This is a genomic window from Hyphomonas polymorpha PS728 (assembly GCF_000685315.1).
Taxonomy (GTDB): Bacteria; Pseudomonadota; Alphaproteobacteria; order Caulobacterales; family Hyphomonadaceae; genus Hyphomonas; species Hyphomonas polymorpha.
The window spans coordinates 111721-169391 of the sequence record NZ_ARYM01000006.1 but is presented as its reverse complement, the minus strand read 5'-3'; the positions used below and the strand labels follow the sequence as shown (position 1 = coordinate 169391).

Sequence of the window (57671 nt, the reverse complement as noted above, 5' to 3'; positions counted from 1 at the left end):
GATTTTAGACTCGCGCGATCCGGTCTGGGGCCATCCCGGTCGGGTCTCGGGCCTTTGCGTTCCGGTCTTGCGCCATCGCGGTCAACTCCTGGTCCGGACCGAGGCTTATCTGTCCGGCCCTGTCCGGGCTTTGTCCCGAATTGTCCACTTCTGTCCGAATTTGTCCGCGACCCGTCCCGGCCTGGTCCGGATCTGTCGCGCTTTGGGGCGTCGCTGGCACGCGGGCGATCCTCCCGGCGGGGCGAGCGCGCCCGCACCTCTTCCCCAGCGCCAGCCGCCAGCAATGCCGCGCGCTCCTTCGCGCCCAGTGGCCGCCATTTGCCCTCCGGCAGCCCGGCCAGCAGGATGGGGCCAACCCGAATCCTCTGCAAATCCAGCACTCTAAGGTCTACCAGCTCGCACATCCTGCGGATCTGGCGGTTGCGTCCCTCCTTCAGGACGAAGCGCAGCGTGTTGTTCCGCTCCTGCTGAACCTCCGCCGGACGCAGTTGCCGCCCGTCGAGTTCCAGCCCATGGCGCAGCAGCGCCACCTTCGCCGGCGTAATGTCGCCCCTCACCCGGACAACGTATTCCTTGTCCATGTCGCTCAAGGGACCAATGATTGCCTTGGCGAGCACACCATCCTCCGACAGAATCAGCAGTCCGTGCGAATCCTTGTCGAGCCGTCCGAGCGGCGCCATCTTGTTCGAACGCTGCGGGATAGCATGCGCGCTGCCCGACAGGTTTTCCTCGGTAACCAGCCGTATCGCCGGAATTTCGCCCGGCTCGGGAGTCCCCGAAACATACCCCACCGGCTTGTTCAGGATCACCGACAGCTGATTGTCCAGCCGCCTGGAGGCAGCGTCCGTCAGGCTCAGCGTCTGCCCCTTGGTGACGCGCTCACCGGCCACCGTAACGGGCTTACCGTCCAGTTGGATAAGGCCTTTTTCGATCAGCGCATCGGCTTCCCGGCGCGAACACACGCCTTCCTGCGCCAGCCATTTGTTGATGCGCACCGGCTCTTCGCCGGTATAGGTCTTCGTCCAGGCCATCTGCCGGTTTGCTCCCAAAGGGTCAGCGCCCCTCTTACGGGGCTCCGCTCGAACCATCAACAACAGCCCCGCAGGCAGGCAGGCCTAGACCCCGAACAGCGCTTTGCTGCCTTCCAGAAACCGCGCGCCCCCTTCGGTGATCGCTGGAACGCGCCCCGGCGCAGAGGCCAGCGCGGTCTCAGCAAAGAACCCTGCCAGCGCCAACTGCCGTGCCCGCTGGTCCATGTCCTGACCGGCCCGCGCTGCAATCGCACCCAAGGCCAGGAAATGCCCGCCGATCACATCGCCCGCCAGCGCCAGATATTCGGTTGCGCCCGCCAGGCCTTTCTCCGGTTCATCCGCCAGCGTCTTCACCATCCAGTCGCTCGCCTCGGACAATGCGGCGGACGCCGATTTCAGCCGGTCGGCAATCTGCACAAGCTGGGGATCGTTTGTTGCCCGCGCCGCACGCACGGTTTCGTCGACCTCGGCCAGCATCGCCTGCATTGAGGCGCCCTTGGTGCCCGACAATTTCCGGCCAACCAGATCAATCGCCTGAATGCCGTTGGTGCCCTCATAGATCGGCGCAATCCGGGCGTCGCGGTAAAGCTGCGCAGCCAGCGTCTCGTTCATGAAGCCCATGCCGCCATGCACCTGCACGCCGAGGCTCGCGACTTCGACGCCCACATCCGTACTCCAGGCCTTGGCGATGGGGGTCAGCAGGTCTTCGCGCATCTTTGCCGCCGCCCGCACATCTGCGTCCGGAGAACTATGCGCCAGATCGGCCGCCACACCGCAGGCGTAACAGATCGCCCGCGCTGCCGCGACTTTCGCCCGCATTGTCGTCAGCGTACGGCGCACATCGGCATGGTGCAGGATCGGCGCCGCGCCGGTCACGCCGGCGGCGGTTCCCTGCTTGCGTTCCTGCGCATAGGCAAATGCCGTCTGGAACGCCGCCTCGCCTACCGCCACGCCTTCAAGGCCGACGTTCAGGCGCGCCGAGTTCATCATTGTGAACATGCAGGCCAGCCCGCGATTGGCCTCGCCAATCAGCCAGCCTTTGGCCGCAGAATATTCCATCACGCAGGTCGGGCTGCCGTGAATGCCCATCTTCTTCTCGAGGCCGATGCAGCGCGCGCCATTGCGCTCAGCAGGATTCCCCTCCGCATCGAGAATGAATTTCGGCACGATGAACAGCGAGATGCCCTTCGATCCCGCCGGGGCATCGGGCAGCCGCGCCAGCACGAGATGGATGATATTCTCAGCCATGTCGTGATCGCCCCAGGTGATGAAGATCTTCTGGCCGGTGATCGAATAGCTGCCATCTTCATTGGGCTCGGCTTTGGTCTTGAGCGCGCCGACATCGCTGCCTGCCTGCGGTTCGGTCAGGTTCATCGTGCCTGTCCATTCGCCGGAGACGAGTTTGGGCAGATAAGCCGCGCGCTGCGCATCCGTGCCATGCGCCAGCAGGGCCTCGATCGCCCCGAAGCTCAGCATCGGGCAAAGGCCGAATGCCATATTTGCACCGTGGAACATCTCCATCACGCCGAGCGCCAGTGCCTTGGGCAGGCCCTGGCCGCCCCACTCTTCAGGCGCCGCCAGCCCCATCCAGCCGCCTTCCACGAAGGCCTTGTAAGCGTCGCCAAATCCCGGCGGCGCAACCACGCCGTCAGCGGTCAACACAGCGCCATGGGCGTCTCCCACCGGGTTCAGCGGTGCCAGCACATCGCGCGCCAGCTTGGCGGCTTCCTCCAGGATCGGGCGCACCAGATCGGGATCATACGCCTCATGACCGGGCAGGCCCTGCAGCCGCTCGATCCGCGCAAAAGCGGTCAAGGCAAACTCAATATCGCTGACCGGAGCCTCGTAAGCCATGTCGATCCCTTCGTGTTTCTGAATAAATGATATGCGGCGCGGATGTTAAAGTTGAGGTTCACACTGTAGATGTGTGCATTAGTTAGTGTGTTCCCATACGGCAATTGGAGGGACTGATTCCATGCGACTTCTGCTCATCTCCGCCAGCGCGCTTATGCTGGCGGCCTGCTCTGAAACCACCCCGGCAGCCCCCGCTGCCACCGAACCGGCAGCGGCACCTGCTGGTGAGGCCGCTGCGCCTGCCGCCGATGTCGAATACGGCGCCGCCGGCACCTATGCCATCGACCCGACCCACACGTCTGTCACCTGGCGTGTCAATCACTTCGGCCTGTCCAAATACACCGGCCGCTTCAAGACCGTCGACGCCACCCTGCAGTTCAACCCGGAAGACCCGGCTGCCAACAGCATCACCGTCACCATTGACCCGCTGTCGGTCGAAACGGACTATCCGGCAGACTACAAAGCCAGTCATGCTGACAGCCCCTACGCCACCTGGAACGAAGACCTTGCCCGCAATGCCAACTGGCTGAATGGCGATGCGTTCCCGCAGATCACCTTCACCAGCACGTCGATCACGCAGGAAACCGCCAGCACCGGCAAGGTGACCGGCGACCTGACCTTTCTGGGCGTGACCAAGCCGGTCACTCTCGATGTGACCTATAACGGCAAGGCAAACTTTCCCTGGGCACCAGAAGCCGACAAGATCGGTTTCTCGGCCAAAGCGGTTCTGAAGCGTTCGGATTTCGGCAACGCCACCTACGCGCCGAACATCGGTGATGAAGTGGAAGTGCTTATCGAAACCGAATTCCAGCAAGTGGTTGCCCCTGCAGAACCGGCTCCGGCAGAGTAAGCCCAAATGACATCGTCCTCACCGGCAGCGCGCTATACGTCGGTTGCCATCGCCCTTCACTGGGCCATGGCACTCCTCATCCTCTTCATGATCTGGCTTGGCTGGAACATGGATGACAACGAGGTCCGCTATCAGCTGCATAAGTCGGTGGGGATTACGCTTCTCTTTCTGACGGTCGCCAGGATTGCCTGGCGGCTGCTCAACCCGCCGCCACCAGAGCCGGCAACGCTGAAATCATGGGAACAGAAGCTGTCGAGCGCGGTGCATGTCGCCTTCTACGCCCTCATGGTCATCATTCCGCTGGCGGGCTGGCTGCTCGTTTCCATCTCTCCCTTCCAGATTTCAACCGTTCTATTCGGGGCGGTGGACTGGCCCCACCTGCCCTTCACTTCCGGCCTGCGTCAGGGCAACGAGCTGCTGCACGGCATCGTGGAGAACATCCACTCCAAGGGTGCCTGGGTCATCATCGTGCTGCTGGGGCTGCATGTCGCCGGCGCCGTGAAACATGAGTTTGGCGGAGAAGAAGGCGTCCTCAAGCGGATGATCCCCGGCCTCTTCGGCAAGACCTCGCCGCCCTCCCCGCCAGCGCGCGGCGCCATGATCGCCTTTGGCAGCAGCCTTGTCCTCTTCGCGCTGATCGCCGCTCTCCCTCTCCTCGGCGCAAACGGCTCGGGCAGCCGCGCGGACCGGGCCGGCGCCCCTACCGAATCGGCGGGCAACTGGTCGGTCGACTATGCCGTCTCCGAAGTCGGCTTCTCCGGTGTCTATGATGGCAAGCCGTTTGGGGGAAAATTCCAGAACTGGTCTGCAGATGTCAGCTTCTATCCCGATGATCTTGCGGCATCCTCTGTGAATGTCGCGGTCGAGACCGGCAGCGTGACGACCGGCACAAAGCTCTACGATTCCACTCTGCGCGAAGGCGAATGGTTCAACACCGGTGCCTTCCCGCAGGCATCAGTCGCCCTCTCCGGCTTCCAGAATACTGGCGAAAACACCTATACCGCCACGGCCACCATGACGCTCAAAGGCAAGGAAACCAGTGTACCGCTGGATTTCCAGCTGGTCATCAATGGCGACCAGGCAACACTGGAGGGCAAGGCCGTCTTCTCCCGCAAGGCGCTTGACCTCGGCCAGGTGTCCGACGCCAGCGGTAGCTGGGTATCCGATGAAATCACCGTCACGGTCACCGGTCAGGCAACACGCACTGACTGACCGCTAGCCGCTCATTGACCCCGCTGGCCGCAGTGCTAAGCGGGACGGCATGTCCGCGCCCATCGTTCCCGTTCTGCCTGAAACACTCGCTTTGGCGGTGGAAATCCTCAGCGATGGCGGCCTTGTCGCCATGCCGACGGAGACTGTTTATGGCCTCGCGGCTGATGCCTCCAATCCCGAAGCGGTTGTGCGGCTTTACGAGGCCAAGGGGCGCCCGCGCTTCAATCCGTTGATCGCGCATGTGTCCGGATTGCCGATGGCGATGCGCGAGGCGGTCTTTTCCCCTCTCGCGGCAAGCCTCGCGCAAGAGTTCTGGCCCGGCCCGCTGACGCTGGTGCTGCCGGTCATTCCCGGCGGAACCGTTTGCGATCTGGCGCGCTCTGGTCTGCAGACGGTGGGCCTGCGTTGCCCATCGCATATGGCAGCCAATGCCTTGATCAAGGAGTTTGACCGGCCCGTGGTCGCCCCATCCGCCAATCGCTCAGGCCATGTCAGCCCTACGCGGGCAGATCATGTCGCCGCTGATCTCGCCGATCGTATTGAGCTCATCCTTGATGGCGGCCCCTGCGATGTCGGCATCGAGTCGACCATCATTGCCGTGGAGGGGGATATCGTCACCCTGCTGCGCTCCGGGGCGGTCCCGGCAGACAGGCTTGAAGCCTTTATCGGCAAGCCGCTGATCCGGGCGAGTGGGGCGGGCATCTCTGCGCCCGGCATGCTGAAATCGCATTATGCGCCCAAAGCGCGGCTGCGCCTCAACGCAGACGCGCCGGAGCCGGGCGAAGGCTATCTGGGCTTCGGGCCCGGCGTGCGCGAGGGCCTCAATCTTTCCCCCGAGGGGGACCTCGCAGAGGCGGCAACCAAGCTTTTCGCCATGCTGCGGGCTCTGGACATGAGGTTTGACCGCATCGCCATAGCGCCCATTCCAGAAGAAGGGCTCGGCGAGGCGATCAATGACAGGCTGGCGCGCGCGGCGCACCGGGATAGCTGATGGCCAGGCGGCCTCAGCCGCCCATGATGTCCTCTTTGAGGACCGTCATCATGAACTGGTAGGACGTCTCGCCCTCATCCTCGTCCTTGTAGACGACGGCGATGAACTCGGCGCCGAGATAGACTTCCATCGAGTCTGCAGCCTTGTCGCGCGCCACAAGGCGCAGGCCGGGGTGAAGCTTTTCCTTGAGATATGCCTCAAGACGCAATGTTTCTTCGCGCTCCATGGCGGCACTCCTTGTTTTGTCTGAACTTGCTGGCGCGCAACCTAGTCAGTTTCGCTTCCAGTGCAATGTATGGGCTGCAACGCCCTGTGAAGCCTAATCTGCGGAGGTCTCGGGAATCGCCTGATCCATGCTCTGGGCCGGCTGGCAGCAGGTAGGCCCGGAAACGATCTTCGCCGGAACGCCCGCCACAGTGCAACGCGCCGGTACGTCCTTCAGCACCACACTGCCGGCGGCAACCTTCGCCTCATCGCCAATGGTGATGTTGCCCAGGATCTTGGCGCCGACCGACAAGAGCACACCGCGCCCGATTTTCGGGTGCCGGTCGCCCACTTCCTTGCCCGTGCCGCCCAGGGTCACCCCATGCAGCAGCGAGCATCCCTCGCCCACAATCGCCGTCTCACCGATGGTGATCCCTGAGGCATGGTCGAGCATCACCGCGCGTCCGATGCGGGCTGCCGGGTGAATATCCACGTCAAACAGCTCAGAGGCACGGCTCTGGAAGTGAAATGCCAGCGTTTCCCGGCCCTGCCGCCACAGTTCATGAGCGATCCTGTGAGTTTGCAGCGCCAGAAATCCCTTGAAGAACAGGAAGGGCTGCAACATTCCCCGCGCGGCCGGGTCGCGCTCGATCACCGCCTGCATGTCTGCTTCCGCATATGTGATCAGCGAGGGGGCGCTATCATAAACCGCGGCCAAGATATGCCGGACCTGCTGCGGCCCCATGCCGGGCCCGGAGAGCTTTTCGGCGAGATGGAAGGAAAGTGCCTGCCCCAGCGTGTCGTGCGACAGGATGGCGGCATTGAGATAGCTCGCCAGCGTCGGCTCCTCTGCCGCCGCAGCCTGGGCCTCAAATCTCAGCCTTTTCCAGGCCGGGGGCGGCGCGCCGATATCGGGATTTTCCATTCTGGCTGCCTCTTTTCGAACGTGTTGGGGGTTGAGATGGCATCGCAAAAGCGATGTTTCAATTCCTTTTGCCTATCCGGCAGGGTGCTGACGCGGCGGCGGGCGATAGCCAAACATCCGCCGGACAGGCTTCATCGTCATGATGCGGAATACGGCCGGGGTAAAATAAAGGCCGATCAGCGCCGATCCACCAACCCCGCCGGCAATCCCCGCCGCAAGCGGCAGCCAGAAGGTATCGCCCGTCATCAGGATAGGCACGAAACCCGCCATCGTGGTCAGCGTCGTGGCAATGATATGCCGCGTGGCGTCCACCACCACCTCCCGCTGCGCAATCACATCATCCGCCAGCGCATCCTCATTCGCCTGCAACAGGGACAGCACCACAATCGAACTGTTGATCGCGATCCCGAACAGCCCAAGGCTGCCGACGATGGCGTTGAAGCCGAACGGCAGATTGAACAGCCATACCCCGAAAAACGCATAGAAGACCGAGAGAACCCCTGCCGACACGATCAGCAGCATCATCCGGAACGAGTTGAACACCAGCGTGATCGCTCCTGCCATCACCAGCATCAGCGGAATACCCACGCTCGCCAGATTGCCTATCGCCTCGCCGGAATTTTCCGCCTCACCCCCGATCAGCATGTCATATTCGGGCGGCAGCACGAATCCGCTCGCCTCAAGCCGTTCCTGGAATACCGCCATCGTTGGCGCTGGCAGCGTATACGGATCAAGATAGGCCAGCACCTGATTGATCCGCAGCCCGTCACGCCGCGAAATCGTGCCGGTTTTCGGCGTCAGCTCCATAGCGCCCAGCGCCGAAATTGGGGTGCCCGTCATGCCCGGCATCGCGCCGATGGTCTTGGACTGAAGATCAGACAGAGACTGCCGCCGGCTGTCCGAACCAATGATGCGGACGGGCAGCTCTTCGGTTCCCTCCAGGATGGACCCGGCCCGGATACCCTCAAGCTCCGTATTCAGACTGGTTGCCAGATCTGCCAGACGCGAACCGGCCATAGCCGCGGCGGCTTCATCTGCATTCAGCCTCAGCGTCGGGGCGCCCAGTTGCAGAGAGCCCACCGTATATGTCACGCCCGGTGTCTCGCTCAGAAGTGTGCGCAACTCATTGCCCAGTCGGTTCAGCGTCTCGATATCCGGGCCGCGCAGGATAAGCTCAATCGGCGCATCGGCAGGCGGTCCCTGTTCGAACGGCAGCGTCAGGAAGCGCGCGGATGGAAACTCCTGCCGCACCTGCTGCTGAATGTCACTGATGATCTCATGCGTGCGGGCAGCGCTGTCGAGTTGCACCCAGCCGGAGGCAAATCCCTCCACCCCTTGGGTATTGTTGATGGCGTTATAATAAACCCGCGGCGAAGGTTCCCCCAGAACCCAGGTCACCGACTTGACGCCTTCACGCGCCAGGATGAATTCCGTTGCGCGGCGGGTAATCGCTTCGGCATCGGCAATATCGGCCTCATAGGGCAGGTTCAGCACCACCTGAAACTGATCCCGCTCCGTGGGCGGAAAGAATTGTTGCGGCAGTGTGCTCGTCAGCACAAGCCCCAGCACGGCCGGCGCGACGCCAATGAATATCCCCAATGGCGGAAAGCGGAGCGCAGCTTCAATTGTGCCGCGGTACCCGTCAGAGAGGAAATCGAAACTCACCCCGTCGCGCCACCAGCGTCTCGGCCGGCGCGCCTCGCCCTTCTCCCAGCCCCGTGTCCGGTCAAACCAGCCCGCCATGGCCGGAACAATCGTCACCGACACGAAGAAGGAAGCCGTGATCGCATAGATCACCGACAGCCCCACCATGCCGATGAACTCGCCGGCTGCGCCCGGCAACATGGCAATCGGGGCAAAGGCCAGAACCGTCGTCAGCGTGGACGCTGCCAGCGGCGCAAACAGTTGTTTCAGGCTCCGCTGCACCGCCTCAAGCCGGCCATATCCCCTGGCCCGCCACTGGTCGACATCATCCGCCATCACGATGGCATTATCGATCAGCAGGCCGAGCGAAATCACGAGACCCGTGACCGACATCTGATGCAGCGGATGCCCGAACACGTTGAACAGGATCAGCACCAGTCCGACCGTGAGCGGCATCGCGAAGCCGACCACAATCGCCGAGCGCCACCCCATCAGGAAGAAGAGAACGGCAAAGACAATCAGCGCCGACATCAGCAGGTTCTGCGCCAGCCCGCTCAGCCGGTCATGGGTATAGACGCTCTGATCGAACACGATTTCCGCCGTGAGGCCCGGCGGCATGTTCACCGAAAAATCCGAAACAACCCGGCGCGCACTTTCAGACCAGATATCGACGCGCTGTTCCGGCGAGATATACGCCGCCACCAGAACAGACCGGTGCCCGTTTTCGTAAGCCGCGCGCGTGGAAGGCTGCTGCAATCCCTTCTCGATGCGGGCCACATCAGCCAGCCGCAGGGAACTGCCATCCTGCCGCTGCAGCACAGGCACCTCGCCAATCCGGGAAATATTCGTGAACTCGCCCTGCACCTCAACGCCAATCGTGCCGCCTTCGGTTCGCAGGCGCCCGGCAGGGTTCTTGGAATCCGCCGCCAGCACCGCGCCCGCCGCCTGGCTGAACGACAGGCCAGCGGCCGATAGCGCCTGCGCGTCCATCACAACGCGCACTTCCTCGACCGGCATTCCGTAAGTTTGCGTCAGTTCGGTGGCGTTCAGCCTCTGGAACCGGTCCTGAAGATCCAGCGCCAGGCGCCGCATGATCGGCAAGGGCGCCTCGCCCTCCCCGGTCCATGTCAGCGAAACGATCATGGTCGCCGCGCCTACATATTGCCGGGTCACTTCCGGCTCGGATGCTCCGGCTGGGAACGATCTGCGGGCCTGCTCGGCCTTCTGCCGGATCAGCGACCAGGCATTGTCGACCTCTGTTTCGGTAAGGTCTTCCTGGATATCCAGAACAAGCTGCACCACCCCGTTGCGGGATATGGTATCCACCTGTTTGACCTCAGGCAGCTCCATCAGCGCCGCCTCGAGCGGCTGTGCCACTAAGGCTTCCATCCGCTCTGCGTCGGCGCCCGGCAGGAACACGACAATCGTGCCAAAGCGCTCAACCAGTGTGGGGTCTTCCTGCCGCGCCAGCGTGAACAGTGCGCCAAGGCCACCCAGCAGGATGACCAGTATGGTCAGGATCGTCAGCCGCGCGTTGCGGAAGAAAAGCGTACTCACCCCAGCCCCTCCGCTTCGTCAGCCGCCATTCGCCGTTTCGGCGCGCTGCACCTCACGCGGCAATACCCTTGCCCCGGGCGTCACGCGCTGAAGCCCGTCTACGATTATCCGGTCTCCGGCTTCCACCGGGCCGCGCACAAAAGCCCGCTCCCCGGCGGGATAGACCATCTCGACCAGCCTTGGCTGAGCCCGCCAGTCGTCGCCCTCCCCCACGACGGCATAGACCGTCCACATGCCCCGATTGGCGCTCGAAAGCGCCTTCAGCGGCACCCAGAACCCCTTCTCCTGCAGCTTGCGCTGCATCTTGAGACGCACCAGCGAGCCTGCAGGAACCCCGCTGCTGGCCGGCACATCAAACACAGCCGCAACCGTCCGCTGAGAGGCATCCACAACGCCCGTCACACTTCTCAGCGGCGCTTCGACTGGGCCGGTTTCCGCTTCGAGAGTATAGGTCTCGCCAGGCACCAGTTCGGGAACAATCCGCGCGGAAACACCAATGCGCGCTTCCAGGTCGCCTGCTTCAACAAGCTCCAGAATGGCTTGCCCCGGGCCGGCAATGGCGCCTTCGTCAGCAAAGCGGGAAACAATCACACCATCGTAAGGCGCAGTGATGCTCGCCAAATCAATTTGGACACGGAGCGTATCTGCCTGCGCCCTGGCAGCCTCCACCCGCGCCATTGCCGTGGTGGCCTGCGCCACGAACTCTTCCACGCGCTGGGCCGAGACATGCCCCTGCGCCTGCAACTGGCGCTGCCGCTCGGCAGTATCGAGGGCCAGCTGGTGGGCGGCGCGCGCTTCCTCAACGACCGCACGGGCCGAAGCCAGCTGCGCGCCCAGTCCGCGTGTGTCCAGCCTGGCAATGGTCTGCCCCGCCTTCACCGTATCGCCCACGCGCACATCGATGCGCTCGATCCGGCCGCCGGTCTGGAACCCCAGCCGGCTGGTGCGCCGCGCTTCGGCTATGCCGGTGAATAACTCCTCGATGTCCAGTTCAGTGAGATATTCCACTGGCGACACGCTGACGGCCAGAGGCTGAGGCTCAACCGTCGCAATCTTCGGGCCTTCCTTGCTGCGCAGCAGGGATGCCGCCGCCAGCAGACCTGCCGTGATCGCTGCCATCAGCACAATGAATATCAAGGCCTTCAGAAGGGTCGGGCGGCGCCGGCTGGGAGGCGTATCGTAAGGGGTTTCGGTGGTCATTCGGCGTGCCCGGAACAAACTGGCGATACTGGGGAAGCACAAAGGCTGCGGAACAGCAGCCCGGCATGAAACTGGACAAAACGGGCAGTATCGATCCCGCGATCCGGCGGCGGCAGAAGGCCGGGAAAGCCCGGCAGGTGGATCAGCAGTAGCGCCACGCCATGCATGGATGCCCAGAGAGACTTGGCCGCAATGTAGGGATCAAAGGAGGTATCGAAGACACCGATCTCCTGCCCTTCGCGCACCAGACCAACAACGATCATGAATGCCTGGCCCTTGTGGCTCTTCTCGAAATCCTCCCAACAGTCCGTGCCATTCATCCCGGCGCCGGGGTCAGCGGCCGAGGCGAAGGCAGCGGCATAATGGTGGGGGCGCGCAATCGCAGTCTCGACGTATTTTGCAAAGCACTGCCGGACGCGGGCCTCAAATGGCAGGGTGGTAAGGGCAGCCCGGTCCACAGTGGACATCAGCCGCTCGAAGAAGGACTCCTTCAACTCGTCGAGGAGTTCTTCCTTGGAGCCGAAATACTTGTAGATCGCCGCGGGCGAGTAATCGATTTCCTCAGCGAGCCTGCGGATGGAGAGACCCGATTCCCCTTCCTTGGAGAATACGCGCTCGGCCGCGTCCAGAATCGCTGTGCGCACGCGCTGGCGGCGGCGCTCTGCGGGGCTTTCGTCCGGGAGGGTATCGGAATCCAAAGAGGGCGCCTCGATAATCGTTCAATTAGTGAACAGTGTTCACATTAATGTGATACGCCGCCTTCAATTGCATGACAAGCAAATCATTGGCCTGAATCAGTCTTTGCGAATGTCTCGCAGAAGGCTAAGGCCATCTGCGTGACCAAGCTTTTTCCCTCCCCCCCGCCGACAGGCGTGCCGCTTCTCGCCGCAAGGCCAGCGAACGCCGTGCGCAGCTTCCTTGCCCTGCGCAAATCCGCCAACAAGCTCTTCCTCAGCGAGCCGGGCCCCAGTGCCAGCGAACTGCAGGAACTGCTGACCATTGCTGTGCGCGTGCCCGATCACCGCAAGATGGCGCCCTGGCGCTTCATCACTTTCCAAGGTGAAGCGCGGGCGCAGTTCGGCAAGGAACTGGCTCATATTGCCGGCCGCAAGCCCGGCGTTGAAGACCGCGACATTCTCGAAGCTGCTGGTCTCCCCCTACGCGCCCCTACGGTGGTGGCTGTGGTGTCCTCGCCGGTCGACGATGGCAAAACGCCGGTCTGGGAACAGGAACTCTCGGCAGGCGCGCTCTGCTACAACCTGCTGCTGGCGGCGAATGCCTGCGGCTGGGGCGGCGTCTGGCTGTCGGAATGGATCATGTTCAGCCCAGAGGTCGATGCCCTTCTGGGCCTGAAGGAAACCGAGCGCCTTGCCGGCTTTATCTATATCGGCACAGCTACCGCCCACCCGCAGGAACGTATCCGTCCGGACCTGCCGGGACTGGTCACGGCCTGGCCGGCAAAGCCCGCCGGCTGACCGGAAATGTCCGGATTTGTCCAAAAGTGTCCGGAAGTGTCCGCGATTTGAGCGGCTCAGCCGCGCCCTCGATAGGACGCTACCCCGGTTTCAGGCACATAAAGCCCTTTGGGAACGTCACCGGACTGCCAGAACACATCGATCGGTATCCCGCCTCTGGGATACCAGTATCCGGAGATCCGCAGCCACTTTGCTTCGGTGAACTCGAATATCCTTTTCCCAATGGAAACAGTGCATTCCTCATGGAATGCCCCATGGTTCCGGAAGCTCGTCAGATACAGTTTCAGGCTTTTGGATTCGACCAGCCATGGCCCCGGGGCATAGTCGATCACCAGGTGCGCAAAGTCTGGCTGGCCCGTCACCGGACAGAGCGATGTAAACTCCGGCGCCACAAACCGGGTCAGGTAAAGTGTATCAGAATGAGGGTTTTCCACGCGTTCCAGCTGCGCCTCTTCAGGGCTTTGGGGTTGCGCAGTGTGTTGGCCGAGTTGGCCGAGCTTCTGGTAGATGGGGTTGTCAGCCATTGGGAAGGATCGCCGGTACAGGTATAAGGTTAAAGGTCAGGCCCATATAGAGGACATACCCCAGGAGCAACACTGCCCCCTCCCAGCGCGCCAGCTTCCGTCCGGTCAGCGCAAACAGGAACAGGAGGGCGACAGACAGGACGAGCGCGCCGATATCAATGGAGCTCATGATGCTGACTGGCTCCGTCCCCGCCATTGCGGAAGCCCCGGCATCCCCGCGGACACTGAACGGTTGAACCAGCGCCGTTACACCCAAAATACCCAATATATTGAATATGTTGGACCCGATTACGTTCCCCAGCGCCACATCCGCCTTCTTCCGGAACGCGGCCACCACAGACGTTGCCAGCTCCGGCAGGCTGGTGCCGATCGCCACGATGGTCAGGCCGATCACTGTTTCGCTGATGCCAATCGACCGGGCGAGTGTCACGGAGCCCTCCACCAGCAGATTGGCGCCCACAACCACGCCGATGAGGCCCGCCACCGCAATGATGATCCCCAGCATCAGGCCATACTGGGCGTCGACCACCTCCCCCTCTTCCCGGTGCATCACCGCCGTTTCGTCCTGGCGTCTCTGATCCATCACGAGGGAAAAGACGAGATAGCTGATGAGAATGGTCAACAGAATGAAGCCCGAAACCCGGTTGAACTGGTCAAACCACAGCAGCCCACACAGAATCGCCGTCGCCGCCACCATCACCAGCCCGTCGCGCAGGATGGCCTTGGGGTGCACAATGATGGGCGACAAGATCACCGCAATCGCCAGCACCAGCAACACGTTGGCGATGTTTGAGCCGACCACATTGCCGACCGAGATGCCAACCGCCCCCTGCCCCACAGCCTGAAGGCTGGTGACAAGCTCAGGCACTGATGTGCCGAATCCCACCAATGTCAGACCGATAACGAGTTCAGAAATGTTCAGTCTGCGCGCTACGCTGACCGAGCCGCGCACCAGCGCCTCCCCGCCCACGAACAGCAGAACAAGACCTGCCGCGATCATCAGATACATCATTTATCATTAATCCCACTGAAATCCGGACCTTATACTGTCCCCTGCATCAGAGTTACATGGGCACGGAAAACTCGCCTGTGGAGGGCTGATATCCGGGCTTCACGGTTCCTTCAGGATAATTGGGCCAGTTCTTGCAGGGAAATAGGTCGGCAGAAAGCTGAATATTGGTAACTATGATACGCGGTATTCCGAACTCTGGATTTAGTCGGCTTCGGCCGATTGCTGGCGCCTGCCTGCTGGGCGCCGTTACTGCCTGTGCCTCCATTAATGGAACGCAGAACGGAAATGGCGTCTCAAATGGGTCCGTCGCGCAGGGTCATTTTCATCTGATTGGTGTCCCGCCAGCGCTCGCTGCCCGCGCCAATGCCCTGCTCAATACGGATCAGCCCGCACCGCGAAGCGTTCTGGAAAAGCGAAACCGCGCGCAAACCCTCGCGCGGTCCATAGAAGACCTCCTTGCGTCCGAGGGCTATCTGGCGGCCGAAGTGCGCCCGGAAGACTTCACCGCAATGGATGCCAGCGCCGCCCTCAATGTCGACCCCGGACCTCGTTTCACCGTCCTCTCCGTGAGCCTGAATGGCGCTGAAACGGTCGATCCGGACACACGCAGGATCATTGACGGCCACCTTGCCAAGCTCCCCTCCGGAAGCATCGTAAGGGCGCAGGAGGTGGAGCGCGTTGAGGCTGAGCTCGTCACATCCCTGCAGATGCGGGGCTACGCTTTCGCCACAAGCCCGGGAATCGACGCGCTTGCCTCGCGCGAGGAAGAAAATGTCGAGATAACCTATACGGTTGATCCCGGTCCGATGGTCCGCCTCGGCGAACTGGAAAGTGACGAGACCAATCCCCGCTCCCAGAAAGCCATTCAGGTTCTGAAGACCTGGCGGGAAGGCGCAACCTATAATCCGCGCACCATCGACCGGCTGCGCAGCCGCCTGCGTTCCAGTGGTCTCTATGAAGGCATTGGCGTTGTCGTTTCCAGAGAGCCCGATGCCGAGGGGTATCATACGGTCTCCCTTACCCTGACCGAAGCGAAGCCTCGCTCTGTCAGCTTCGGTGTCAGCGCCTCCACAACTGAAGGCGTCGGCGCGGACGCGCGCTGGGAAAAGCGCAACATCACCGGACGCGCAGACAAGGTCACCGTAAGCGCGGAAGCCGCGACCCTCGCCAGAAGCCTTACCGCCGCTTATGAATTGCCGAATATTGGCCGTTTCGGCCGCACACTTACGACAGAGGCCGGCGTTCGCCAGGAGGAGACGCAGGCTTACGATCTGGACGGCGCCAAGATCGCCGCAACGCTTTCTCAGCCCTTCACACGCCAGCTCACCCTCTCCATCGGCGCTGCCATAGACGCCACACGCATAACCGATCAGCGCACGCGCATTTATCTCGGCGAACGCGAACAGGTTACCTTTTCCATTCCGGTAACTGCTGCGTATACAGACGTTGGTGATCCGCTGGATCCGCAGGAAGGCATCCGCGGATTTGCGTCTGTAGAGTCCGGTGTGTCCGTGGGTAACAGCACGCCCGGCTACACACGCATGCAGATCTCCGGCGCGACCTACCGGAAGATTGCCAGCGATCTCGTCGCGGCCGTCCGCGCCGAATATGGCGCCTTTGCCGGCTCCAACGCCGTGCCAACCGACAGGCTGTTCTTTGCCGGGGGCGGCGGCACAGTGCGTGGCTACGAATACCAGTCCCTTTCACCCACCGACGAGTTCGGCGAGTATTTTGGCGGGCGCAGCCTCTTTTCGGCGTCTGCGGAACTGCGCTGGCGGCGGTCGGAGCGGTTTGGTTATGCCGCCTTCGTGGATGTCGGCGCGGCGGGCGATGATCCGGGCACGGTCTTCAGCGATGCAAAGGCGTCCGTCGGTCTCGGCATCCGGTACTATCCGGGGTTTGGCCCGATCCGGTTTGATGTCGCCGCGCCCCTGAGCAAGCGCGATGGGGACGCGCCGCTGCAGATCTATGTTTCTATCGGGCAAGCATTCTGATGAAGGTTCCCGCACTCCCCCTTCAGGACTGGCGGCGGCGCCACCCCTGGCTCACCGGCGCAATTATTGCGGCGGCAGGCAGCGTTGCCGCAGCCGGCGCCGTGAGAGTGTGGATCACGACCGACAGTGGGCGGAACTTCATCGTATCCCAGATCGATGGCATGGACGTGGCCGGATATGGCCGGCTGCATATCGAGGGGCTGAGGGGAGACCCCCTGTCAGACCTTCGTGTCGGCAAGATACAGATCATCAATGAGGGCGGCGTCTGGGCTGAAGCTCAGAATTTGCGTCTTCGCTGGTCGCCCCTGTCGCTGCTTTCGCGATCAGTAGATATCTCCGAACTCGATATCGACAACATCTCCATATTCGAGCGGCCCGAGAGGGAGCCCCGCCCGCCTTCTGAAGGCGGCGGGAATTGGCGCGTCAATCTCAACTCGCTCGTGCTTGACAGGCTGGTGCTGGCAGACGGCGTTGCCGGCCCCCAATCGGCTTCGGAGATCAGCGCGCGTTTCGTGCAGCAGTCCAGCGGCGCGCTGGATGCCGCACTGCGCCTGCGCCCGCTGGAAGGGCGCGGCGACCGCGTAGACCTGCTGATCGTCATGACCGCGTCGAAACGGTTTGACATTACGGTGATTGCAGACGCGCCAGCCGACGGCATGTTTGCTCACATGCTCGAACTGGAGCCGGGCTCGGCCGCACGCCTTGAGGCCAACGGCGCGGGTGACCTGATGAATGGTGTCGCCGAGGCGCGCTTCTCCATCGACCGCGAAGACAAGGCTTACCTCTCGGGCAAAATGGAGAATGGCCGCCTCAGCGCTTCGGCAAAGATCGACTCCACATCTCTTCCGTTGCCGGATGATATTATCTCGCTTCTGGGAAATTCGGCGGAAGCCTCCCTCTCTGCCCGCCTGGACGGAAATGAAGCTAACTTTGAACTGGATGGCCTGCTTGCAGAGGGGGAAGTACACCTCGCCGGCCTCGCGGATCTCGACAGGCGCGAATTGATCGGCCCTGCCCACCTCAGCGCGGATCTCGCCTCGCTGCGCCCGTTCTGGGAAAGAGGCGCAGGTATCTGGCTGAATGGTGAACTCACCTATGCGGATGGTGATGCTGGCTATGTGGGCGACCTCCGCCTTGTTGCGGAAGAGGATTCAGTGCTTCCTTTTGAGGCCGCCACGGGGCGCGTCACCGTAGGTTTCACCGATGGCGCCATTCCGTTTACAGGCAATCTGGAACTGCAGGGCCCCTTCCCGATTGGCGATCTTGCCAGCGCCGCCGTCGGCCCGACGCCCTCCGTCACGCTGAACGGGCGCTTCGATCTTTCCTCACAGGCGTTGACCCTCCAAGACAGCGAGGTCCGTCACGAGACAGGCTCCCTCAACCTGGCGGGCACCGTGGACGTCAAGGAAGGCCGTCTCGCTTTGGCAGGCCGCCTGGATCAGGCAATTGACCCTTTCGTTCCCAGCCTTACGGGATCAGCAGACGGTATCCTCAGTATTGAGGGGCCGTTTTCATCCATAGATGTTTCAACAAACCTTGCCCTCCGAAATCTTTCCGGGCCGGAGGCTGCCAGCGCGCTGGTGAATGGAAACGGCAACGCGGCGGCGTCCCTACGCATTGCTGGCGGAGACGTCACGGCACGGATGATCCGTGCCCGTCTTCCGGGCCTCAGCGCGGATATGTCAGGTACGCTGGCGGGCCCGAGCGGCCTCGCTCTTGACTTCACTGCGCAGCAGACCGCCGACCTGACAACTAGCGGCACAACAGTAAATCTCGGCACGACCGGAGGAAAGATTTCTCAACCCGGTGACACCCTTCTCATCGCTGCAGAAAGTGTCGACGGCTATATCGTGAATGGCGCCCAGAGGATCGATCGGCTTTCAGTTACAACATCGCTTGAACAATCCGGCTCGAACATTGACGGCCCCGTCAGGGTTGCGGGTCAGTATGGCGAGGAGAACATCGCCCTCTCCGCAATCCTCCAACGCAGCGAGCGCTCGACACGGATTGACGACATTTCAGGCTTCCTGGGCCAGCTGCAGGTGGGCGGTCATGCCGAATTTTCTGATGCCGGCGACCTGGACGCAGCCGCCCGCATATCCGGAAATGATTTCGTGTTCAGCGGGATTGAGTTCGGGCAGATTGCGCTGGATGCTTCCGTGCGCCAGGCTTCCGGAGAACCGCTCTCCATCATCATGAGCGCGGACGCACGCAACACCGTGGTTTCGGAAGATGTGCATTTCGAGCGCGTCACCGCTGACATTACGACCACCGAACGCGGCTACCAGTTCTCGGCAAAACTTGAAGACCCAGCCCGCAATCGGCAGACGGACATGCGGGTATCTGGAACCGCGTCTGTTTCGGGAGACGCTCCGGAAGGGACGCTTTCACTGGGCGGCATGATCTTTGGGCAGACGGTATCAACCCGGCGGGACGCCCGCTGGCGGCTGGGAGAGACGCCCGAGGTGGACGCCGACCTTGGCATTTTTGGCGGGGCCGCCCAGATTTCCCTGGGTATGGTTGGCACGTCACCTGAATTCAAATTTGCCCTCGACAATGTTGATATCAGCCCGGTCCTATCCTCCTTTGGCGCGCTCGTGTCCTCCGCGCGGATAGATGGCGCCGGCTCGTTCCGGCCTTACGGCCGATCACCTTCCGGAAGCTTTGACATTCGCAGCAACAGCCCGGTGACCGGGTTGGACGGCGCCATAGACCTCGATGTCAGCGGAAAACTGGATGCCAGGCTGCTCTCGATTGATGGCAGCGCCAGTTATGGCCCCACCCTGGGCGGGGATTTCGCTTTTGCGCTCCCGGTCATCGCCGAAGAAGGCCAGATGGCGCGCCTCAACAATCAAGGTGCCTTGCTGGGCAACGCAAAGTTCAGCGGCGACCTTGAAGCTATTCGCCAGATTGCGCTGGCCTATGGTCATGACATCGGCGGCACGCTCAACTCATCCCTCCGCCTGGCAGGCACGCTCGAGACTCCGCAGATTGATGCGCGGGTCGATGTTTCCGATGGCGTCTATGAATATGGCGCCATGGGTTTCCGGATCGCCCGGTTCGATCTCAATGCCGCCCTGGAGGATGGTGCGATAGCCGTGGATGCGACCGGGCAAGGGCCAGACGGCGGCACGCTGAAAGCCACAGGCCGGCTCGATGACGCTGGCCAGGGCAAGGTCGACATCGAGCTCAGGCGGCTGCTCGTATATGACCGTAATTCGGACAGTATGCGCCTTTCCGGTACGGCTGCGCTCACCGAATCGGCAACAGACCGCGTTATTTCCGGCAGTCTCAACGTGGATGAGGCCCGGTATTCGCTCGACAATTTGCCGTCCGCCGGCGTCCGCCGCCTGGATGTACGCTGGCGGGAGGATCTTTCGGACGAGCCGGTTGATCCGGTTCTTGAAAAGCCGATCAAGTTCAATTTCCGCATCCAGTCGGATCGCAGGATTTTCATTGATGGGCGAGGTCTCGATTCCGAATGGGGCGTCAATGTCAACGTCACCGGCTCTCCCGCCGCGCCGCTTCTCAATGGACGCGCGACCCTGGTTCGCGGCGAGCTGGAGCTTGCGCGCCGACCCTTTGTTTTCGATGCAGGCACCGTAACCTTCGACGGACCGGTTGATTCCGCCAGGGTGGCGATCAGCGCGGCCCGTGTGGTGGATGGTTTCTCGGCACGAATCGATGTCACGGGCTCTCCGACCAGCCCGCGAATCGAACTCACAAGCACGCCGGACCTGCCCGCGGACGAAATTCTTGCAAGAATGCTGTTTGGGCGCTCGGTCATGGACCTGTCCGCGCTGGAAGCAGCCGAACTGGCCAGTTCCATTGCCCGCCTCAGCGGCCAGGGCGGCGGCCTTGACCCTCTGGGCCAGATACAGGCCGGCCTCGGCCTTGATCGCCTGCGGCTGGGCATGAGTGATGAAGGTACTACAGAACTGGGGGTGGGCCAGTATCTGGCACCGGATGTCTATCTGGAGGTGACAACCGCTGGCGCTGCTGGGAATTCTGTAGAAGTTGAATGGCAACCCCGCCCTCAGATTTCAGTTACGTCCGAAGCGCGTTCTACTGGTGAATCAAGGATTTCCGTCCGCTGGAAGCGAGATTACTAGTATTTAAGGCGATTATCTGGAATTAGGATTGCAGTATGAATTCCAGCATCCGACATGAACGTTAAGCCCAAGCTCCCCAGCGTTTCAAATATTTGGCAAGCGTTTCAGAAATTTATGCACCGGAAAACTTGCTAGAACGCCTGTCACTTAGGAGACAGATTAAAACCTAAAGGTGGAAAATGATGCAAGAAGAAATTCGGGCTGCTGGTTCCCGCTCTCCCACAAAGGTTGACCAGCAGGTTGGCGAAAAAATCAGGGAACTCCGTATTGCTCAGAACTTCACCCTGTCCGAACTCGGCCAGGAACTGGGCATTAGCCATCAGCAACTTCAGAAGTACGAAACCGGCACCAACCGCCTCAGCGCGGGGATGCTTTCCAGCGTAGCCCGCGCGCTCCGCGTGCCGATCGCTGAACTGTTCCAGACCTCCGATGCCGCGTCGCAGGAATCGAGAGACCCGGTGAGCGAATCGCGCGCCCGCTGTCACGCCCTGATCGACCGCACGAGCTCTGTCGCCAAACTTGAGACGATGGCGAAAGTTCTTCGCGCGCTCTCCGCCGATTGATTCGGCGCCCCTGAATGCAAAGAAGCCGGAGCATCCCTGCTCCGGCTTTTTCTTGGCCGCTGTATCGCTTGCGTAGCTAGTTCACACGCACATACGGTCCACGAAGCGTGTAGACGTCCGGCCCCATCGCGACATCGAGATTGAGGTATCCTTCTGCTCCTGTGCCGCGCGGATCGCGAATGCGCTCACCTGTGCCGCGAAGCAGTGTCGTCCCCGCGCCGTCGCTGAGCGACCAGCTCACCGGGGTCATACCGCGCGCAGCAAGATCCACGCGCAGGCTCTCGGCGCCGCTCGAGTTGACAGGCAACGGCCGCTGCAACTGCCCTTCAACCCGCGCCAGCAGCTGCACAACATACAGCCGCCCACCCTGCTCGACCGCGCCGATCCCGACATGATCGAAGCCTGAACGCAGCAGGTTTTCCTTGTTGGACGGATCCGACATCAGCGCGGCCAGTACCGTGTCCGCGCTGGTGCCGGCGTCAACGATGGCGATCGCCGTCCCGAACGCGCTGTAAAGCGTCTGCCGGTCAGCCTGGCGGACATGATCAAGCAGCGTTCGCCCTTCCGGGGAGACATCAGCTGCGTAGTGGCGGCGCGCCATGTCCCTTGCATGCTCCTGGGCAACGAGAGCCAGTTTCTGATGCTCCGCGAAGCCCGCGAGACCAGCATCCAGCCGGACGCTCTCGATCGCCGCGAGGAGATCTTTACTGACATTCGACCGGTCTGCCGCAGAAGTCATTCCGCTCGATTCTCCGGGGGAGAAACGCGCCAGCGAACCGGCTTCCGAAAGGGCCACCCCTGGCGCCGCAATCGCCAGAGCGAGGAGTGACAAAGCTCTGTATTTCAACTGTAACATAACTGTCACAATACATATTTTACATATTTGCGTCAATGAGATACATAATATGGTATATTCCGTGTAGGTATGTTTTTAATCAGCCTACGTTGTTTTCAAGTGTCATCTCATCGTCACATCCCTGCACTATTCACGCCACAGGAATGGTGCTGCGATGACGAACATGACGATCAGCGATGAGTGGCTGACCTACACATGGGTTCGCCTGAGAACCGGTGTGGAGCCGCACGAGGTCAAACGCCTGCTCATCAAGAATGGGTTTGACGAGGCCACCATACGCGCGCTGATGCGCGACGCTTATGATGGCCGCCGCCCAATCTCCGACGTTGACCATGCTGCCCTTTCCAATGCGCCCCTCACCCGGCGCGCACTGAACCATCCCCTGCTCCGGCGTGTTCCTGTTTCCAAGGCGCAGCTCTATGTCTGGCCAAATTTCCTGGCGCCGGAGACGTGCGATCAGCTGATCGCCCTGACAGACGAACGCCTGCGTGCGTCGACAACGACAGATGTTTTTGCAGACCCGAAGGTCCGCACTTCGCGCTCTTCAGACATCGGTTCTCTTGGCAACAATCTCGTGATGCAACTGGACGAACTCATCGCCGAAGCGCTCGGCGTTCACTGGTCCTATTCCGATGCCACCCAGACGCAGCGGTATGATGTCGAACAGGAATACAAGGCACACTATGATTATTTCCTGCCGGGAACCAGAGACTATCAGGTTCACTGCCAGTTCACCGGTCAACGCACCTGGACGTTCATGATCTATCTCAATGATGTTGAAGAAGGTGGCGGAACCCGGTTCCGCAGGCTTGAGAAAACCATCATGCCCGAAAAGGGCAAAGCCGTTATTTGGAACAACCTGAATCCGGATGGAAGCGTCAATCCGTACACGATCCACCACGGCATGAAGGTCCGTTCGGGCGTGAAATACGTCATCACGAAATGGTTTCGCGAGCGTGGCTGGGGGGAGATGTTCCCCGCCGAATACTCCATAAATATGTAATGTTGCCAGCGCGCCACACACGTGGCGCCGCGCACGCAGTTCACGGAAGTGTCATCTAAACTTCCCGTAAGTGTTGCAATCAAATCTTAAGGCTCCGCGCTGCGGGCAGACGGCAAATTAGCGTCTGGGGAGCGCGGCGGGGGAAACCGTCAGCGCGCCCGCTCAGGGTTCACGACGGAGACATTGATGTTGACCAAGAATAACTTCCGCGCGGCGCTTCTCGGCTGTGCTGCAGTCGCGCTGCTCGGCGCCTGCAGCGGCGCTGATGGCGTTGCCTCGCCTGGCGTTGGCGCTTTCGTTCCGTCGCCTACCGCGCCGGCACCGACCCCTCCCACCACGCCGACCACCCCGACCACGCCGACAGGCGGTCCGGCAGCCGACTGCCCGGCCGAGTTCTCGAACGTGGGCACGATTTCCGACAAACGTATCTGCCAGCTGCCAAGCACAATCGTAGGCAACCTTGTGGTTCCCAAACGCGACGGCACGATCTACTCGGTCGCTGGCCGCACCCAGGTGGGCACCGACCTTGGCTCTGACCCCAACAGCCCGATTGCAGGCCGCACCTCGGGTATCCTGACGATCGAGCCGGGCGTGACCATTTTCGGCAACTCTGGTGGCGACTACCTTCTCGTGAACCGGGGTTCGCAGATCTTCGCTGAGGGCGAAGCCGATGATCCGATCATCTTGACAAGCCGGGCCAACATCGCAGGCACCGCTACCGAAAATTCGATCGGCCAGTGGGGCGGTCTCGTGATCCTCGGCCGTGCTCCGACATCGGATGGTTGCGGAGCCGTGACCCCGCCGAACATCGCCTGTGAGGCGCAGGTGGAAGGCGCAGACGCCTTTTACGGCGGCAACACGCCGACCGACAACAGCGGCCGTATCCGCTATCTCCGCCTCTCCTATTCCGGCTTTGAAATCGCGCCGAACAACGAACTCAACGGCATTACCCTCGCCGGCGTCGGTAATGGTACGACGTTTGAGTACGTCCAGGTTCACAACAGCTCGGATGACGGTATCGAGATCTTCGGCGGGAACGTGAACATCCGCTACATCGTGCTTACCGGCAATGATGATGACTCCTTCGACACCGACTCTGGCTGGCGCGGTGCGGCTCAGTTCGGTATCGTGTATCAGCGTTCCGGGGGTGGAGACTTTGCGTGGGAAACCAGTTCGCGCGGCACCAACACCGCTGATTTCTTCACCCGCCCGACCTACTCCAACTGGACAATCGTCATGCGTGAAAACAGCACGCGGGACGCCGTTGTCCACAATACTGGCCACACGGCGCGCGTTTACAACACGGTCATCCGCCATCCGGGTAACCATCAGTGCGTGAACATCGCCACCAACGCAACGCTGAACAACCCTAACGGTGTTGAGGGCAACGGTCCGCTCTATCGCTCGGTCTTCTTCTCCTGCGCCGGTGGCAATGGTGATGGCGGCGCGGCTGGCACCACGCCGGCGACCGATATCCCCGATGCAACCGTAGAAACTCTGCTGACCCACCCCACGAACGTGCTCAACGGCACCTCAACGCTCACTGGCGGGTTCATCAACGGCGCCAATGAGAATGCGGTGACCGCGTCCACCTTCCCCACCTCCCTGAACGCCGGGGTTGGTCTGGGCACGAACAACACATTCATCACGGGCTTCCTCACGCCGGTCGACTATGTCGGCGCCGTGCGCGATGCCAGCGACAACTGGTACGAAGGCTGGACCTGCAGCCTGCCGGGTCAGCCGACCTGCCACTAACACCATGACCAAGACGGAGGCCTCGCAAAGAGGCCTCCGTTTCTTCTCATCTCAAGCATCCATTCAGGATCTTATCTCATGAAATTCAGCTCGCTGTCCCTCCGGACCCTGCTGATCGCTTCGACAGCGATCCTTGCGCCCGCCTTCGCTTCGGCTCAAACTGAAAACACTTCCGATACGTCCCCTGAGGCGGCAGCACCCGAAGCTCAGGATCTCCAGCTTCAGGAAGTTGTTGTTCTTGGCCGTTATATTCCAGAAGTGCTGCGCAGCACTTCTGAAGTCGCCGCTTTCCTCGCGCCGGAGGATCTCGCGCGCCAGGGCGACTCCGACGCCGCCTCTGCTCTGGCCCGCGTCACCGGTATCACGATTGCCGAAGGCCGTTTCGTGTATGTCCGAGGTCTGGGTGAGCGCTATTCTGCTGCCCGCCTTAACGGCTCGCCCCTTCCAAGCCCGGAACCGCTCCAGCGCGTTGTTCCGCTCGATCTCTTCCCCACAAACATTCTCGAAAACGTCCTTGTCCAGAAAACCTACTCGGTTGAATATCCGGGTGAATTCGGCGGCGGCATCGTTGATCTTCGCACGCTGAACATCCCTAAGGAACGCTTCCTCGAACTCAGCGTATCGGGTAGCTACAACACCGAAACGACGGGCAAAGACGGCATCACCCACTATGGTGCCGACAGCGATGTGCTCGGTTTCGACGATGGCACACGCAAGATCCCCGGCCTGGTGCGCCAGGCAATGGCTACTGGCAATCGGATCCAGAACAACAACTTCACCGATGCGGAGCTGCAAGCCATGGGGCAGGCGTTCACCAACGCGCCCATCAACCTCATCCAGACGAACGATAGCATACCGATGAACGGCAGCTATGAAGCATCCGCTGGAACGTCCTTCGACCTCGGTGGCGCTGAACTCGGCATCATCGGCGTCCTGGGCTACAGCAATGACTGGCGCACGCGTAATGGCCGGCAGGAAGTCGGCGAGATCAATGGTGGCATTCTCAGCGCCACCTCGACCTATGATTATCTGACCACGGAACAGAACATCGGCTGGGACGGCCTTTTCGGCGTCGGTCTTGATTTTGGCGATGACAAGTTCAACTGGACCAATCTGTACATCCGCCGCACCACGAAACAGACGAGCATCCGCGAAGGATACGACGATCTGGCCTCGCGCGATGTGCGGGATGACCGCACGGGTTGGTATGCCCGTGAACTCTACAGCACCCAGATCAACGGCGACCACTATCGTGGCCCTTGGACTCTCGACTGGAGAGCTGCACTTTCCCAGACAAAGCGCGATGCTCCGTATGAGCGGGCCACACGCTTCATATTCAGCGAAATCACCAACAGCTACATCTACGATCCTTCGGGTTCGGGCTCGTCGAACAGCACGACCTTCTCCTATCTCGACGACAAGGTCGTGAGCGGTGGCGCCGATGTGAAATACGTACAGTCGCTCTCTTCGGCCCGCGACATCGAATACTCTGCGGGCGTTGAAGCCTATCAGAATGATCGGAGCGCCCAGTCGCGCATCTTCAGCTTCATCGTGGGTAATCCGCCGCTGGATTTCCTCGTGTCGCAACAGCGCCCGGACTTCCTGTTCGCCAACTACAACATCAATCCTGACCTCTTTGTCCTGCGCGAAATCACTGGCTCTTCGGGTGCGGCCGCGTATGACGCAGACCTAAAGGTCTTCGGTGCCTATGCGAAGGTTGACGCGGAAATCATCCCTCTGGTTCGCACCGCTGTGGGCGTCCGTTTCGAGGACGCAACCCAGTCGGTAACGCCGCTCTCGCTGATCGCTTCGGAAACTGCGCCAGAAGCGCCGCCGGAACTGGAAAACCAGTACCTGCTGCCAGCCGCAACGCTGACCTGGAACTTCGCCGAGGATCAGCAGCTTCGTCTGGGAGCTTCCAAGAGCATCGGCCGCCCGCAGTTCCGCGAACTTGCGCCCCAGCAGTATTACGACCCGGAAAGCGGCCGGACGTTCATCGGCAATCCCTATCTGACGGATACGGAGATACTGAACCTCGACGCCCGGTACGAATTGTATTTCGACCGCGGCCAGGCCGTGACTGCTGGCGTCTTCTTCAAACAGCTCGACCGTCCGGTGGAAGCCGTTGTGGTCCAGCAGAGCGCCTCGGTGTTCCAGACTTACCTCAACGCGCCTGAAGCCATTCTCTACGGCGCCGAGATCGACTTCAAACGCGTCTTCGACAGCCCCATCAAGGGAGCCTTCTTCGACTCGAAGGAATTCCTGGTGCAGGCCAACTACACCTACACCACATCCGAGGTGAAGGCCGGTTCCGGAGACGTGGTGTATCCGCTGCAGGCCGGTGGTCAGCCCCGTCCCGCCACGGACTTCATCATCGATGGCACGCGTCTTCAGGGCCAGTCCGAGCATATCGCCAACCTGCAGATCGGCTGGGAAGATGAGGCTGCCCGTTCGCAGCTGACCCTTCTTGCCAACTATGCCAGCGAGCGGGTCACCGCCCGCGCGCCGGCGGGCCAGCCTGACTTCCTGCAGGATCCGGGCATCAACCTCGACCTCGTCTACAAGAAAGGCTTCGACCTTCGCGGTAAAGCCTTCACGCTCGATATCAAGGCGAAAAACCTCCTCAAGGAGGATTTCGAAGAATATCAGACCGGTAATGACGGCTATGTCCGGGTTAACCAGTATGATGTCGGCACAACCCTGTCCGTTGGCCTCAGCGCGGCGTTCTAACTCTGGTTAATTTTCGTGCCACCGGAGAAGCCGGGTGAAATTCGAGGCGCAGCAGGCAATAAACCCCTGCTGCGCCTCATATTCTTGGTGAAATCAGAAGTCTTTCGAGCTACGGAAAACCGGATACAATTCTAAGCTCGATCTGTTGATAACCAGTGCATTCGGGCTGGGGTTCGTCTCAGAACTGTCGCAAGAGTGTGATTAAGAAGCTCTGTATTTCGCAGGAGTGTAAGGCTGATGAAACTGTTCGGACCGGAAGGCGGCACTCGGCTGGCAGCGTATAGTTTGATCGGCCGTACCGCCATTGAAGCTGCCCTTGCGCTCACGACCGGGCTTCTGCTGGCCCGTTTCGCCTGGCTCATCGCTGCGCCGGGTGACGGCGCGAGCGCTCTTCCCCAGATCCCTGCCGTCTCAGGCGCAGCGGGCAACCAATCCTCGCTCGCCCTGCTGACCCAGACAGACCCCTTCCGCCCGAGCGCTGCCGAGCCCAGCCAGATCGCCGTCCCCACCTCCCTCAACCTGAAGATCGCCGGCCTGCGCTGGTCAGACGGTGCCGCCTGGACCAGCAGCGCCGTGCTTATCCTGCCCGACAACACCCAGAAGCGTTTTTCCATCGGTGATCAGATCGTTTCGGGCGCCGTCTTGGAAACGGTCGCGGCAGACCGGGTGTTCTTGCGCTTCAATGGCCAGCTTCAGGAACTTCTCCTGAACGACCCGGACAAGCCGCTGTTTGCCGGCTCGTCATCATCGTCCAGCGCTACGTCTGTCAGCATCCAGCCGGCTCAACCGGCGCCGCCAACATCCTCTGCGCCTCCCGCTGGCTCAAGCCTGGCGCCGGTCACCCCTGCGCTGCTGCTGACAGACGTGGAGATGCACCCGGAACTGCGCAACGGCGCCGTGGCCGGCTACCGCCTCTCCCCGCGCGGTCAGGGACACTTCCAGTCGGCCGGGCTTGAAGCGGGCGATTTGGTCCTGCGCGTCAATGGCGCCAGCATTGAGGGCATGGGCCCCGAGGCGATCCAGTCTGCAGTGATGAGTTCTCAATCAATCGCGCTGGATGTTGTTCGCAACGGCGCCATCGTCCGCCTACGGCTTTCCCCCGATTCCGGCCTTTCTCAATGACCAAACGTATATTGCTCGCGGCTGCGGCTGCGCTCACCGCCACTCAGTTTGCGGCCGCCCAGGCACCTGCTCCCTCTCAGGACAAGCACGTCCTGAACCTTGAAGATGTCGAGCTGAATACGCTGATCGAAGACATCTCCATGCTGACAGGATACACATTCGTCACGCATCCGGATGTCCGCAAGGCGCGCGTATCCGTCGTCTCGCAAACGCCAATGTCCACCCAGGAACTCTTCCAGGTGTTCCTGACAACGCTGCGCATCCAGGGCTTCGCCGCTGTCCCCGCCGGTAAGGACACTTACCGCATCGTGCCGCGCGCCATCGCGTCCACCGAAGCGCCAATGTCGGGGCCCGGCGCCAACGCGTTCATCACCGAAGTCATCAAGCTGAACCGCGCGAACGCGATGGAAACCGCGCAGATGATCAAGCCGCTGCTCGACTCGCAGGGCCAGGTTGTTGCCAATACGGCCACGAACACACTCGTTGTTGTTGACTATGCCTCTAATCTAGAGCGCGTCCGCCGCATCATTGAAACCGTGGATCGCGACCAGACCGTCACCGAAACCATTCCGCTGGCAAATGTTCCGGCCGCTGAAATGGAAACCGTCCTTACACGTCTCCAGGGGGACGCCGGCGGCCAGGGCGGTCAGACCATCAATCGCCTCTCTGCCGTTGCCTCCCTCACAAGCAACTCCATTATCCTGAGGGGCGACGCCACCTCCGTCGACCGCGCCAAACGCGTTGCACTCGAACTCGACGCCACCAATCCGCAGCGCGATCATGTCCGCGTCATCACACTGAACTACGCCGACGCGGCCGAAGTCGTTCCGATACTGGAGCGCGTGGCCAACAGCATGGCCATGCAGCGGTCACCGGCAGAAACGGCCCCCGTTTCTCAGACGATCGCCCATCACGGCCCCACCAACTCCATCGTTATCAGCGCAAACCCCGAAACAATACTCGCCATGGAGCGGGTGGTCACCGCGCTGGATGTTCGCCGCCCGCAGGTGATGGTTGAAGCCATCATTGTGGAAATGTCGGATGATGCCGCGCGTGAGCTTGGCCTGCAATTCCTGCTTTCCGGGACAGGCGGAGATGTTCCTTTCGCCTCGACAAACTTCTCGCGCGCCGCGCCAAACCTCCTTGCCCTGACGGGCGCGCTCGTTACGGACGCTTTCTCCGATCCCGCCTCCGCCAACCCCTTCCGCGATGCAGCCATCAGCTCACTGACGGGCTCCTCGGGCCTCACGCTCGGTTTCGGCGGCACATCCGGCGACAACCTCTTCGGCGTCATCCTCAATGCCGTGCAGGACGATACATCCTCGCGCATCCTGTCGACCCCCTTCGGCATGACGCTGAACAATGCGACATCCGCGCTCATCGTCGGCCAAGAAATTCCGGTCACCACGGGCCAGGTTCTGGGAGACGCCAATTCCAACCCCTTCCGCACGGTGGAGCGCAAGGACATCGGTATCCAGCTCGAAGTCACGCCCCGCATTGGCGAGAATGACACCGTCCGCCTCGACATCCGCCAGGAAGTCTCCAGCGTCTTCGGCAGCGTCGGCACAGTCACGCCGGATCTCATTCTCGACAAGCGCGAAATTCGCGCCAGCGTTCTGGCAGATGACGGTGAAATCATCGTCCTTGGCGGTCTCGTCGAGCAGACTGATACGCTGCGCGATACGAAAGTCCCCGTGCTGGGAGACATTCCCGCTGTGGGCCGTCTCTTCCGCTCGGAAGGCAAGGCCGCGACACGCCGGAACCTGATGGTCTTCATTCGCCCCACCATCGTTCGCAGCAAAGCGGATGCGCAAGCGGTCACCCAGCAGAAATATCTCTATGTACAGGCCGAAGAGCTGATGCGGGATCAGAGGCCCGGCGGAACTGTCGACCAGTTCGTCCGGGAAGTTCTCGGAACTGGTGGCCCGGCTTCCCAAGCGGTCCAGACGCCGCGATAATTGTCTCATGACACGCGCTCAGGTCACTTATGCATTTGCCCGCGACAAGGGGATAGTCGTTGTTCCCGGCCGCGCGGAGCCGACTTTCGCTGTCCGCGAAGGCGCCGATCCAGTCGCCCTAGTGGAGGCCCGCCGCGTTGCCGGCCTGCCGGTGCATCTGGAAGCGATGAATGCCGCGCAGTATGAGCGCCAGCTCTCGGAAAGCTTCGGCCAGTCGCGCCTTGATGGCAGCGCCGCCGAGGCCGCCGCTGGCACTGGCGGGGATCTCGAAAGCCTGTTTGATGGTCTTCCGCAAACGGAAGATCTGCTTGCAGGCGATACAGACGCTCCGATTATCAGCCTGATCAACGGCCTGCTGCAGGATGCCATCCGCCGCCGGGCGTCCGACATTCACATTGATCCCTTTGAGGACAAACTCTCGGTCCGCTACCGCATCGACGGCGAGTTGCAGGAAGTGTTCACGGCGTCCCGGCGCGTTTCGGCCCCACTCGTCTCGCGCATCAAGGTGATGAGCCGGCTGGATATTGCCGAAAAGCGTATGCCCCAAGATGGGCGCATCTCGCTGACGCTGGGCGGCCGCGCGCTGGATGTCCGGGTGGCTACGCTACCCACGCGCTATGGCGAGCGTGTTGCCCTGCGCCTGCTCGATACGCGCCAAGCCCTCATGGGCCTGGAAACCCTCGGCATGGACGAGGACACCGAACGCCGCTTCCGCGCCGCCCTCAGTGAACCCAATGGCGTGATCCTCGTCACCGGCCCGACGGGTTCAGGCAAAACCACCACGCTCTATTCCGCCCTTGCCCAGCTCAACACCGGGCGCGTCAACATCATGACGCTGGAAGATCCCGTGGAGTATGGTCTCGATGGCATCAGCCAGACGCCGATGGACCATAAGGTCGGCCTCACCTTCGCCGCCACCCTGCGCTCGATCCTCCGGAACGACCCCAACATCGTCATGGTCGGCGAGATACGGGATGTGGAGACCGCAGAGGTCGCACTCGAATTTGCGCTCACAGGCCGCCTTGCCCTGTCCACCATCCACACAAACAGCTCTGCGGGCGCCATCACCCGTCTGCGGGACATGGGTGTGGAGAGTTTCCTGCTCGCCTCCACGCTGCGCGCCGTGCTGGCTCAACGCCTCGTCCGGAAGCTCTGTGTGCATTGCAAGGAAGCCTATTCACCGCCGCCTGCCCTGCTGGAACGTCTTGGCCTCGCTGGCAGAACCGATCTCACGCTCTATCGGCCGACCGGCTGCGCTGCCTGCGGCCATACCGGCTATGAGGGCCGCTTGGGCGTATACGAGTTGCTGCTGATCGACGCCCCCATCCGCCGGATGATCCATGACGGCGCCACCGAAGAAGAGATTGAGCGCGCAGCTTTCGCGAAATCTGATATGCTGTTTCAGAACGGTTTGCGGCATGTGCTGAGCGGCGACTCGAGCGCCGAGGAACTGCTCCACGTCTGCCGCCGGGAGGCCTGGTTCGGTGGCAGCATTTGAATACAAGGCTCTGACGGCTGACGGGCGGCGCACCAGCGGCGTCATCTCAGCTGATACCGCCCGCGCCGCCCGCCGCGAGTTGCGTAACCGCCAGCTCACCCCCGTCTCGCTCACAGAGGCGCGCGGTGAGAAAGCCGCCGGTTTCGCAGGTGCCGGCCGCCTCAGCGACAAGGAACGCACGCTTCTGACGCGCCAGCTCGCCGTGCTCGTCTCGTCCGGCATGACGGTCGAACAGGCGTTGACGGCTGCGGCCGGCGACAGCGATGCCTCGCCCCAGCGCGGCCTGCTCCTCGGTGTGCGCTCTCAGGTTATGGAAGGCGCTACCCTCGCCGAAGCCATGCGGGGCGCGCCGCGCGCCTTTCCGCCCCTCTTCCGGGCGGTGGTTTCCTCCGGCGAAAGCTCGGGCCGTCTCGGTCTCGTCCTCGATCAGCTCGCCCACCACCTTGAGCGCAGTTACCGGCTGCGCACCCTGGTTCGCTCAGCGCTCATCTATCCGATCATCCTTGGCATCATGGCCACTGCCATGGTGACGGCCCTGATGGTCTGGGTTGTGCCCAAGCTTGTCGAACAATTTGCCATGCTGGGCGCGTCAGAACTGCCGCCTTTGACCACATTTGTCATTGGCTTGTCCGGATTTGTCCGCGATTGGGGCCTGGTTGTCCTGGCTCTGGCCGCGCTTGGCGTGTTCCTGGCGCTGCGTGTCCTGAAGATTCCGGCCTGGAAACGCCGCTGGGACGGCTTTGTCCTGCGTATTCCTTTTTTCGGCGACATGAACCGGAAAGTTGCCTCGGCTCGCTTCGCCCGCATCCATGCTACCATGTCCGGCGCTGGCGCCACCGTCCTCGAAAGCCTCTCGGGCGCGCGAAACGCCATGGGGAATTTGGTGTTTCGGGACGCCGCCGATCAGATCCTCGAAACCGTCCAGCGTGGCGGCGCCCTCTCTTCGGCCATGAAGTCCACGGGGGTTTTCCCCCAGATGATGGTCCACATGGTTGCCAGCGGCGAAGCGGCCCGCAACGTCCCCGCGATGATGAACCGCGCCGCCGATTTTCTGGAAGACGAATTCGAAACGGCCACCAATGTTGCCCTCGGCCTGCTCGAACCTCTGATCATCATTTTCCTGGGCGGCGTGGTCGGCACGATCGTCCTGTCGATCATGCTGCCCATCATGCAGCTCAACACTCTCGCCCTCGGATAAAGGAGCGCCCTCATGCCACCTGAAACTGAAGCAAACACAGAAGAAAAACGCCGCCACCAAGCCGGTTTCTCTCTGGTCGAACTGATGGTCGTGGTTTTCATCATGGGCCTCCTGGCGACGCTGATCATCGTCAACGTCGCCCCGGTGGGTGACCGCTCGCGCGTCACCAAGGCCAAAGCCGACATCTCGAATCTCGAGAACGCGCTCGAGCAGTACAGCCTCGACCTCTACACCTACCCTTCCACCGATCAGGGCCTCGCCGCCCTCTCCAGCCCGCCGCCCGGCATCGATACCACCCTCTACCGCCCCGGCGGCTATATCCGCCGCGTACAGAACGATCCCTGGGGCAATCCCTATCAGTACACCTTCCCCGGGGTGCGTTCTGGTGGCCGGTTTGATGTCTTCTCCTTCGGCGCAGATGGCAAACCCGGCGGAGAAGGCAACGACGCCGATATCGGCAACTGGGACTGATGCTGCGCCCGTGCTGCGTGATGCTCCTCATTTCGCTACCCAATCTCTGAGGGCGCCTGCAGGCGACCCGCAGGCCGGGCTGTCGCTGGTCGAGATCATGGTCACGCTCTCCATCATCGCCGTCGCCACCACGCTGATCCTGCTCACCATTCCCACCCGGCATGTCTTCAAGCAGGAATCCGATCAGCTTCGCGAAGCGCTTGAGCAGGCTGCCAATCGCGCATCGATCACAGGTCAGCCTGTAGGCCTTATTGTCGACGGCGGCGGCTATTCCCCGGCGATCTGGCAGAACGGCGCCTGGCGCGTGTTGGAAAGCCATCAGCTCCCGAAGGACATCAGCATCCGCATAGACGGCAGACCGCCAGCATTGCTTGAGAAAGGAGGAGAGCCGGCCCCGGCCGTCATCTTCGATCCCCTCGGCCACACCCTGCCGGTGGCCATCGAACTCTCGCGCAACGGCGTCCTCACCAGCCTCACCCTGCTGCCAGACGGCAATGTTGAAATGGATCAGCGATGATGGGCAACCAGCAGGGTTTCACGCTGATGGAAGCGCTCGTGGCCGTCGCGGTTTTCGCGACTGCTGCAATGGGGCTCATTTCTCTCAACACAAGCAGCCTCCGCATCAGCGCTCAGATGGGAGACCGCGCGCTGGCCCGTCAGGTGGCCGAAAATGTCGCCGTCGAAACGATTACCAACCCGGAACTGCAAGTGATCGGACGATCGGGAGGGCAAGAGGTACAGCGCGGCCGCAGCTTTGTCTGGCAGCGGGATATCACCCCCGCCCCTCGCGACGATGTTGTAGAAGTTAGCATCCGTGTGCGCGCGGCGGACGAGGAGGCAGTGCTCAGCGAAGTAGCGCTTCTTCACCGCATCAAGGCGGACAGATGAACGCCACCCCCAGCCCCCAATCTGGCATCTCCCTGATGGAGACTTTGATCGCGCTGTTCGTCGTAGCGCTTCTGGCAACGGCAGGCGGCGTTATGCTGACCCAATCCCTGCGAAGTACACGGCTGATTGAGGTTCGCGGGAATGACGCCCGGGAGCTGCAGACCGCTCTCGCCGTGCTACGGGACGATTTCGCGGCCTTCGTGGATCGCCCCAGCCGCGCCGACGCGAGTTCGGATCTTTCGACCCGTTTCGAAGGCCAGCCGATCCGGTATGACGGACGTATCATGACCTTTGTGCGCAATGGCTGGTCAAATCCCGCAGACCTGCCCCGCAGCGATCTTCAGCGGGTGGAATACCAGTTCGACAACGGCGCCCTGATCCGCCGATCCTGGAGCGCGCCTGACGCGGGCCCCGGCACAGCGGTTGCGGAGCAAATCGTCCTGTCGGGTTTGGAAGATATTTCCGTCCAGTATGGCCGTGAGCAAATCTGGAAGCCTGACTGGATCGTCCCCGCGAGCATGGTAGACGCCCCTTTGCCGGACAAAATCCAGCTGGTCTTCACCTTTGGCGAAGGCGATACGCTGACGGCGAAATTCCGCCTGGGGCTGCGCGAATGATGCGCCCTGATCCCCAACGCGGGGCAGCCCTGCTGTCGATCCTGTTCATTGTGGCGGCGCTCGCCGTCGCAGCGCTCATGGCGACTATGGCCATCACCCAGCAGACGGCTATGGCGAAGGCGGCTACGCGCCGCGCCGATGCGGGCTGGGCGGCCTATTCCGCGGAAGCGCTGGCCCTCAGCGCTGTGGCGGAGATGTCCGTTCTTACCAACGGGCAGCTTACATCGCTAACCGTAGGCCTCTCTCAGCCAGTTGTCCTGCCCCTCCGGGGAGGCGTCGTCTCGCTACAGGTCAATGACGCGTCCAATTGTTTCAACATAAACGCGCTCGCCAACCCCGATGAAGGCGCCGCTACTTATGCCCGCCTGTCCTGGGCCACCCTACTGCGTGATCTCGACATTCCGGCCACCGATGCGAGCAGTCTCGCCAATGCGCTGGCAGACTGGGTGGATGCCGACAGCAACACCCGGCAAGGCGGCGCGGAGGATGGCTATTACCTCACGCTCAGCCCCGGTTATCGCGCAGCCAACCAACCCATGGACAGTCCGCGCGAACTGGCCTCTGTGATGGGCTATACCAGTCCCCTTCGGAAGGCGCTCGCGCCGCTGATCTGTGCCCGGCCGGAGACCCAGATGACACGTCTCAACATCAACACGCTTCGCCCGGATCAGGCCTCGCTCTTGCGCGCCTTCTATTCTGAAGCCCTCACTCTGACGGCGGCAGAGAGAATCCTCATGGATCGGCCGGATACGGGCTGGGCGAGTGTCGACGAGTTCGAGGCGCTGCCCGACATCCGCACCATTCCTGAAGGCCAGAAACAGACCGAAGCCCTTTCAACACTCAGCACGACCTATCTCGCCGAAGGGCAAACAACACTTGACGGCGGCAGCTGGCCATTCTCCTTCATCATTTCGGCCAAAGGTGGCTCTGCGCCCGAAACAATCTGGCGCAGGATGGGAGAAGAATGATGAAATCCATTCTTTATATTGCACTGCCCGCGCAGGCTGACGGCGCCATGCAGATTGCGCAGGAGCGGGGCGACCGCCTTGAACTTGTAAATCATCGTGGCCCCTTCGGAGCGGCCAGCTGCATCGCCTTCGCGCCCGCAACGGCCGTGGGCCATTTCCGTGCCCCTGTCCCCGCGCGTAACGAAGCCGAAGCGGTACGCGCCGCTCTCTATGCGATCGAAGATGAGCTCGCCCAACCCGTGGAAGAGGTTCATCTCGTCCTCGGTCCACGGATGAGAGAGACAGTTGAGCGCGATATCTATGTCGTTGATCGCGCCCTGATGACATCCTGGCTGGAGCTTCTATCAAAGGCAGGATTATCGCCGGCGAAACTGCTGCCAGAACAAAGTCTGTATACCGATATCTCGCAACCCGTTGATATGGGCGACCATATTCTCCAGCGGGAAGGAAACCGCATCATCGCAATCGATGCTGGTCTTCCAGATCAGGCACGCGAAGCCCTGGCAGGAGATCTCGCGCCCAGCCTTCGGGACGGCATCCAGATCATCCGCCTGGCAGAACGCAGCACCACGCATCCCGGCGTGAACCTGCGCGCCGGGGCATTTACCCCCCCAAGGGAAACAAAACAGGGTGTCAGCGCCTGGCGCAAGGCCGCCGGTATTGGTGTTGCTGCCGTTTCGGTCTGGACGGGTACGCTGATCCTTGAAGCCCGAAACTATAACTACGCGGCCGAGCAACTCGGAAAACGCGCAGCGGAGCGCTATGCCGCTATCTTCCCAGCCGCAGCCATTCCGGCGGACATCGACAGGGCGACCCGCGACATGCTGGCCGTTGCCGCCGTGCCCGATACCATCGACTTCCGCACAACCGTTGCCGCGCTTTATGAAGCCGTCGCTCTTAATCCGGATACACGCATTTCAACGCTGACATTTGATGGCAGCGCCAGCCGTCTTGTGGCAGACATTGAGGCGTCGACCCCGGAGACGGCCGCCTCCGTCGTGGCCTTTCTGCAGAGCCGCGGCTTCGCTGTCTCATCCAACGCAGCGGAGCAAAGTCCGGGCGAGGCCGTTACTCAAATTACTCTGGAGCCGATGCCATGAGCGCCTGGTGGAATACGCGCAGCTCCCGCGAGAAGGCTTTGCTCGGCATCGCTGGCTTGCTGCTCGCCGTGGCCATTATCTGGCAACTCGTGCTGCAGCCGGCAATCTCAACGCTGGACCGCGCAAAACTCAATCATGAGAGAGGCACACAGACCCTTGCGCGCCTCGACCGGATTGAGGCCCTGATCCAGCAGGGGCAGACCATACATCCCGCGATAACGGCGCCGGCAACCCAGGATACAGCCGCGCTGCAGGCTCAGGCAGCCCAGATGGCCGCTCAGGCGGGGCTTTCGGCGCAAACACCCGCAGCCAGCCCGGCTGCATTCCAGGTCAGTCTGACGAACGTAGCCAGCCCGGCATTCTTCCAATGGGTGGAACAGGTGGAAACAGGCCTGGGCGTGACAGTCAGCGCCGCCACTCTCACACAGAATGCAGATGGCAGCATGGACGCCAGCGCGGAATTCAGCCTTGGTAAAAAGCCATGATGCGTTTTCTTCTTCTCCTTGTCCTGATCATCGGCTTTCTGGCTGGTCTCGTCGCTTTCGCGCCGCTCAGTTTTATTCTGAAGACTGCGGGCGCGGAGGAACGCGGCCTCAGCTGGACCTCGGCAGAAGGCACCCTCGCGGGTGGAAAGATCACTGGCCTCAAGGCAGGACAGGATCTGCTCGGCGATGCCAGCCTCAAACTGAACCCCGCCTCTCTCCTTGCGCTTGGAGTCGAGTACGATTTCGACTGGACTGGCCCCTCCGGCAAGGGAACAGGGAAAGCCGGGGCCTATGCTTCCGGAAATACCGAGCTGCGCGACTTCAACATCGAACTGGACTTTGCTGCCCTGGATGGCGTCGCGGCCTGGATACGCCAATCGGGCGGCAAGGCGCGTTTGTCTGGAGACATCATCCGTTTCAACAACGGCGCGTGTGACAAGGCTTCGGGTCAATCCTGGAGCGATGCGCTGGGAAAGAATGCAGCGCTTCTCGGGCCCGGTTGGCCGGACCTGGCCGGTAACCTTTCCTGTGAGGGCGACATGCTGCTCATTCCCCTCCAATCAGCCAGTCCGCTTGGCACGAAACTGGACGCTGCCGGCAGGTTTCATCTCCGTGGCAGCGGCAGCATCGAGGCCCGCGTCTCCGGCGTAATTCCACAACAGTTCCAGTATGGCCTCCCCCTCGCCGGTTTCGTTCCAGAAAGCGGCACTTATGTTTACCGTTATCCTGCAACACCGGCACAGGTGCCACAATGATCCGTCTCCTGAGTATTGCCTTCATCGCGGGCTGTCTTGCGGGCTGCGCGTCTGCGCCCGAAGCCAATAAGCCGGCCGGCTCACCGGTTGCGGCCATGGGATCACCGTTGGCCGAAGTACCCGTTGAAGGTCTGCCGCCCCAGAAACTGGCAGCCGGGGAATGCGGCCTGTTTCTATGGGGTATGGCCGCGCCGCGCCGCTTCACATTCTTTACCAAAGCAGCCACCGGCGAAGCCCTGGTCTTGCATAACGGCGCCAGTCACAAGCTGATCGTTACCGATACGAACGCTGAAGTCTTCGGCCAGTTCTTCACCGAAACCCAGTATCTTTCCGCAGACGGTACATGGTCAGTCAATCTCAGCCTGAAGCCTGGCGAGATGCTTGAAGGCGGGCAGCGCGTTGACTCCGGCCGCCTGGTCACCACAGGTGCCGATGGGTGGGAAACGGTTCTGCCGGTCACCGGCGTGCGGGCCTGCATTCCCGGCTGAGACCCGGCTCTGCCTGTCAGGTCAGCAGGTCTACCGGCACTGCCAAGGCATCGGCGAGACGCTTGGCTGTCTTGAGACCGTAAGACATGCCCCGTTCAATGGCCGAGATGTGGTTCGGACGGATGCCGCAAAGTTCGCCCAGCTCCTTTTGCGTCATCAGGCGGAACTGGCGGATCACCCGCACCGGATGTTCCCCATCGCTGATGCGTTTGAGCAGCGCGGGCGGAAGCGGCACCACGTTCGGGTCCGCGCTTTTTACGCGCCCAGCCGTGATTTCCCGGAGACTGTTCTCCAGATCAGCCACCTTCTGCTCAAGGTCCATCACGCGAACCTCAAGTGAATAGACGAGTTTCGGATCGTGCATCATGCCCGCTGCCCCTGTCATACAGGATGCAGCGCTAATGCGGTTCCGCTACACTTCGGTGTCGGCTCTGATAATGTTTTGTGTCAATTGCCTAGCATTCGATGACGTTAACCGCGAGCCCGCCCTGGCTCGTCTCCTTATACTTGGAAGACATGTCCAGCCCCGTCTGCCGCATCGTTTCAATCACCTGATCCAGAGATACCTTTGTCTGCTCAAGCGAATGGAGGGCCAGGCGCGCGGCATTTGCCGCCTTCACCGCGCCGATCGCATTGCGCTCGATACACGGGATCTGCACCAGACCGCCCACCGGATCGCACGTCAGACCCAGATTATGCTCCATTCCGATCTCGGCTGCATTGGCCACCTGTTGCGGTGTGCCGCCCCAAACCGCTGCAAGGCCGCCCGCCGCCATGGAGCAGGCCACGCCAACCTCCCCCTGACAGCCCATCTCCGCGCCGGAAATGGACGCTCTCTGCTTGTAGAGAAGGCCAATCCCGCCGGCAGTCAGCAGGAACCGGCGCAGGCGCACAGCTGCGTCTTCCGTCTCCGCACAATAATGCCGGATCACGGCCGGAATGATCCCCGCCGCGCCATTCGTCGGCGCCGTCACGACCTGCCCGCCCGCAGCATTCTCTTCATTCACCGCCATGGCATAGACGTTCAGCCAGTCAAAAAGCTGCTCGCGCTCATTGGAGGGCGGCCCCTCCTGAAGTTTCTGCCAGATTTCCGGCGCGCGGCGGCGCACTTTCAGCCCGCCCGGCAATTCACCCCGGCGGACAAGCCCCCGATCGATACACGCCATCATGACACCAGCAATCCTGTCCAGAGCGGCTTCGGTCTCCGCCCTCGGACGTTTGGCATCCTCGTTGGCCAGGATCACCTCATCAATATTGAGACCGCTGGCACGGCAGATCTCCAGCAGGCGTGCCGCAGACGTGAATTCATAGGGCACCGGATCGCCCACCGGCAGAATGTCGTCTTCCACCGGCTTTTCCAGCTGCTTGCGCGTGGCAATGAAGCCGCCGCCTGTGGAATACCAGGTTTCGTCGGCAAGCGTGGCGCCAGCTGCGTCAAATGCCCGGATGCGCAAGCCGTTGGGGTGAAGGTCGGGCATGATGTCGTAGGCAAACCGAATATCCGTCTCCGGATCAAACTCTATTGTTCGCCCATCAGCCAGCATCAAGCGCTTCTGCTCATACGCCTGCCCCACAAGGCGGTCGGCCTCCTCCGGGTCCAGCGTTTCCGGTTCCAGATTGAGCAGCCCGAGCACGACCGCCTTGGGCGTCGCGTGGCCCACCCCCGTCAGCGCAAGAGAGCCCTGCAGCTCCGCCTCGATCCGCGCCGTCTGCGCCAGCTTTCCGCTTTGGGTGAGGTGCGCCATGAACCGGTTTCCGATGCGGATCGGCCCAACGGTGTGCGAACTTGAAGGGCCAATTCCGACCCGGAAAATATCCAGTACAGACAGCATGTTCTGCGCCCGTTTCCTTTGCGTAAGTTTTCCTGATTGGTGGCCGAATTGGCCGCTGGCCGCAACCCCGGCTCAGCCGGGCCCGGTTACATCATGCCCATAAAGCCAGTCGTGCCGGCCATGCACGACAGACGGCAGATACTTTCCCGCCACCCACATCGGCCCATAGGTCCCAAGCTGGTAGAGTGGATTGGACCGGTGGAACAGCGCCGCGTTCTCCCGTGCCACATTCTGCACGCGCGTTGCCCGTGGCTTGCGGATTGCTTCATATGCCTTGAGCCCAGCCTCGACGTCTGCCCCTTCGCCCTTCGCCAGCGCGCGGCCGACTTCCTTGGCCAGCACATAGGCGTCCTCAATCGCCATCACCGCGCCCTGCGCCATGAAGGGGAGCATGGGATGACAGGCATCCCCCAGCAGCACGGCCCGGCCGTCCTGCCATTTCGGCATCTCGGGGCGATCATAGAGCGACCAGCGCAAGAGCAGCGGTGCCTCGTCAATGATCCGCTGGATCACCGGGTTCCAGCCCTTGAAGTCCTTCAGTGCCTGCTCCCGCGCGCCTACTGAAGTCCAGGACTCGTCCCCTAACTCAGCACATTCGACTACGCCAACAAAATTCGCGAGGCTGCCCCGCCGCAGGCGATAGGTTACCGCATGGCGCCGTTTTCCGGCCCACACACACGCCGTCTCCGGAGGCGGATAATCGCCCAGCTTTGATACAGGCACCACAGCCCGCCAGGCGACATTGCCGGTAAAGCGCGGCTTGTCTGGGCCCAGCATCTGCGCGCGCACCGACGAATGAATGCCGTCCGCCCCCACCAGAAGGTCTCCGGCCACGCGCTCGCCCGTGCTGAGCAGCGCAACAATGCCGGTTCCAGTATTCTCATACCCTGTCACCGTCGCGCCAAGGCGCACAGCGTCCGGGGCGCGATCCGTCACACATGCCTTCAGCGCCTCAACCAGATCTGCCCGGTGGATATGCAGATACTCTCCCCGCCACCGCGCCTGCGACGCCTCGCGAAGCGGCACACTGAATATCCGCGCGCCACTGCGCCCCAGACGAAGTTCCTGCGCACGCGGACGAAATGCATCCCGAGACACACGCGCCGACGCGCCCAGCGCATCAAGCACCTTCATGCCATTCGGGCTGATCTGCAGGCCGGCGCCCACTTCGGCAATCTCCGGCGCCTTTTCCAGCACCGTCACCGAATGCCCTGCTTTCAGGAAAGCCAGCGCCGCTGTCAGCCCGCCGATACCGCCACCTGCAATCAGGATCTGCATGGACTTGCCGCCGGTCCTGGTGGGGCCGCCTCCCTAGCGCGCGCGGTTGGGATCTTGCTTGCCGCCGATCAGCACGAAACGGCGGTCGCAATATTTGCACTCGACGAAATCGTCGTCGCCCATCTCATACCAGACCTTGGGATGGCCGAGCGCGCCGCCTCCGCCATTGCAGGAAACCTTGTGGCTCGAGACCATGGAAATTTCTGGCGGCGTAAAAACATCGCGTTTGGCGGGCATGCCTTGGGTTCTCCTGAATTGGCGGTGACGCGATTGCTTGCGACGCAGCCAGCGGCATCCTAACTAAAGACTGGGCATGGACCGCGCAAGGCGCCCTGCCAACGGGAAAATACTTACCATGCCTGACCCCACCTACGCGATTGAGGTCCGCGACCTGCGGAAAACCTATGCTGCGTCCGGAAAAATGCCGGAAAAACAAGCGCTAAACGGCATCAACCTCACCATTCCCACCGGGTCGATCTTCGGCCTTCTCGGACCAAACGGCGCAGGCAAATCCACCTTCATCAACATTCTCGCCGGCCTGGTCAAAAAAACATCGGGCACCGCGCGAATCTGGGGCCTCGATATCGATCAGGATCCGCGCCAGAGCCGCGCGGCCATAGGCGTCGTGAATCAGGAAGTTGTCGCCGATCCCTTCTTTACGCCTTTCGAGATGCTGGAGCTGATGGCTGGCTTCTATGGCGTGCCCAAGGCCGAACGGCGCACGGTGGAAATCCTCACCGCGCTGGGCCTTGCCGATAAGGAAGATGCTTACGTTCGCCAGCTGTCGGGCGGCATGAAGCGCCGCCTCATGGTCGCAAAAGCCCTTGTCCACAATCCTCCGGTGCTCATCCTTGATGAGCCGACCGCCGGCGTTGACGTCGAACTGCGCCGCCTGCTCTGGGACTATGTGCGCGAATTGCACGCCAAGGGCACGACGATCATCCTGACGACCCATTATCTGGAAGAAGCCGAGGAGCTTTGCGACACCATCGCCATCGTCAATCACGGCGAAATTGTCGCGTGCGAGCCGACCCACCAGCTTCTCTCCCGCCTCGACTACAAGACGCTGGTGATCTACCCGAAAGAGCCGCTCAGCGCCGTGCCGGGCGACCTGTCAGGTCTGGACGTTAAAATACGCAATGATGGCGGGGTCGCCATCACCTTCCGGACCAGTGAAACGGGAATTGCCCGTCTGCTGGAGCGCGTTCGCAACGCCGGTATCGGCATTGCCGACCTGTCGACCGAAGCGCCCGACCTTGAAGACGTCTTCATTTCTCTGACGAGCGAAAACGCCTGAAAACGCCGGGCGCGGCAGAGCCCTAAAGGCTCTGCTTGATCCAGTCGGTCAGCGCCTGGCGGTTCATCGCGCCATTGCGGGTGGCCGTCACTTTGCCACCCTTGAACATCAGAAGCGTCGGCAGGCCGCGCACGCCATAACGGGCGCCGACCAGCGGATAGTCATCCACGTTCAGTTTGACGATCTTCACCTTGCCGGTCATTTCCTCGGCGACAGCCTCCAGGTGCGGAGACATCTGCTTGCACGGGCCGCACCATTCGGCCCAGAAATCGACGACAACAGGCGTATCCGAACCGGTGACCACACCGTCGAAATCGTCTTCATTTACATTGATCGCTGCCATGGTTGCGGCTCCTTCTGCCGGCATTCTCATTCTTGAGTGTGATACATAGGGACTCTCGGGCCAAGTCAAACCATGCCACGCGCACTTGTGAGAACTGCTAAAAGCTGCGCTTCCGGCAGGCGCATCAGGCGCGGCCCATCCGTCCAGCAGAGCGCGGCCACGACTTCCCGGTCCGGAAAGGCGGTCTTCAGCACCGCCCAATAGGCCGCCATCTGCGCCACATAGGTATCGGCCACGTCTTCGGGCCTGTCCGGTGCGGGCTGGTCGGTCTTGAAGTCAATCACCAGCACCTGCGCCGGGGTCACCACCAGCCGGTCCACCCGGCCGTTGATCACCGTGCCCTCCGGCAGCTCCGGTGACCGCCCGATAATCGCCGCCTCAGCCCGCCCACCAGGCTGAAAGATCGCGCCAAGCGCAGGATCACGCATCACGCCGAGAGCCGCCGCCTTCATCTCCGCCCGCTGCGCCGCCGTCAGCTCCCCATCGCGGGAAAGGTAGGCATCCGCTGCCGCTTCCTGTTTCTCCTCGGGCAATTCCGGTAGGTATTGCAGCAAGGCATGGATGGCACGCCCGCGCTTCAGGCGCTCCTCCCGCGCCGCATCGAACGGTGCCACAATCCGCGTCTTGGGGCCGAGCAGGCTCGTCGGCGCAGACAGTTTCCGCACCACCGGATCAGCCTGCGGCGGCGTCAACGCCCAGCCCGGCAGCCCGCCCGAAGGGGTCTCGTTGGCCGACGCTCCTCCGGCGCCCGCAACGGAAACCTTGCCAAAGCGCAGCCCCAGCTCGAAGTCTTCCGGTGCCAGCGCGGCCATCGCCATGTCGCAGAGGGCATACCAGGAATCCTTTTCGTAGCCGGTCTTCCCTTCGCCTGCCTGCCCCTGCCAGTGGCCAGCAATGATCAGCCGGTCCTGCGCCCGTGTCAGCGCGACATATAGCAGGCGCCGGTGTTCCTCCCGCGCTTTGGTTTCTGCAATGGCGCGCGCTCGTTTCGACGCTTCCGCATCCGTATCCTTGCGCGGAGACCACACCACCGCATTGGCACTCGCCAGCACGGCAGGCGCGCTCGTCTTTGGCTTGGACGTCGTATCCGGCAGGATCACCACCGGCGCCTGAAGCCCCTTGGCGCCATGCACTGTCATCACACGCACTTCGCGCCCGGCTTCTGCCAGGTCGCGCTTGATCTCGACCGCCTCGGCCTCCATCGCTGCCACGAAAGACTGCAGCGAGGATGGCCCCGTGCTGTCATGGCCAAGGGCGCGAGACAGAAGCGCCTCGATGGGATCACGCGCCGGCGTGCCGAGGCGCGCATTCAGCAGTTCCCATCCTGTCAGCCCGCCTTCCCCCACCCTGTCGAGCACATGGCTCAGGAACTCGTAAGGCGGCAGGTGCGCGCGGTCGAACAATCCCTGAAGAAAACGTGCCGCCCGCTGAACATCCGGGTCATCGCTCGCCTTCACACGGGACCAGAGCGTTTCCCCCTTCGCCCGGCGCGAGGCGAGCGGGAACAGGTATTGATCGTCATCCACCAGTCCGCAGAACGGTCCCCGCAAAATTTCCGCCAACGTCAGATCGCGCAGGTCCAGCGTCGCAAACCGCATCAGGTTCAGACAGTCCTGCACCCCGATGAAATCCGTCAGGATCAGCCGGTCAGCGCCCGCGACTGGCAACCCTTCTGCCTTCAGCGCTGTAATCAGCGAGTCAAACAGGCCGCCTTGCCGCTTGCTCACCAGGATCAGCACGTCTTCCGGCCGCATCGCCCGCTCGGCCTTGCCCTCCCAGATCGTTTCGCCCCGATCGATCATCTGCCGCACGGCCCGCGCTACACCTGCCGCCAGCTTTGCCTTGGGCGAGGTCGCCCGCACCACGTCCACCGGACGCTCCCACGCATCGGTTTCATCATCTGGCACCTTCGGTTCAATCGGCCAGATTTCCACCGCGCCATGCTGATCCCAACGCCGCGCCGTATGCTGAATATCGTTGGCAGTCTGCGGCGGAGCACCGCCAATCCCCACATCAATCGGCGGCGACCGATTCCACACTGTATCCACAAATGTCAGCACTTCGGGCGCTGAGCGGAATGACATCAGCATTTCCACGCCGGTAGCGCCCGGCATCCGCTCGGTCAGCCGCCGCGTTTCCTTCAGCAGCCGCTCCGGCTCTGCGCCCTGGAATGAATAGATCGACTGCTTCTCGTCCCCCACAATGAACATTGTGCGCGGGTCTTGCGAATAGTCACGGCCTTCCCCAGCGCCAAATTCGTTCGTCAGCGCCCGGATTAAATCCCACTGCTCGGGGCTCGTATCCTGCGCCTCGTCCAGCAGCACATGCGAGATACTGCCATCCAGCTTGTAGAGCACCCAGCTCGCCATCCCTTCGGCTTCCAGCAGTTCCCGCGTCTTCTGGATCAGGTCGTCAAAGTCCAGCGCCCCGCGGCGCGCTTTCTCGTCCCGGTAGGCCTCCAGCGCCGGCAGGCCGATGCGGATCAATGCTGCCGTGCGCGCAAACGCCCGCGCCCGCTGCAATGTCTCCACCAGCGCCCGCACCCGCGCCGTTTCCCGGCCTTCGCCATCCTTGACCTGAAAATATTCCTGAAGCAGCGGGCAAAGCTCGCCGGTCTTCTTGGTGTAGGGGTTCTGCGCCCGGAACTCGCCCTTCTCCGTGAGGAAAAAGGGCGCATACGCCGCCCAAACTGCCCCGGGCGTTTCCGCCGCCAGCGTCTGCTCCAGCGCTTCGGCCCGCTTCTGATCCGTCGTTGTGCCCGAGAGCAGCGCGCGCAACGCCTCGCGGATCACTTCCCTCGGCAAGGCATCGCCCATCGCTGCCGCCAGGATTTCCTCCGGCGTCTCGCGAGACGCGCCCAGATCGCCCCGCAAGGCTTCCATCATGTGCTCAATGACGAAATCATGCCGCTCGGCGAACCGCATCACGGCCGCGCCTGAACCTTTCAGCGCGTCGAGCGCGCTTGAGGCCCCCTCATTCATGGCTTCCCGCGTGATCAGCGCCAGATCCTCCGGCGCCGCGCTGGCCGCCTCAAGGATCGCGCGCTCCTTGGCCGCCTGCCACAGCGCCCGCGCGTCCCGGTCTTCCATCTCCGTAAAGCCTGGCACCACCCCCGCCTCGAGCGGAAACCGCCGCAGGATACGCGCGCAGAACGCATGGATCGTCTCGATCCGCAAGCCGCCCGGCGTTTCCAGCGCGCGCGCAAACAGCCGCCGCGCATCGCGCAGATCGTCCCTCGAATAGCTCTCCGCCGTCCGCCCCTCCAGCTTGGCGAGGGTCTCTCGGAGGCTGTCATCCTCCTTCACCGCCCAATCGCCCAGCGTACGGAAAAGCCGCGTCAGCATCTCGTTCGCTGCCGCGCGGGTGTAGGTGATACAGAGGATCGAATCCGGCTCCGCCCCCGGCCGCCCATCCTCACGCCGCAGCAGCAGGCGCGCCACCCGGTCGATCAGAACCTTGGTCTTGCCGCTGCCTGCATTCGCTGTGGCAAAGGCCGAAACGGTGGGCTTTGCCGCATCGGCCTGCGCCTTCACCGCCGCTTCAAATGCTTCCTGATGCCGGGCGTGTTCACTCATCGCCGCCATCCCCGCCCGGTGTATCCCGGTTCCATTCTGCCCGCCGCGCCAGCAGATTATATCCGTAGTCATACTTCACGAACTGCACCCGCGGCGCAGACGCATACACTGCCGCTGGATCACGGTACGCCGCGATCAGGCGCACATACCCGTCCTCCGCCGCCGCGATCAGCTCTGCCAGAGACTTCGGGCTGCTCTTGCTCTCGCCAATCCGCCGCGCCTCGGGTCGCCCCCGGATAGACACATATTCCAGCGCTTCGACCGGCGCAGCCCGGACATTCTGAAACCCGCCTTTGGCCGCAATGATCGCCTGCAACGGCATCTGCTGATCATAACCCGCATCAATGGCCTTGTCCGTAGGCGGCAGACCCGTCTTGAAGTCCACAATCACCAGAGCGCCCGTCGCCGTCCGCTCGATCCGGTCTGCCGTCGCCGAAAGCTCGAAAGGATGCCCGGCAATATCGCTGCGATATTCCCCGCGCACCTCGCGTAGAATTCCGCCTGAAACGTCCCGCTCCCGGCGCCAGTCCAGATACCAGCCGGCCACATCCTGCCAGATGGCCAGACGCCCCGCCCAAGCGGATTCCGGCTCCCCGGTCCGCGCAAGCTCCTCGCGGATCAGCGTCAGCAGCGTTTCGGCATCCTTCGCAACGCCATCTGCCTCAAACGCATCCAAGGCCGCATGGATTGCCGTTCCGCGCAGATTGCTTGCCAGCGGCGCGCCCAGCACATCCACCTGGCGAAGCCCCAGAACGGACTCCGCCCAGATCGAATAGGGGTCACGCTGCAACCGGTCGACCCGCGTTACAGAAAGCCGGCGGGGCCAGTCCTCCGGCGCGCGCTTCTTCGGCTTTGGCTCGGCACTGAAATCTGCCGGCAGGCTGCCTAATCCGCGTGTCTGAAGGGCGTTCACCCAATCCAGAAGATGGCGTGTTTCGCCCTTGAGCAGCTTCGCCGTCCGCTCCCCGAACGCGCCCTCCGCCAATGTCCGCAACCGCCATACCCAGCGGGACGCCACCGCCGGGCTGTCATCCCGCCGCGCGGCATACAGCATTACCACATGCGGCGCCGCCGCCAGTTGCGCAAAGTCGTGCGCCGAAAGGCCCATCCGCTCTTCCGGATCATTCAGCCCCAGAGGCGCGCGAAACCGGCGCGGCAGGAAGGCATCGGCGGGCGGCTTCTCGGGCCACACATCTTCGTTGAGGCCCGCAAGGATCAACCTGTCCGCAGACTGAAGACGTGCCTCCAGCGGGCCCCAGATAGAGAGCCGCGGATGCTCCGGCTCACCCGTCTGCACGGGCAGCGTGGAGGATTCCGCATCCACCAGATCGGCAAAGGCTTCCGGGTTCATCTCCCCCAGGAACGGTCCGAGTTCGGCCAGTCGCTGCAATAGATTTGAGGCCCCTGCGCCGTCCTCGCCTGCCCAGGGCATCGGCGTTTGGCTGATCGCGCCGGACAGATCGGCCACGCGCCTTGCGGCCTCCTCCGCCGTCACTGCCTCCAGACTGGAAAAGTCCGATCCCGTCTCTTCCATGATCCCGGCAAGGCGGCGCACCAGAAGAATTGCCTCATCCTGGTCTTCCCGCTGGAAAGGCGAATGCTGCTCCAGCTTGTCGCGAATGTCGATGCTGTGGGCGAGATCATCCAGGCTTTTCCAGCGGCGCGGCCCCCTCAGGAAATAAAGGTCCAGCTTTCCTGAATCCATCTTTCCACGAACAAAAGGATGCTTCAGCACAGCTGCCAAGACAGCTGGTTCGCCGGGGTCGGCCGCCCAGCGCGCGCAAAGCCCGATCAGGCTTCCCGCCAGCGTCCGCCCCAGGGGCACAGGCGCCGAAGGCGGCACATGTATGCCCCACCGGCCGAGCAGCGCGGAAACTCGCCGCGCAAGGCCTGCGTCAGGCGTCACCAGCGCCGCCGTCTCCCCAGGCCGCTCCAGCGTCTCCCGCATCAGCAGCGCGGCGGCTTCTGCTTCCGCCGCCTCGTTCGGTGTTTCCGCCACGCTGAGGCCCTTCAGGCCATCGCGTACAAATTCCTCAATCGGTTGCCCGCCCGCGAGGGCCAGTTCTTCCAGCGTCGCGCGCCAGTCTGCGGTCTCTTCGGCGGGCGCCAGCGCTTCATGGATCAGGCGCACCCGCGCCCGCGCAGGTGCATCGGCAGAGATCCCCGGCCACGGCGCCACACTCTCCGGCAGCCTGCCCAGCGCCTTCAGGGTACGTATCAGCGTGTTCTGCGGGTGGCCCGGCGCGCTGATCACCGCGTCCCACTGCCGCTCGTTCAGCGCCGTATCGAGCCCTGGCAACACAATCAGGCCCATGGGTAATTCCAGAACTGCCCGCATCAGGATGCGTCCCGGCGGCGTTGCCCCAGTGGAGCCGGCAATGATCACAGGTCCGGCAGGTGGCGATTTCTGCCAATGGGCAGCCAGCGCCCGCGCCGCGCGTAACCGCTCTTTGTAAGGATCAGATGCCCGGTTTTCCGCCAGCCATTCCGGCCAGAGCTTGGTGACGATCTTCAGGAAATCCGCCGAACGCGACCAATGCGCGGCAAGGTCGCCCAGGCTCAGCGTCTCCAGCCGGCTCCAGTCGGCGTCCTCGCTCATTGCTGCCTGCTCCAGCAGACGGCCCAGCTCCCGCGCTGCCGAAAGGGTAGAGGCCGGCGGCAGGTCAATGCCCATGGCGCTCTGATAATAATAGCGCACCAGCGTCGCCAGAACGCCCAGTTGCCGCGCGCCCGAAAGCGGGGGCACGGCGCCGGAAAGGGCCTGTTCGGCAATCGGCGGTGGCTCTCCGCTGTCCAGATCACCCAATGCCCGGATGTCCGGCGGCAGAATGGTCTGTTCCCCCGCCGCATCATAGAGCGCCAGCGACAATGCGCGGGCAGACCGGCGGTTGGGCACATAGATGATGGCATCGGCCAGCGCCTCGGGCCGGGTCGCCAGCGATGTCTCCGAGGCCAGCGCGCGCGCAAGTTCCTTCACAAAGGCCGTGCCCGACGCAATCGTCCGGATGCGCGGGGCATCCGGGCCGAACAGCGCGTCAGCCGCCATGACAGGCCACCCACATCTCGGCGTCTTTCAGCGCCTGCGGGTCGCCCACATGAAGCCAGAAGGAATCAAGCGCCAGGCCCCGCAAGCGCCCCTGGGGGATCAGGCCATCCCAGATGCGCAGCGCCGAAAACCGCTCCACCGGCTGCCCGTCATAAACCTGCGGCTTCATGATCCGCACGCCCGCATAGGCCCAGGGCGCCCTCGCCGCTTGGCCACGCCGTGTCAGGCGGCCTTCGGCGTCCATGAAGAAGTCGCCCGGCCCATCAAAGCCCAGCGCCCGCCCTGTATCGGCCACCAGAAGGCGCTCATCCTCCTGCGCCGGGTCAAAGGCCTGCGCCAGCGCCAGCAGCGGATCAGCCGTCTCGGGAAACCAGAAGGCATCGGTATTCAGCACAAACACCGGCTCCTCGCCCAGCAGCGGCCGCGCCTTGGCCAGGCCCCCGCCAGTCTCCAGCACCTCGCCGCGCTCGTCGGACACGATCACCTCGAAATCCGTCAGCGTTTCCAGATACGCCTCAATCTGCTCCGGCAGGTAATGCACATTCACCACCAGGCGCTTCACGCCTGCCGTCTTCAGCGGGCCGATCACCCGGTCAATCAACTTGCGCCCGCGCACCGGGATCAGCGGCTTGGGGCAGTCATTGGTCAGCGGCCGCATGCGCGTGCCCAGACCGGCGGCAAGCACCATCGCCGTATGCGGAACCGGAACGCTCATGCCTTGGCCTCAAATACGAAGGGGGTCTGCTCCATGACGAACGCCCGCATGCCTGCCAGCGAAGGGTGGGCCAGATTACGGGCGAGGATGGAAAGCTGCCGGGGCTGGAACTCTCCATAACGGGGCTTCTTGTCCCGATGCTGCAGGCGGGAGAAGACACCCGCAATCCGCAAGGCATTGAGGGCGCCGATTACGGCCAACCGCTCCTCAAAATCCGTCCGGTCCTGTCCGGTTTTGTCCAGAAATGTCCGGATGGCGTCTTCCGCTGCCGCCGCTGAGACGGCTCTGCGCGCGTCCTGGGTCAGCATTGCCATGTCCCAGGCGTCCCAGCCGCGCACCGCGTCCTGAAAGTCCAGAAGACCCACCCGGCCACCCGCCAACCACAGCAGATTTTCCGCATGATAGTCCCGCAGCGTGAAAGCCCTCGGAAAAGACATGGCTTTTCCGATCAGCGCGTTCCGCTCGGCCTCCCAGCGCGCCCGCGCTGCGCCTGTCAGCTTGGTTCCGCCCGCTTCCAGCGGCAACCAGTCAGCATAAAGATCGGCATTGGCCCCCAGCGCGACCGCGTCGAAGTCCAGGATCGGCCAGACAATCCCATCCTTTTCAAGCCGCTGCGGCACCGGCGCCGCGTGGAGAAGTGCCAGCGTCTCTGCGGCCGCGCGGTAAAGCGTCTGCTCGTCCGCCTCGCCCCGCTCAATCATCCGGGCAAACTCGCGCCCCTCGCCAAAATCCTCGATCAGCGCAAAGCCTTGCGCCGGATCGAACGCATATACCTCCGGCGCTTCCAGCCCCAGGCTGCGCAGATGCCCGGCAATCAGCGCGAACGCCTCGACACGCGAGGCCGCCAACCGCGTCATCGCGTTCCAGCCCATTTTCTCGCGCAATGCCCGGTCAGCCTCCGGCGGGCAGGGATCATCCTCAACCCTCGGCGCGTCCATCAGCAGGGCGCTGGCGCCATCTTCTCTGAGGAGGCGGATATAGCGGCGGGTCGAAGCATCCTGGCCAAGGGATTTGCGATTTGCCCGGTCCCATCCATCGCCCACGTTGGCGAGGAACCGGTCAATCTCATGCGTGCGCGAGTCAGAGGCTGAATCCATGCAGCCGTTCCTGCCAGCCTTCGCCCCTCGGTTCCAGCCTCACCCGGCGCTGATCGCCCTGAATTTCAAGCAACACGTCCAGACGCTGCTTCGGCAAGTGCCGTCCGGCCCGCTCCGGCCATTCCACCAGAGCCGCCCCCTCGACCGTATCATCCCAACCCAGCTCCTCTACCCCGTCTGGATCATCCAGCCGGTAGAGGTCGAAATGCCAGAGCGGAAAGTCTGGCCCCTCATAAACCTGGACCAGTGTGTAAGTAGGGCTCGGCACCTCTTCCCCCTCCCCCAGCAGGGCCTGGATCAGCCCGCGCGTCAGGGTCGTCTTGCCCGCGCCGAGGTCGCCATGCAGGGCTACGAAATCGCCTGCGCGCAGGATCTTGGCCAGTGCCCCCCCCAGCGCCAGCGTCGCCGCCTCATCCGCAAGATCGAAAGTTGTCGCCATGCTCTCTCTTAGTCTTGCGCTGCCGCTACGCAACCTCGGTTTAACCAGATTGTGTGACGGAGTGACCCGGCTTGCAGTGCTTGCACGCTGCGTTACAAGTGCTTACAACCGAGCAAAAGTTGACGCTAGCGTCATTATAGGAAACAGGGGGCGTCGTGGACCTTTCGGGCGCAGATAAGATTGTGATTGCCGGCGCCGGACAGGCGGCTGCGCAGGCTGTGCAGTCCCTGCGCCAGGGCGGTTATGCGGGCGCGCTCACGATTGTCGGGGAAGAAACCGCGCTGCCCTATCAGCGCCCGCCGCTCTCCAAGGCCTATATGAAGGGCGAGATGGATGAGGAGCGGCTCTATTTCAAACCCGCCGCCTGGTATCAGGACAATAATATCGAGGTCATTCTCGGCGCCCATGCGACGCGGATCGACCGCGCCGCCCGCCAGCTGCACATCGAACATGGCGGTGTGCTGGACTATGACGCCCTGATCCTCGCCACCGGTTCCCGCCCGCGCAAGCTGCCCTGCCAGGGCGCCGATCTCGCGGGCGTCCATGACTTGCGCACCCTGTCTGACGTCGAGCGCATCCGCCCGCAGATGGTTTCCGGGCGCCGCATGGTGATCATCGGCGCGGGCTATATCGGCCTGGAGGCCGCGGCTGTGGCCTGCACCATGGGCCTTGAGGTGACTGTTCTGGAAATGGCGCCCCGCGTGCTTGCCCGCGTCACCAGCCCGGTGATGAGCGATTTCTACGCCCATGAGCACACTGCCAAAGGCGTGAAGATCCTGACGAATACGGCCCTTTCGCATCTCGATGGCGCCGATGGCGCTGTCAGCGCTGCCGTGCTGGCCGATGGCACCCGTCTGCCGGCGGACATTGTCCTCGTCGGCATTGGCATCCTGCCCAATGAGGAACTGGCAAAAGACGCCGGCATCGCCTGCGCCAACGGTATCCTGACAGACCGGGACGGGCGCACCTCAGACCCGCGCGTCTTCGCGGCCGGTGACTGCGCCAGCCGCCCGCTGGTGCATTACGGCCGCACAGGCCGCCTTGAGAGCGTTCATAACGCGATCGAACAGGGCAAGCTGGTGGCCGCCGCCATCCTTGGCCTTCCCCGACCAGCCGAAGACTGCCCCTGGTTCTGGTCGGACCAATATGATCTCAAACTCCAGATCGCCGGCCTCAGCACGGATTATGACACCATCGTCCTGCGCGGCGATCCGAAGGCCCGGAAGTTTGCCGCCTTCTATCTGCGTCAGGGTACGCTGATTGCCGTTGACGCGGTCAACAGTGCCCCCGAATTCCTGGCCTCGAAGAAACTCATCATGGCAGGCGCAAAGATTGCACCTGAAATACTCAGCGACACATCAATCCCGATGAAAGACATCGCCGCAACTGCAGCGGCCTGAAGGAGACGGAAACCCACATGGCAAAGATCACCTATATTTCGCATGACGGCACCGAACGCACGGTGGAAGCGAAGAACGGCGAATCTGTAATGGAAGCGGCGATCAAAAATTCCATTCCGGGAATTGACGCTGATTGCGGCGGGGCCTGCGCCTGCGCCACCTGCCATGTCTATGTCGACGAGGCCTTCCTGGAGAAAACCGGGGTTCAGGAAGAGATGGAAAAGTCGATGCTGGACTTTGCAGAGAACGTGAAGCCGAACTCGCGCCTCTCCTGCCAGATCAAGGTAACCGACTCCCTCGACGGCCTTCGCGTTTCCACCCCGGAAAGCCAGCACTAAGCCAGCCCCCGGAATTGCTTTCACGCCCCGGCCCGCCAGCCGGGGCGTTTTCATGTGACGCAACGTGACGGGTTGGTTCTTTTTCGGAACTATGCTGGCGTGTCACCTGTCCACCCTCCCAGGAGCAGACCGATGAACTACACTGAGTTGCTGTCCTCGATCTCCAGAACAGCCGACGGCACGCACCGCACCAATATTCCCGAGACATGGATGCAGGGCCGCACCGCCTATGGCGGGCTCACCGCCGCACTCTGCCTGGAGGCCGCACGGTCCCTTGCGCCCGGCCTGCCCGCCCGCGCCGCTCAGATAGCCTTTGTCGGCCCTGTGAATGGTGAGGTCACCTGCAAGGCCGAAGTGCTGCGGCAGGGAAAGAACACGGTCTTTGTTTCCGTACGGATGACAGGTGCAGACGGCGTGCTGGCCGAAGCCATCATGACATTCGGCGCCCCCCGCCAGTCCTCAATTGATCTGGTTGATCTGCCTGCGCCCGAATTGCCGGCCCCGGAAGATGTCCCCCCCTATTTCCGGAACCATCAGGGGCCCGCCTTCGCCCAGAATTTCGACATGCTGATCGCCGGAGGCACCCCGCCTATATCCGGCGCGGACAAGGCAGACGTTTCGATCTGGATGCGCCACAAGGACCCGGCCACGCCAATGGACGCGACCTCTCTGCTGGCCTTGGCCGATGCGCCCCCTCCCGCCGCCATGGCAATGTTCCGTGAACCGGGCCGCATCAGCTCAATGACATGGATGGCGGAATTCCTCACAGAGGACATCGAGACACAGGATCGCTGGTTCCTCGCCCGGCATGTCGCCCAGACGGCGCGCAACGGATATTCCAGCCAGGAAATGCTGCTCTGGAACAAGCAACGCCAGCCTATCATGGTGGGCCGTCAGACCATTGCCGTGTTTGTATAAGCAGACCTTCTACGCAAACAAAAAAACCCCGGCCAGTCAGCCGGGGTTTTTTATTTGATCAGTATCCCTATCAGTTGGCGAGCGCGCTGCGCAGGCCTTCCAGATACGAAATCTGATGCTCGTAGACTGCGCGCTTGCTGTCACCGGCGTCCAGTTCAAGCAGCTTGATCTTCGCCGCTTCGATCTCGACATCGATTTCCTGCGCATTCGCATCGGAAAGATTGCGAGCTTCTTCAGCAAGGATCGTGAGGCCGGCGGGAGTCACGTCAGCAAAACCGCCGCGCACATAAAAGCGATATCGCACGACATCGCCTTCCAGAACGCGCACAACGCCGTTCTTGAGCGTCGTCATGAACGGCGCATGGTTCACCAGCACGCCGAACTCGCCTTCCGTGCCCGGAGCGATCACATGATCGACCTCGCCCGAGAACAGCTCCCGGGCAGGCGACACGAGCGAGAAGTGCAGCTTGTCAGCCATCAACTAATTCCTCAGGCAGCTTCCGCCATCAGCTTCGCGGCTTTGGCTTTCGCTTCCTCGATGTTGCCAACCATGTAGAAAGCCGGCTCCGGCAGATGGTCGAACTCGCCGCTGATCAGGCCTTTGAAGCCCTTGATCGTGTCTTCGAGTTTCACCTGCACACCCGGCGAACCGGTGAACACCTGCGCAACGTCGAACGGCTGCGACAGGAAACGCTCGACTTTACGGGCGCGGGCAACGGTGATCTTGTCGTCTTCCGACAACTCGTCCATGCCGAGGATTGCGATGATGTCCTGAAGCTCTTTATATTTCTGCAGGATCTGCTGAACGCCGCGGGCGACTTCGTAGTGCTCTTCACCGACAACCATCGGGTCGAGAATACGCGAGGTGGAGTCGAGGGGGTCCACAGCCGGGTAGATACCTTTTTCAGCGATCGAGCGCGAGAGAACCGTCGTTGCGTCAAGGTGAGCAAACGAGGTTGCCGGCGCCGGGTCGGTAAGGTCGTCCGCGGGAACGTAGACGGCCTGAACCGAGGTGATCGATCCCTTGTTGGTCGAGGTGATGCGCTCCTGAAGGGCGCCCATATCGGTGGCCAGCGTCGGCTGGTAACCCACAGCTGAAGGAATACGGCCGAGCAGCGCGGACACTTCCGAACCGGCCTGCGTGAAGCGGAAGATGTTGTCGACGAAGAACAGAACGTCCTTGCCTTCAACATCGCGGAAATATTCGGCTTGCGTCAGACCGGTCAGAGCCACGCGGGCACGGGCGCCCGGCGGCTCGTTCATCTGGCCGTAGACCAGCGACATCCGGCTTTCGCCTTCCAGGTTGATAACGTTCGATTCGATCATCTCGTGATAGAGGTCGTTACCCTCACGCGTCCGCTCGCCGACGCCCGCGAACACCGAGTAACCGCCGAACAGTTTGGCGATGTTGTTCACGAGTTCCATAATGAGAACCGTCTTGCCCACGCCGGCGCCGCCGAACAGGCCGATCTTGCCGCCTTTGGCGTAGGGGCAGAGAAGGTCGATAACCTTGATACCCGTCACGAGCACTTCGGCTTCCGTCGACTGGTCAACGAACTCCGGGGCCGGAGCGTGGATCGGACGGAGCAGATCGGTGGTCACCGGGCCGCGCTCGTCAATCGGCTGGCCGATAACGTTCATGATGCGGCCGAGCGTGGCCGGACCAACCGGAACCATGATCGACTTGCCAGTGTCAGACACCGGCTGGCCGCGGACGAGACCTTCGGTCGAGTCCATGGCGATGGTGCGAACCGTGTTCTCGCCGAGGTGCTGCGCAACTTCCAGAACCAGGCGGTTGCCGTTGTTGTCAGTCTCGAGTGCGTTCAGGATCGACGGCAGTTCGCCATCAAATTCTACGTCAACGACGGCGCCGATGACCTGGGATACACGGCCTTTGGCGTTTGCGGGGGTGCTCATCTGATCGTCTCCTCGGGAGATGAAGTATTCTGGTCTGGTTAGCGTCTAGAGGGCTTCGGCCCCGGAGATGATCTCGATCAGCTCCTTGGTAATCTGTGCCTGGCGTGCCCGGTTGTATTTCAGGTTCAGCGCCTTGATCAGGTCCTTGGCATTGCGGGTCGCGTTGTCCATTGCGGTCATGCGGCTCGCCTGCTCGCCCGCCGAGCTTTCCAGCATGGCGGACAGGATCTGGGTGTTGATGTAGCGCGGCAGAAGCGTTTCGAGGATGGCTTCCTCGGACGGCTCGTAGATGTACTGCGCCCCGCCCAGATCGATCGCCGGTGCGCCTGCAGGCGCTGTTGCCGGGATCAGCTGCTGAGCCGTCGGAACCTGCGAGAGCACGTTCTTGAACTGCGAATAGATCAACGTGGCAACGTCAAACTCGCCATTCTCGAAG

The 57671-nt window shown here is 62.3% G+C and carries 50 protein-coding genes (2 of these 50 only partly in view); 27 read left to right on the top strand and 23 right to left on the bottom strand.

What is annotated here, in order from left to right; genetic code table 11:
* Together HPO_RS20220 and HPO_RS06985 are read right to left on the bottom strand one after the other, a co-directional pair.
* Positions 1-1031, bottom strand: partial view of a pseudouridine synthase gene (locus tag HPO_RS20220; RefSeq protein ID WP_084324209.1) — the 5' portion only. It extends 169 nt beyond the left edge of the window; only the first 1031 of its 1200 coding nucleotides appear in the window; the start codon lies at positions 1029-1031; its stop codon lies beyond the left edge, outside the window.
* An 84-nt stretch (positions 1032-1115) separates the two neighbouring features.
* A complete protein-coding gene (locus HPO_RS06985) occupies positions 1116-2885 on the bottom strand; it encodes an acyl-CoA dehydrogenase family protein (RefSeq protein WP_035596178.1) in 1770 nt (589 codons plus the stop codon).
* Positions 2886-3006: 121 nt separating this feature from the next.
* Here HPO_RS06985 and HPO_RS06980 point away from each other — a divergent pair, with 121 nt between their 5' ends.
* From HPO_RS06980 to HPO_RS06970, 3 genes are read left to right on the top strand one after another with little or no spacing between them, the layout of a single operon-like run.
* Positions 3007-3735 (top strand): YceI family protein, encoded by a 729-nt coding sequence (locus tag HPO_RS06980; RefSeq protein ID WP_035596164.1) that lies wholly within the window; start codon positions 3007-3009, stop codon positions 3733-3735.
* A gap of 6 nt (positions 3736-3741) precedes the next feature.
* Positions 3742-4947: a cytochrome b/b6 domain-containing protein gene (locus HPO_RS06975; RefSeq protein ID WP_035596162.1), complete on the top strand. Its 1206-nt coding sequence runs from the start codon at positions 3742-3744 to the stop codon at positions 4945-4947.
* A gap of 49 nt (positions 4948-4996) precedes the next feature.
* Positions 4997-5938 (top strand): L-threonylcarbamoyladenylate synthase, encoded by a 942-nt coding sequence (locus tag HPO_RS06970; RefSeq protein WP_035596160.1) that lies wholly within the window; start codon positions 4997-4999, stop codon positions 5936-5938.
* A 13-nt stretch (positions 5939-5951) separates the two neighbouring features.
* On the opposite strand, the gene HPO_RS06965 is transcribed toward HPO_RS06970, so the two are convergent.
* The 5 genes from HPO_RS06965 to HPO_RS06945 all read right to left on the bottom strand — a co-directional run bounded on the left by HPO_RS06965 (position 5952) and on the right by HPO_RS06945 (position 12166).
* Complete coding sequence (locus tag HPO_RS06965) at positions 5952-6164, bottom strand: DUF3126 family protein (protein WP_035596157.1); 213 nt, start codon at positions 6162-6164, stop codon at positions 5952-5954.
* A 93-nt stretch (positions 6165-6257) separates the two neighbouring features.
* Complete coding sequence (gene cysE, locus HPO_RS06960) at positions 6258-7067, bottom strand: serine O-acetyltransferase (protein WP_035596154.1); 810 nt, start codon at positions 7065-7067, stop codon at positions 6258-6260.
* 72 nt (positions 7068-7139) lie between these two features.
* Positions 7140-10268 (bottom strand): efflux RND transporter permease subunit, encoded by a 3129-nt coding sequence (locus tag HPO_RS06955; RefSeq protein WP_035596152.1) that lies wholly within the window; start codon positions 10266-10268, stop codon positions 7140-7142.
* An 18-nt stretch (positions 10269-10286) separates the two neighbouring features.
* On the bottom strand, positions 10287-11468 hold the full coding sequence (locus HPO_RS06950) for an efflux RND transporter periplasmic adaptor subunit (RefSeq protein WP_051612388.1): 1182 nt from the start codon (positions 11466-11468) through the stop codon (positions 10287-10289).
* On the bottom strand, positions 11465-12166 hold the full coding sequence (locus HPO_RS06945; protein WP_035596147.1) for a TetR/AcrR family transcriptional regulator: 702 nt from the start codon (positions 12164-12166) through the stop codon (positions 11465-11467). The genes HPO_RS06950 and HPO_RS06945 overlap by 4 nt, the downstream gene beginning before the upstream one ends.
* Positions 12167-12304: 138 nt before the next feature.
* Between HPO_RS06945 and HPO_RS06940 the strand changes: the two genes are divergently transcribed.
* On the top strand, positions 12305-12943 hold the full coding sequence (locus tag HPO_RS06940) for a nitroreductase family protein (RefSeq protein WP_035596143.1): 639 nt from the start codon (positions 12305-12307) through the stop codon (positions 12941-12943).
* A 56-nt stretch (positions 12944-12999) separates the two neighbouring features.
* Here the strand turns inward: HPO_RS06940 and queF are convergent, their stop codons facing one another.
* Both queF and HPO_RS06930 read right to left on the bottom strand, forming a co-directional pair.
* Positions 13000-13467 carry a preQ(1) synthase gene (gene queF / locus HPO_RS06935; protein WP_035596141.1) on the bottom strand — a complete coding sequence of 156 codons (468 nt, stop codon included), beginning with the start codon at positions 13465-13467 and terminating at the stop codon, positions 13000-13002.
* The gene (locus HPO_RS06930) at positions 13460-14479 is read right to left on the bottom strand and encodes a calcium/sodium antiporter (protein WP_035596138.1); all 1020 of its coding nucleotides are present in this window, start codon (positions 14477-14479) and stop codon (positions 13460-13462) included. Before HPO_RS06930 ends, queF begins: the two co-directional genes overlap by 8 nt.
* Before the next feature lie 173 nt (positions 14480-14652).
* Between HPO_RS06930 and HPO_RS06925 the strand changes: the two genes are divergently transcribed.
* The 3 genes from HPO_RS06925 to HPO_RS19660 all read left to right on the top strand — a co-directional run bounded on the left by HPO_RS06925 (position 14653) and on the right by HPO_RS19660 (position 21148).
* Complete coding sequence (locus tag HPO_RS06925) at positions 14653-16473, top strand: autotransporter assembly complex protein TamA (RefSeq protein ID WP_035596134.1); 1821 nt, start codon at positions 14653-14655, stop codon at positions 16471-16473.
* The gene (locus tag HPO_RS06920; protein WP_035596131.1) at positions 16473-20585 is read left to right on the top strand and encodes a translocation/assembly module TamB domain-containing protein; all 4113 of its coding nucleotides are present in this window, start codon (positions 16473-16475) and stop codon (positions 20583-20585) included. The genes HPO_RS06925 and HPO_RS06920 overlap by 1 nt, the downstream gene beginning before the upstream one ends.
* Positions 20586-20764: 179 nt before the next feature.
* Positions 20765-21148, top strand: coding sequence for a helix-turn-helix domain-containing protein (locus HPO_RS19660; protein ID WP_051612387.1), 384 nt, complete (start codon positions 20765-20767; stop codon positions 21146-21148).
* A gap of 76 nt (positions 21149-21224) precedes the next feature.
* On the opposite strand, the gene HPO_RS06910 is transcribed toward HPO_RS19660, so the two are convergent.
* Complete coding sequence (locus HPO_RS06910; protein WP_035596128.1) at positions 21225-21887, bottom strand: CAP domain-containing protein; 663 nt, start codon at positions 21885-21887, stop codon at positions 21225-21227.
* A gap of 271 nt (positions 21888-22158) precedes the next feature.
* On the opposite strand from HPO_RS06910, the gene HPO_RS06905 reads away from it, so the two are divergent.
* The 16 genes from HPO_RS06905 to HPO_RS06830 all read left to right on the top strand — a co-directional run bounded on the left by HPO_RS06905 (position 22159) and on the right by HPO_RS06830 (position 39040).
* On the top strand, positions 22159-23007 hold the full coding sequence (locus HPO_RS06905; protein WP_206742134.1) for a prolyl hydroxylase family protein: 849 nt from the start codon (positions 22159-22161) through the stop codon (positions 23005-23007).
* Between the two features lie 186 nt (positions 23008-23193).
* Complete coding sequence (locus HPO_RS06900) at positions 23194-24762, top strand: hypothetical protein (RefSeq protein WP_035596125.1); 1569 nt, start codon at positions 23194-23196, stop codon at positions 24760-24762.
* 78 nt (positions 24763-24840) lie between these two features.
* Positions 24841-27492 carry a TonB-dependent receptor domain-containing protein gene (locus tag HPO_RS06895; protein WP_035596123.1) on the top strand — a complete coding sequence of 884 codons (2652 nt, stop codon included), beginning with the start codon at positions 24841-24843 and terminating at the stop codon, positions 27490-27492.
* 237 nt (positions 27493-27729) lie between these two features.
* Entirely contained in the window at positions 27730-28614 is an 885-nt protein-coding gene (locus HPO_RS06890; RefSeq protein ID WP_035596121.1) for a type II secretion system protein N, read from the top strand.
* Positions 28611-30572: a type II secretion system secretin GspD gene (gene gspD, locus HPO_RS06885; RefSeq protein ID WP_035596118.1), complete on the top strand. Its 1962-nt coding sequence runs from the start codon at positions 28611-28613 to the stop codon at positions 30570-30572. The genes HPO_RS06890 and gspD overlap by 4 nt, the downstream gene beginning before the upstream one ends.
* Positions 30573-30579: 7 nt before the next feature.
* Complete coding sequence (locus HPO_RS06880; RefSeq protein WP_035596117.1) at positions 30580-32070, top strand: GspE/PulE family protein; 1491 nt, start codon at positions 30580-30582, stop codon at positions 32068-32070.
* The gene (locus HPO_RS06875) at positions 32057-33268 is read left to right on the top strand and encodes a type II secretion system F family protein (RefSeq protein ID WP_035596114.1); all 1212 of its coding nucleotides are present in this window, start codon (positions 32057-32059) and stop codon (positions 33266-33268) included. The genes HPO_RS06880 and HPO_RS06875 overlap by 14 nt, the downstream gene beginning before the upstream one ends.
* A 12-nt stretch (positions 33269-33280) precedes the next feature.
* Positions 33281-33739, top strand: a complete 459-nt coding sequence (gene gspG, locus HPO_RS06870; RefSeq protein WP_035596112.1) for a type II secretion system major pseudopilin GspG — start codon at positions 33281-33283, stop codon at positions 33737-33739.
* The gene (locus HPO_RS06865) at positions 33666-34256 is read left to right on the top strand and encodes a GspH/FimT family pseudopilin (protein WP_084324207.1); all 591 of its coding nucleotides are present in this window, start codon (positions 33666-33668) and stop codon (positions 34254-34256) included. The genes gspG and HPO_RS06865 overlap by 74 nt, the downstream gene beginning before the upstream one ends.
* Positions 34253-34627: a type II secretion system minor pseudopilin GspI gene (gene gspI / locus HPO_RS06860; RefSeq protein WP_051612386.1), complete on the top strand. Its 375-nt coding sequence runs from the start codon at positions 34253-34255 to the stop codon at positions 34625-34627. Before HPO_RS06865 ends, gspI begins: the two co-directional genes overlap by 4 nt.
* Positions 34624-35244 carry a type II secretion system minor pseudopilin GspJ gene (gene gspJ / locus HPO_RS06855; RefSeq protein ID WP_035596106.1) on the top strand — a complete coding sequence of 207 codons (621 nt, stop codon included), beginning with the start codon at positions 34624-34626 and terminating at the stop codon, positions 35242-35244. Before gspI ends, gspJ begins: the two co-directional genes overlap by 4 nt.
* Positions 35241-36212, top strand: a complete 972-nt coding sequence (gene gspK, locus HPO_RS06850; RefSeq protein ID WP_035596104.1) for a type II secretion system minor pseudopilin GspK — start codon at positions 35241-35243, stop codon at positions 36210-36212. Before gspJ ends, gspK begins: the two co-directional genes overlap by 4 nt.
* Complete coding sequence (gene gspL, locus HPO_RS06845; RefSeq protein ID WP_084324206.1) at positions 36209-37312, top strand: type II secretion system protein GspL; 1104 nt, start codon at positions 36209-36211, stop codon at positions 37310-37312. The genes gspK and gspL overlap by 4 nt, the downstream gene beginning before the upstream one ends.
* Complete coding sequence (gspM, locus tag HPO_RS06840; RefSeq protein ID WP_035596099.1) at positions 37309-37797, top strand: type II secretion system protein GspM; 489 nt, start codon at positions 37309-37311, stop codon at positions 37795-37797. Before gspL ends, gspM begins: the two co-directional genes overlap by 4 nt.
* On the top strand, positions 37794-38552 hold the full coding sequence (gene gspN, locus HPO_RS06835; protein WP_035596096.1) for a type II secretion system protein N: 759 nt from the start codon (positions 37794-37796) through the stop codon (positions 38550-38552). The genes gspM and gspN overlap by 4 nt, the downstream gene beginning before the upstream one ends.
* Positions 38549-39040, top strand: a complete 492-nt coding sequence (locus HPO_RS06830) for a hypothetical protein (protein WP_035596093.1) — start codon at positions 38549-38551, stop codon at positions 39038-39040. Before gspN ends, HPO_RS06830 begins: the two co-directional genes overlap by 4 nt.
* 16 nt (positions 39041-39056) lie before the next feature.
* Here HPO_RS06830 and HPO_RS19655 read toward each other — a convergent pair whose 3' ends face one another.
* The 4 genes from HPO_RS19655 to HPO_RS06810 form a co-directional block, all read right to left on the bottom strand.
* Positions 39057-39407 carry a helix-turn-helix transcriptional regulator gene (locus HPO_RS19655; RefSeq protein WP_162174020.1) on the bottom strand — a complete coding sequence of 117 codons (351 nt, stop codon included), beginning with the start codon at positions 39405-39407 and terminating at the stop codon, positions 39057-39059.
* Positions 39408-39495: 88 nt separating this feature from the next.
* Positions 39496-40872, bottom strand: a complete 1377-nt coding sequence (locus HPO_RS06820; RefSeq protein ID WP_035596090.1) for an L-serine ammonia-lyase — start codon at positions 40870-40872, stop codon at positions 39496-39498.
* Positions 40873-40944: 72 nt separating this feature from the next.
* On the bottom strand, positions 40945-42150 hold the full coding sequence (locus HPO_RS06815) for an FAD-dependent monooxygenase (protein WP_035596087.1): 1206 nt from the start codon (positions 42148-42150) through the stop codon (positions 40945-40947).
* A 33-nt stretch (positions 42151-42183) separates the two neighbouring features.
* Positions 42184-42387 (bottom strand): zinc-finger domain-containing protein, encoded by a 204-nt coding sequence (locus HPO_RS06810; RefSeq protein ID WP_035596084.1) that lies wholly within the window; start codon positions 42385-42387, stop codon positions 42184-42186.
* A 118-nt stretch (positions 42388-42505) separates the two neighbouring features.
* On the opposite strand from HPO_RS06810, the gene HPO_RS06805 reads away from it, so the two are divergent.
* Positions 42506-43447 (top strand): ABC transporter ATP-binding protein, encoded by a 942-nt coding sequence (locus tag HPO_RS06805; RefSeq protein WP_035596081.1) that lies wholly within the window; start codon positions 42506-42508, stop codon positions 43445-43447.
* A gap of 22 nt (positions 43448-43469) precedes the next feature.
* On the opposite strand, the gene trxA is transcribed toward HPO_RS06805, so the two are convergent.
* From trxA to tsaE, 6 genes are all read right to left on the bottom strand, one after another.
* Positions 43470-43790, bottom strand: a complete 321-nt coding sequence (gene trxA, locus HPO_RS06800) for a thioredoxin (RefSeq protein WP_035596276.1) — start codon at positions 43788-43790, stop codon at positions 43470-43472.
* Between the two features lie 65 nt (positions 43791-43855).
* Positions 43856-47365: a double-strand break repair helicase AddA gene (gene addA / locus HPO_RS06795; RefSeq protein ID WP_162174019.1), complete on the bottom strand. Its 3510-nt coding sequence runs from the start codon at positions 47363-47365 to the stop codon at positions 43856-43858.
* Entirely contained in the window at positions 47358-50411 is a 3054-nt protein-coding gene (gene addB / locus HPO_RS06790; RefSeq protein WP_035596078.1) for a double-strand break repair protein AddB, read from the bottom strand. The genes addA and addB overlap by 8 nt, the downstream gene beginning before the upstream one ends.
* On the bottom strand, positions 50401-51126 hold the full coding sequence (locus tag HPO_RS06785; RefSeq protein WP_035596076.1) for a nucleotidyltransferase family protein: 726 nt from the start codon (positions 51124-51126) through the stop codon (positions 50401-50403). Before HPO_RS06785 ends, addB begins: the two co-directional genes overlap by 11 nt.
* Positions 51123-52223, bottom strand: a complete 1101-nt coding sequence (locus tag HPO_RS06780) for an aminoglycoside phosphotransferase family protein (protein WP_051612383.1) — start codon at positions 52221-52223, stop codon at positions 51123-51125. Before HPO_RS06780 ends, HPO_RS06785 begins: the two co-directional genes overlap by 4 nt.
* Positions 52207-52662 (bottom strand): tRNA (adenosine(37)-N6)-threonylcarbamoyltransferase complex ATPase subunit type 1 TsaE, encoded by a 456-nt coding sequence (gene tsaE, locus HPO_RS06775; RefSeq protein ID WP_035596074.1) that lies wholly within the window; start codon positions 52660-52662, stop codon positions 52207-52209. The genes HPO_RS06780 and tsaE overlap by 17 nt, the downstream gene beginning before the upstream one ends.
* Positions 52663-52817: 155 nt before the next feature.
* On the opposite strand from tsaE, the gene HPO_RS06770 reads away from it, so the two are divergent.
* The 3 genes from HPO_RS06770 (at position 52818) to HPO_RS06760 (ending at position 55318) form a co-directional block, all read left to right on the top strand.
* Positions 52818-54062, top strand: coding sequence for an NAD(P)/FAD-dependent oxidoreductase (locus tag HPO_RS06770; RefSeq protein WP_035596072.1), 1245 nt, complete (start codon positions 52818-52820; stop codon positions 54060-54062).
* Positions 54063-54079: 17 nt separating this feature from the next.
* Positions 54080-54400: a 2Fe-2S iron-sulfur cluster-binding protein gene (locus HPO_RS06765; RefSeq protein WP_035596070.1), complete on the top strand. Its 321-nt coding sequence runs from the start codon at positions 54080-54082 to the stop codon at positions 54398-54400.
* Between the two features lie 132 nt (positions 54401-54532).
* The gene (locus HPO_RS06760) at positions 54533-55318 is read left to right on the top strand and encodes a thioesterase family protein (protein WP_035596068.1); all 786 of its coding nucleotides are present in this window, start codon (positions 54533-54535) and stop codon (positions 55316-55318) included.
* A 70-nt stretch (positions 55319-55388) separates the two neighbouring features.
* Here the strand turns inward: HPO_RS06760 and HPO_RS06755 are convergent, their stop codons facing one another.
* The 3 genes in view from HPO_RS06755 to HPO_RS06745 are tightly spaced (at most 45 nt apart) and all read right to left on the bottom strand, a layout consistent with a single transcriptional unit that may run on beyond the window.
* Entirely contained in the window at positions 55389-55796 is a 408-nt protein-coding gene (locus tag HPO_RS06755) for a F0F1 ATP synthase subunit epsilon (protein ID WP_035596065.1), read from the bottom strand.
* Positions 55797-55807: 11 nt separating this feature from the next.
* On the bottom strand, positions 55808-57235 hold the full coding sequence (gene atpD / locus HPO_RS06750; RefSeq protein ID WP_035596062.1) for a F0F1 ATP synthase subunit beta: 1428 nt from the start codon (positions 57233-57235) through the stop codon (positions 55808-55810).
* A gap of 45 nt (positions 57236-57280) precedes the next feature.
* On the bottom strand, positions 57281-57671 hold the 3' end of the coding sequence (locus HPO_RS06745) for a F0F1 ATP synthase subunit gamma (protein WP_035596059.1). It continues 488 nt past the right edge of the window; the window shows 391 of its 879 coding nt (coding positions 489-879); the start codon falls outside the window, past its right edge — the gene reads right to left on this strand; the stop codon is at positions 57281-57283.

Coding starts and splice junctions, on each gene's coding strand:
- HPO_RS19655 (WP_162174020.1), bottom strand. CDS start 39,407: ATGATGCACGATCCGAAACTCGTCTATTCACTTGAGGTTCGCGTGATG.
- HPO_RS06965 (WP_035596157.1), bottom strand. CDS start 6,164: ATGGAGCGCGAAGAAACATTGCGTCTTGAGGCATATCTCAAGGAAAAG.
- HPO_RS06760 (WP_035596068.1), top strand. CDS start 54,533: ATGAACTACACTGAGTTGCTGTCCTCGATCTCCAGAACAGCCGACGGC.
- HPO_RS06910 (WP_035596128.1), bottom strand. CDS start 21,887: ATGACTTCTGCGGCAGACCGGTCGAATGTCAGTAAAGATCTCCTCGCG.
- HPO_RS06805 (WP_035596081.1), top strand. CDS start 42,506: ATGCCTGACCCCACCTACGCGATTGAGGTCCGCGACCTGCGGAAAACC.
- gspI (WP_051612386.1), top strand. CDS start 34,253: ATGATGGGCAACCAGCAGGGTTTCACGCTGATGGAAGCGCTCGTGGCC.
- tsaE (WP_035596074.1), bottom strand. CDS start 52,662: ATGGCGACAACTTTCGATCTTGCGGATGAGGCGGCGACGCTGGCGCTG.
- gspK (WP_035596104.1), top strand. CDS start 35,241: ATGATGCGCCCTGATCCCCAACGCGGGGCAGCCCTGCTGTCGATCCTG.
- HPO_RS06970 (WP_035596160.1), top strand. CDS start 4,997: ATGTCCGCGCCCATCGTTCCCGTTCTGCCTGAAACACTCGCTTTGGCG.
- gspL (WP_084324206.1), top strand. CDS start 36,209: ATGATGAAATCCATTCTTTATATTGCACTGCCCGCGCAGGCTGACGGC.
- HPO_RS06985 (WP_035596178.1), bottom strand. CDS start 2,885: ATGGCTTACGAGGCTCCGGTCAGCGATATTGAGTTTGCCTTGACCGCT.
- HPO_RS06930 (WP_035596138.1), bottom strand. CDS start 14,479: ATGATGTATCTGATGATCGCGGCAGGTCTTGTTCTGCTGTTCGTGGGC.
- HPO_RS06895 (WP_035596123.1), top strand. CDS start 24,841: ATGAAATTCAGCTCGCTGTCCCTCCGGACCCTGCTGATCGCTTCGACA.
- HPO_RS06865 (WP_084324207.1), top strand. CDS start 33,666: ATGTCTTCTCCTTCGGCGCAGATGGCAAACCCGGCGGAGAAGGCAACG.
- HPO_RS06975 (WP_035596162.1), top strand. CDS start 3,742: ATGACATCGTCCTCACCGGCAGCGCGCTATACGTCGGTTGCCATCGCC.
- gspN (WP_035596096.1), top strand. CDS start 37,794: ATGATGCGTTTTCTTCTTCTCCTTGTCCTGATCATCGGCTTTCTGGCT.
- gspD (WP_035596118.1), top strand. CDS start 28,611: ATGACCAAACGTATATTGCTCGCGGCTGCGGCTGCGCTCACCGCCACT.
- addB (WP_035596078.1), bottom strand. CDS start 50,411: ATGGCGGCTGACGCGCTGTTCGGCCCGGATGCCCCGCGCATCCGGACG.
- queF (WP_035596141.1), bottom strand. CDS start 13,467: ATGGCTGACAACCCCATCTACCAGAAGCTCGGCCAACTCGGCCAACAC.
- HPO_RS06950 (WP_051612388.1), bottom strand. CDS start 11,468: ATGACCACCGAAACCCCTTACGATACGCCTCCCAGCCGGCGCCGCCCG.
- HPO_RS06810 (WP_035596084.1), bottom strand. CDS start 42,387: ATGCCCGCCAAACGCGATGTTTTTACGCCGCCAGAAATTTCCATGGTC.
- HPO_RS06980 (WP_035596164.1), top strand. CDS start 3,007: ATGCGACTTCTGCTCATCTCCGCCAGCGCGCTTATGCTGGCGGCCTGC.
- HPO_RS06830 (WP_035596093.1), top strand. CDS start 38,549: ATGATCCGTCTCCTGAGTATTGCCTTCATCGCGGGCTGTCTTGCGGGC.
- HPO_RS06815 (WP_035596087.1), bottom strand. CDS start 42,150: ATGCAGATCCTGATTGCAGGTGGCGGTATCGGCGGGCTGACAGCGGCG.
- HPO_RS06785 (WP_035596076.1), bottom strand. CDS start 51,126: ATGAGCGTTCCGGTTCCGCATACGGCGATGGTGCTTGCCGCCGGTCTG.
- HPO_RS06890 (WP_035596121.1), top strand. CDS start 27,730: ATGAAACTGTTCGGACCGGAAGGCGGCACTCGGCTGGCAGCGTATAGT.
- HPO_RS06925 (WP_035596134.1), top strand. CDS start 14,653: ATGATACGCGGTATTCCGAACTCTGGATTTAGTCGGCTTCGGCCGATT.
- HPO_RS19660 (WP_051612387.1), top strand. CDS start 20,765: ATGATGCAAGAAGAAATTCGGGCTGCTGGTTCCCGCTCTCCCACAAAG.
- trxA (WP_035596276.1), bottom strand. CDS start 43,790: ATGGCAGCGATCAATGTAAATGAAGACGATTTCGACGGTGTGGTCACC.
- HPO_RS06755 (WP_035596065.1), bottom strand. CDS start 55,796: ATGGCTGACAAGCTGCACTTCTCGCTCGTGTCGCCTGCCCGGGAGCTG.
- addA (WP_162174019.1), bottom strand. CDS start 47,365: ATGAGTGAACACGCCCGGCATCAGGAAGCATTTGAAGCGGCGGTGAAG.
- gspJ (WP_035596106.1), top strand. CDS start 34,624: ATGAACGCCACCCCCAGCCCCCAATCTGGCATCTCCCTGATGGAGACT.
- HPO_RS06820 (WP_035596090.1), bottom strand. CDS start 40,872: ATGCTGTCTGTACTGGATATTTTCCGGGTCGGAATTGGCCCTTCAAGT.
- HPO_RS06905 (WP_206742134.1), top strand. CDS start 22,159: ATGACGAACATGACGATCAGCGATGAGTGGCTGACCTACACATGGGTT.
- gspG (WP_035596112.1), top strand. CDS start 33,281: ATGCCACCTGAAACTGAAGCAAACACAGAAGAAAAACGCCGCCACCAA.
- HPO_RS06780 (WP_051612383.1), bottom strand. CDS start 52,223: ATGGATTCAGCCTCTGACTCGCGCACGCATGAGATTGACCGGTTCCTC.
- HPO_RS06900 (WP_035596125.1), top strand. CDS start 23,194: ATGTTGACCAAGAATAACTTCCGCGCGGCGCTTCTCGGCTGTGCTGCA.
- atpD (WP_035596062.1), bottom strand. CDS start 57,235: ATGAGCACCCCCGCAAACGCCAAAGGCCGTGTATCCCAGGTCATCGGC.
- HPO_RS06880 (WP_035596117.1), top strand. CDS start 30,580: ATGACACGCGCTCAGGTCACTTATGCATTTGCCCGCGACAAGGGGATA.
- HPO_RS06920 (WP_035596131.1), top strand. CDS start 16,473: ATGAAGGTTCCCGCACTCCCCCTTCAGGACTGGCGGCGGCGCCACCCC.
- HPO_RS06765 (WP_035596070.1), top strand. CDS start 54,080: ATGGCAAAGATCACCTATATTTCGCATGACGGCACCGAACGCACGGTG.
- gspM (WP_035596099.1), top strand. CDS start 37,309: ATGAGCGCCTGGTGGAATACGCGCAGCTCCCGCGAGAAGGCTTTGCTC.
- cysE (WP_035596154.1), bottom strand. CDS start 7,067: ATGGAAAATCCCGATATCGGCGCGCCGCCCCCGGCCTGGAAAAGGCTG.